Annotated in this window: 50 protein-coding genes (1 of these 50 only partly in view); 30 read left to right on the forward strand and 20 right to left on the reverse strand. The window is 69.1% G+C overall.

Going from position 1 to position 57,671, the window contains the following annotated elements:
- Nucleotides 1-651 precede the first annotated feature (651 nt).
- From ACIHA7_RS14820 to ACIHA7_RS14830, 3 genes are read left to right on the forward strand one after another with little or no spacing between them, the layout of a single operon-like run.
- Nucleotides 652-1,008: a hypothetical protein gene (locus ACIHA7_RS14820; RefSeq protein ID WP_397289532.1), complete on the forward strand. Its 357-nt coding sequence runs from the start codon at nt 652-654 to the stop codon at nt 1,006-1,008.
- Nucleotides 1,005-1,844 carry a hypothetical protein gene (locus ACIHA7_RS14825; RefSeq protein WP_397289534.1) on the forward strand — a complete coding sequence of 280 codons (840 nt, stop codon included), beginning with the start codon at nt 1,005-1,007 and terminating at the stop codon, nt 1,842-1,844. The genes ACIHA7_RS14820 and ACIHA7_RS14825 overlap by 4 nt, the downstream gene beginning before the upstream one ends.
- A complete protein-coding gene (locus tag ACIHA7_RS14830; protein WP_397289536.1) occupies nt 1,841-4,195 on the forward strand; it encodes a protein kinase in 2,355 nt (784 codons plus the stop codon). The genes ACIHA7_RS14825 and ACIHA7_RS14830 overlap by 4 nt, the downstream gene beginning before the upstream one ends.
- Before the next feature lie 61 nt (nt 4,196-4,256).
- Here ACIHA7_RS14830 and ACIHA7_RS14835 read toward each other — a convergent pair whose 3' ends face one another.
- The 3 genes from ACIHA7_RS14835 to ACIHA7_RS14845 all read right to left on the reverse strand — a co-directional run bounded on the left by ACIHA7_RS14835 (nt 4,257) and on the right by ACIHA7_RS14845 (nt 8,273).
- On the reverse strand, nt 4,257-5,588 hold the full coding sequence (locus ACIHA7_RS14835) for an FHA domain-containing protein (protein WP_397289538.1): 1,332 nt from the start codon (nt 5,586-5,588) through the stop codon (nt 4,257-4,259).
- A 372-nt stretch (nt 5,589-5,960) separates the two neighbouring features.
- A complete protein-coding gene (locus ACIHA7_RS14840) occupies nt 5,961-6,797 on the reverse strand; it encodes an SDR family oxidoreductase (protein ID WP_397289540.1) in 837 nt (278 codons plus the stop codon).
- A 60-nt stretch (nt 6,798-6,857) separates the two neighbouring features.
- Nucleotides 6,858-8,273, reverse strand: coding sequence for an MFS transporter (locus ACIHA7_RS14845; RefSeq protein WP_397289542.1), 1,416 nt, complete (start codon nt 8,271-8,273; stop codon nt 6,858-6,860).
- A 196-nt stretch (nt 8,274-8,469) separates the two neighbouring features.
- On the opposite strand from ACIHA7_RS14845, the gene ACIHA7_RS14850 reads away from it, so the two are divergent.
- On the forward strand, nt 8,470-9,141 hold the full coding sequence (locus ACIHA7_RS14850; RefSeq protein WP_397289544.1) for a TetR/AcrR family transcriptional regulator: 672 nt from the start codon (nt 8,470-8,472) through the stop codon (nt 9,139-9,141).
- 106 nt (nt 9,142-9,247) lie between these two features.
- Entirely contained in the window at nt 9,248-9,703 is a 456-nt protein-coding gene (locus ACIHA7_RS14855; RefSeq protein WP_397289547.1) for a GNAT family N-acetyltransferase, read from the forward strand.
- Here the strand turns inward: ACIHA7_RS14855 and ACIHA7_RS14860 are convergent.
- Both ACIHA7_RS14860 and ACIHA7_RS14865 read right to left on the reverse strand, forming a co-directional pair.
- Entirely contained in the window at nt 9,700-11,247 is a 1,548-nt protein-coding gene (locus tag ACIHA7_RS14860) for a glycerol-3-phosphate dehydrogenase/oxidase (RefSeq protein ID WP_397289549.1), read from the reverse strand. The two genes, ACIHA7_RS14855 and ACIHA7_RS14860, sit on opposite strands and share 4 nt — an antisense overlap.
- Nucleotides 11,244-11,864: a TetR/AcrR family transcriptional regulator gene (locus ACIHA7_RS14865; RefSeq protein WP_397289551.1), complete on the reverse strand. Its 621-nt coding sequence runs from the start codon at nt 11,862-11,864 to the stop codon at nt 11,244-11,246. The genes ACIHA7_RS14860 and ACIHA7_RS14865 overlap by 4 nt, the downstream gene beginning before the upstream one ends.
- 102 nt (nt 11,865-11,966) lie before the next feature.
- Here ACIHA7_RS14865 and ACIHA7_RS14870 point away from each other — a divergent pair, with 102 nt between their 5' ends.
- Nucleotides 11,967-13,544 (forward strand): FAD-binding oxidoreductase, encoded by a 1,578-nt coding sequence (locus ACIHA7_RS14870; RefSeq protein WP_397290761.1) that lies wholly within the window; start codon nt 11,967-11,969, stop codon nt 13,542-13,544.
- Entirely contained in the window at nt 13,541-14,485 is a 945-nt protein-coding gene (locus ACIHA7_RS14875) for a diacylglycerol kinase (protein ID WP_397289553.1), read from the forward strand. The genes ACIHA7_RS14870 and ACIHA7_RS14875 overlap by 4 nt, the downstream gene beginning before the upstream one ends.
- A gap of 78 nt (nt 14,486-14,563) precedes the next feature.
- Here ACIHA7_RS14875 and ACIHA7_RS14880 read toward each other — a convergent pair whose 3' ends face one another.
- Nucleotides 14,564-15,238 carry an AAA family ATPase gene (locus ACIHA7_RS14880; protein WP_397289555.1) on the reverse strand — a complete coding sequence of 225 codons (675 nt, stop codon included), beginning with the start codon at nt 15,236-15,238 and terminating at the stop codon, nt 14,564-14,566.
- Between the two features lie 131 nt (nt 15,239-15,369).
- The gene (locus ACIHA7_RS14885; protein WP_397289557.1) at nt 15,370-15,963 is read right to left on the reverse strand and encodes a helix-turn-helix domain-containing protein; all 594 of its coding nucleotides are present in this window, start codon (nt 15,961-15,963) and stop codon (nt 15,370-15,372) included.
- Nucleotides 15,964-16,056: 93 nt separating this feature from the next.
- Between ACIHA7_RS14885 and ACIHA7_RS14890 the strand changes: the two genes are divergently transcribed.
- Complete coding sequence (locus ACIHA7_RS14890) at nt 16,057-16,980, forward strand: NAD(P)/FAD-dependent oxidoreductase (RefSeq protein WP_397289559.1); 924 nt, start codon at nt 16,057-16,059, stop codon at nt 16,978-16,980.
- 132 nt (nt 16,981-17,112) lie between these two features.
- Here the strand turns inward: ACIHA7_RS14890 and ACIHA7_RS14895 are convergent, their stop codons facing one another.
- Entirely contained in the window at nt 17,113-17,427 is a 315-nt protein-coding gene (locus ACIHA7_RS14895; protein ID WP_397289561.1) for a helix-turn-helix domain-containing protein, read from the reverse strand.
- A 172-nt stretch (nt 17,428-17,599) separates the two neighbouring features.
- On the opposite strand from ACIHA7_RS14895, the gene ACIHA7_RS14900 reads away from it, so the two are divergent.
- The 10 genes from ACIHA7_RS14900 to proB all read left to right on the forward strand — a co-directional run bounded on the left by ACIHA7_RS14900 (nt 17,600) and on the right by proB (nt 30,547).
- The gene (locus tag ACIHA7_RS14900; RefSeq protein WP_397289563.1) at nt 17,600-20,275 is read left to right on the forward strand and encodes a valine--tRNA ligase; all 2,676 of its coding nucleotides are present in this window, start codon (nt 17,600-17,602) and stop codon (nt 20,273-20,275) included.
- Nucleotides 20,276-20,370: 95 nt separating this feature from the next.
- Entirely contained in the window at nt 20,371-21,741 is a 1,371-nt protein-coding gene (locus tag ACIHA7_RS14905; RefSeq protein ID WP_397290763.1) for a bifunctional folylpolyglutamate synthase/dihydrofolate synthase, read from the forward strand.
- Nucleotides 21,738-22,154 carry a DUF4233 domain-containing protein gene (locus ACIHA7_RS14910; protein ID WP_397289565.1) on the forward strand — a complete coding sequence of 139 codons (417 nt, stop codon included), beginning with the start codon at nt 21,738-21,740 and terminating at the stop codon, nt 22,152-22,154. The genes ACIHA7_RS14905 and ACIHA7_RS14910 overlap by 4 nt, the downstream gene beginning before the upstream one ends.
- Nucleotides 22,155-22,355: 201 nt before the next feature.
- Nucleotides 22,356-22,595, forward strand: coding sequence for a hypothetical protein (locus tag ACIHA7_RS14915; RefSeq protein ID WP_397289567.1), 240 nt, complete (start codon nt 22,356-22,358; stop codon nt 22,593-22,595).
- Nucleotides 22,596-22,718: 123 nt separating this feature from the next.
- On the forward strand, nt 22,719-23,135 hold the full coding sequence (gene ndk / locus ACIHA7_RS14920; RefSeq protein WP_107654803.1) for a nucleoside-diphosphate kinase: 417 nt from the start codon (nt 22,719-22,721) through the stop codon (nt 23,133-23,135).
- Nucleotides 23,136-23,640: 505 nt separating this feature from the next.
- On the forward strand, nt 23,641-26,811 hold the full coding sequence (locus tag ACIHA7_RS14925) for a translation initiation factor IF-2 N-terminal domain-containing protein (RefSeq protein ID WP_397289569.1): 3,171 nt from the start codon (nt 23,641-23,643) through the stop codon (nt 26,809-26,811).
- 344 nt (nt 26,812-27,155) lie between these two features.
- Nucleotides 27,156-27,467: a 50S ribosomal protein L21 gene (rplU, locus tag ACIHA7_RS14930; protein WP_040732804.1), complete on the forward strand. Its 312-nt coding sequence runs from the start codon at nt 27,156-27,158 to the stop codon at nt 27,465-27,467.
- Between the two features lie 22 nt (nt 27,468-27,489).
- Nucleotides 27,490-27,756 (forward strand): 50S ribosomal protein L27, encoded by a 267-nt coding sequence (gene rpmA / locus ACIHA7_RS14935; protein WP_040732806.1) that lies wholly within the window; start codon nt 27,490-27,492, stop codon nt 27,754-27,756.
- A 117-nt stretch (nt 27,757-27,873) separates the two neighbouring features.
- Nucleotides 27,874-29,328: a GTPase ObgE gene (gene obgE, locus ACIHA7_RS14940; protein ID WP_397289571.1), complete on the forward strand. Its 1,455-nt coding sequence runs from the start codon at nt 27,874-27,876 to the stop codon at nt 29,326-29,328.
- Nucleotides 29,329-29,449: 121 nt separating this feature from the next.
- The gene (proB, locus tag ACIHA7_RS14945; protein WP_397290765.1) at nt 29,450-30,547 is read left to right on the forward strand and encodes a glutamate 5-kinase; all 1,098 of its coding nucleotides are present in this window, start codon (nt 29,450-29,452) and stop codon (nt 30,545-30,547) included.
- Between the two features lie 62 nt (nt 30,548-30,609).
- Here proB and ACIHA7_RS14950 read toward each other — a convergent pair whose 3' ends face one another.
- From ACIHA7_RS14950 to ACIHA7_RS14960, 3 genes are all read right to left on the reverse strand, one after another.
- The gene (locus tag ACIHA7_RS14950) at nt 30,610-31,782 is read right to left on the reverse strand and encodes a hypothetical protein (RefSeq protein ID WP_397289573.1); all 1,173 of its coding nucleotides are present in this window, start codon (nt 31,780-31,782) and stop codon (nt 30,610-30,612) included.
- Nucleotides 31,779-32,153, reverse strand: a complete 375-nt coding sequence (locus ACIHA7_RS14955) for a hypothetical protein (protein WP_107654808.1) — start codon at nt 32,151-32,153, stop codon at nt 31,779-31,781. The genes ACIHA7_RS14950 and ACIHA7_RS14955 overlap by 4 nt, the downstream gene beginning before the upstream one ends.
- A 91-nt stretch (nt 32,154-32,244) precedes the next feature.
- Nucleotides 32,245-32,949, reverse strand: coding sequence for an ESX secretion-associated protein EspG (locus ACIHA7_RS14960; RefSeq protein ID WP_397289575.1), 705 nt, complete (start codon nt 32,947-32,949; stop codon nt 32,245-32,247).
- A 215-nt stretch (nt 32,950-33,164) separates the two neighbouring features.
- On the opposite strand from ACIHA7_RS14960, the gene ACIHA7_RS14965 reads away from it, so the two are divergent.
- The 9 genes from ACIHA7_RS14965 (at nt 33,165) to ACIHA7_RS15005 (ending at nt 44,706) form a co-directional block, all read left to right on the forward strand.
- A complete protein-coding gene (locus ACIHA7_RS14965; RefSeq protein WP_397289577.1) occupies nt 33,165-35,864 on the forward strand; it encodes a phosphoenolpyruvate synthase in 2,700 nt (899 codons plus the stop codon).
- Nucleotides 35,854-39,357, forward strand: coding sequence for an AMP-binding protein (locus ACIHA7_RS14970; RefSeq protein WP_397289579.1), 3,504 nt, complete (start codon nt 35,854-35,856; stop codon nt 39,355-39,357). Before ACIHA7_RS14965 ends, ACIHA7_RS14970 begins: the two co-directional genes overlap by 11 nt.
- Entirely contained in the window at nt 39,354-39,617 is a 264-nt protein-coding gene (locus tag ACIHA7_RS14975) for an acyl carrier protein (protein WP_397289581.1), read from the forward strand. The genes ACIHA7_RS14970 and ACIHA7_RS14975 overlap by 4 nt, the downstream gene beginning before the upstream one ends.
- A gap of 70 nt (nt 39,618-39,687) precedes the next feature.
- A complete protein-coding gene (locus ACIHA7_RS14980; protein ID WP_397289583.1) occupies nt 39,688-40,779 on the forward strand; it encodes an SDR family oxidoreductase in 1,092 nt (363 codons plus the stop codon).
- On the forward strand, nt 40,776-41,696 hold the full coding sequence (locus tag ACIHA7_RS14985) for a nucleoside-diphosphate kinase (RefSeq protein WP_397289585.1): 921 nt from the start codon (nt 40,776-40,778) through the stop codon (nt 41,694-41,696). Before ACIHA7_RS14980 ends, ACIHA7_RS14985 begins: the two co-directional genes overlap by 4 nt.
- Entirely contained in the window at nt 41,693-42,685 is a 993-nt protein-coding gene (locus ACIHA7_RS14990; RefSeq protein WP_397289587.1) for a ScbA/BarX family gamma-butyrolactone biosynthesis protein, read from the forward strand. Before ACIHA7_RS14985 ends, ACIHA7_RS14990 begins: the two co-directional genes overlap by 4 nt.
- Nucleotides 42,685-43,293, forward strand: a complete 609-nt coding sequence (locus tag ACIHA7_RS14995) for a nitroreductase family protein (RefSeq protein WP_397289589.1) — start codon at nt 42,685-42,687, stop codon at nt 43,291-43,293. Before ACIHA7_RS14990 ends, ACIHA7_RS14995 begins: the two co-directional genes overlap by 1 nt.
- The gene (locus ACIHA7_RS15000; RefSeq protein WP_397289591.1) at nt 43,275-44,195 is read left to right on the forward strand and encodes a hypothetical protein; all 921 of its coding nucleotides are present in this window, start codon (nt 43,275-43,277) and stop codon (nt 44,193-44,195) included. Before ACIHA7_RS14995 ends, ACIHA7_RS15000 begins: the two co-directional genes overlap by 19 nt.
- A 148-nt stretch (nt 44,196-44,343) precedes the next feature.
- Nucleotides 44,344-44,706, forward strand: coding sequence for a hypothetical protein (locus ACIHA7_RS15005; RefSeq protein ID WP_397289593.1), 363 nt, complete (start codon nt 44,344-44,346; stop codon nt 44,704-44,706).
- 34 nt (nt 44,707-44,740) lie between these two features.
- Here ACIHA7_RS15005 and ACIHA7_RS15010 read toward each other — a convergent pair whose 3' ends face one another.
- On the reverse strand, nt 44,741-45,547 hold the full coding sequence (locus tag ACIHA7_RS15010; RefSeq protein ID WP_397289595.1) for a class I SAM-dependent methyltransferase: 807 nt from the start codon (nt 45,545-45,547) through the stop codon (nt 44,741-44,743).
- A gap of 70 nt (nt 45,548-45,617) precedes the next feature.
- Here ACIHA7_RS15010 and ACIHA7_RS15015 point away from each other — a divergent pair, with 70 nt between their 5' ends.
- On the forward strand, nt 45,618-46,208 hold the full coding sequence (locus ACIHA7_RS15015) for a TetR/AcrR family transcriptional regulator (protein WP_397289598.1): 591 nt from the start codon (nt 45,618-45,620) through the stop codon (nt 46,206-46,208).
- Here the strand turns inward: ACIHA7_RS15015 and ACIHA7_RS15020 are convergent.
- From ACIHA7_RS15020 to ACIHA7_RS15030, 3 genes are all read right to left on the reverse strand, one after another.
- Nucleotides 46,205-47,299, reverse strand: coding sequence for a methyltransferase (locus ACIHA7_RS15020; protein WP_397289600.1), 1,095 nt, complete (start codon nt 47,297-47,299; stop codon nt 46,205-46,207). The genes ACIHA7_RS15015 and ACIHA7_RS15020 overlap by 4 nt on opposite strands.
- Nucleotides 47,300-47,407: 108 nt before the next feature.
- Complete coding sequence (locus ACIHA7_RS15025) at nt 47,408-47,938, reverse strand: pyridoxamine 5'-phosphate oxidase family protein (RefSeq protein ID WP_397289602.1); 531 nt, start codon at nt 47,936-47,938, stop codon at nt 47,408-47,410.
- Nucleotides 47,939-47,995: 57 nt separating this feature from the next.
- Nucleotides 47,996-50,560 carry a cytochrome P450 gene (locus tag ACIHA7_RS15030; RefSeq protein WP_397289604.1) on the reverse strand — a complete coding sequence of 855 codons (2,565 nt, stop codon included), beginning with the start codon at nt 50,558-50,560 and terminating at the stop codon, nt 47,996-47,998.
- Nucleotides 50,561-50,656: 96 nt separating this feature from the next.
- Here ACIHA7_RS15030 and ACIHA7_RS15035 point away from each other — a divergent pair, with 96 nt between their 5' ends.
- Both ACIHA7_RS15035 and ACIHA7_RS15040 read left to right on the forward strand, forming a co-directional pair.
- A complete protein-coding gene (locus tag ACIHA7_RS15035; protein ID WP_397289606.1) occupies nt 50,657-51,937 on the forward strand; it encodes a glycosyltransferase in 1,281 nt (426 codons plus the stop codon).
- 25 nt (nt 51,938-51,962) lie between these two features.
- The gene (locus ACIHA7_RS15040; RefSeq protein WP_397289608.1) at nt 51,963-52,730 is read left to right on the forward strand and encodes an ABC transporter permease; all 768 of its coding nucleotides are present in this window, start codon (nt 51,963-51,965) and stop codon (nt 52,728-52,730) included.
- 204 nt (nt 52,731-52,934) lie between these two features.
- On the opposite strand, the gene ACIHA7_RS15045 is transcribed toward ACIHA7_RS15040, so the two are convergent.
- The 5 genes in view from ACIHA7_RS15045 to ACIHA7_RS15065 are tightly spaced (at most 7 nt apart) and all read right to left on the reverse strand, a layout consistent with a single transcriptional unit that may run on beyond the window.
- Nucleotides 52,935-53,807, reverse strand: a complete 873-nt coding sequence (locus ACIHA7_RS15045) for a MerR family transcriptional regulator (RefSeq protein WP_397289610.1) — start codon at nt 53,805-53,807, stop codon at nt 52,935-52,937.
- Nucleotides 53,808-55,313, reverse strand: coding sequence for a flavin-containing monooxygenase (locus tag ACIHA7_RS15050; RefSeq protein WP_397289612.1), 1,506 nt, complete (start codon nt 55,311-55,313; stop codon nt 53,808-53,810).
- A 5-nt stretch (nt 55,314-55,318) separates the two neighbouring features.
- The gene (locus tag ACIHA7_RS15055) at nt 55,319-56,239 is read right to left on the reverse strand and encodes a ferritin-like domain-containing protein (protein ID WP_397290767.1); all 921 of its coding nucleotides are present in this window, start codon (nt 56,237-56,239) and stop codon (nt 55,319-55,321) included.
- Between the two features lie 7 nt (nt 56,240-56,246).
- A complete protein-coding gene (locus ACIHA7_RS15060; protein ID WP_397289614.1) occupies nt 56,247-57,152 on the reverse strand; it encodes an SDR family NAD(P)-dependent oxidoreductase in 906 nt (301 codons plus the stop codon).
- 2 nt (nt 57,153-57,154) lie between these two features.
- Nucleotides 57,155-57,671: the 3' portion of an alpha/beta hydrolase gene (locus ACIHA7_RS15065; RefSeq protein ID WP_397289616.1), read on the reverse strand. 470 nt of this gene lie beyond the right edge of the window; only the last 517 of its 987 coding nucleotides appear in the window; its start codon lies beyond the right edge, outside the window; the stop codon is at nt 57,155-57,157.

Consider the following 57,671-nt stretch of genomic DNA (forward strand, 5'->3'; position numbering starts at 1 on the left):
GTGATCGGGGAGGCACAGCGACCGCCACCGACATCGGGGCCGCGGGACGGGCTTGTCGCGCGCTACGCCCCTGCCCTGCTGGATAGCGGGGTAGACGAGGGTGTCGAGGCGGGTAACCGGCCGCAGGCGGTGGTTCCGGTGCGGCAGCCGTCGAGCCCGCTACCGCCGCCGGATGACGGCGGTGGGACCCGTGACGGAACCGGTGCGCCCGCTCCGGGGCAGGATGGCAGTGGTGGCCGGGACGCACCGCCACCGCAGGATGGCACCGGGACCCACGACGGGCCCGTCTCGCCCGGCCGGGCGGTGCCGCCGCCCCGACCGCCCGATCCGTGCGGTGGGTCCGATGGGCCGACCTGTCCGCCGGTGCCGCCGACGAGTAGGCCGAAACCGCCGGACATTACGACGCCGCCGACCACGCCGCCGGAGGTCACCACGCCGCCGATCACGCCGCCCGAGGTGGTGCTTCCACCGCTGCCCGAGGTGCTGATTCCGCCCCCGCCACCGCCGCCGCCACCGCCTCCTGAAGTCGTAGCCCCGCCGCCTGCGCCGAATGTTGTTGCACCACCGAGGAATCCGGTGCGCACTCCGGCGGTTGTGCCACCCGTGCCGGAGCCGTTGCCTCCGCCGCCACCTCGATTACCGCCTGCCGCAATGGATCTCACGCCGTCGGCGGTCGGTCCCGGGGTCGGTGTCACGGCCAGCGGTCACGGCTGTGCGCCGGGGGCGCCGGTCGATGTCGCGATCGGCGACGTGGCCGTGGGTAAGACCGTGGCCGGGGTGGACGGCGCGTTCGAGGTGCCGTTGGCCACCGGTGCGATGGAGGTCGGCAGGCATCAGGTGACGGCGAGCTGCGGGCGGACGCTGGCGGCACCGTTGGATGTGGTGCTGGTCGGCAGCGTCGGGTCGGGCACGTCGACGCTGACCGTGATTCTGTTCTTCCTTGTGCTGGGCGGGTGGTACTACGGCCATCGCCTCGTGTCGCAGCTACCCGCGCGGAGGGGCGAATGAGCGGTGGTTTCCAGGGCATTCGAGCTGTCGTCTGGCCGGTGCTGTTGCTGATCGCGCTGCTGTGGCCCGCGGCGCAGGCAGGTGCGAAGCCCGACGGGGTCGACATGTCGGCGAACTTCGATGGGCGCGATATCGCGGGGACGTCGGTGGCGAAGCCGTTGCGGCTCGAGCCGGACAGCGCGATCCGGATCGCGATCGAGCTGACGAACAATACGAGTGCGCCGCTGGAGCTCCGGCACGTCGACCTCGCGGGGCGGGTGCTCGGGTTGAGCTTCTTCTCGTACTCCACCGCTGTCGAATTGACCATCGCGCCAGGGAAATCCGAGTCGCTGCGGTATCGGCTGGAGTTGCGTGGGCTGGCCGGGCAGGCGACCGGGCTGATCGGTGGTGAACTCGCGGTCTACGGCGCGGGCGGTACGGCGGTGGCCGAGATTGCCTTGGTCACCGATGTGCGCGGGTCGTTGTGGTCGGTCTACGGGTTGTTCGGGATCGCGCTGGCGGTATTGACCGCGCTGGCGATCGCCGACGCCGCATTGGCCATTGCCCGGCACCGGCTCTCGGCCAACCGCTGGCAGCGTGGGCTGCGCTTGCTCGCACCGGGGCTCGGGATCGGGCTGGTGTTCGCGTTCACCGCGTCGGTCGCCCGGTGGTGGGTGCCGGATACCGGTTTGTGGCTGGCGTTCGCGGGAACGACGGCGGCCGTCGCGTTTCTGCTCGGCTACGCGTCGCCGACGCCGGAGCCGGACGAGGACGACGACGTGGACGCCGACGCCGATACCGACGAGATCGCCGACGCCGCCGCCAACCGCCTGCCCGTCGAAGGATCGGCGCCGTGACCGAGCAGGACGAACTCCTCCGGGCCGCCCTGCCCGCCTACGACATCGGCGCCGAACTCGGCCGGGGCGGATGCGGGGTGGTGCTCGCGGGTACGCACCGCAGACTGGGCAGGCCGGTCGCGATCAAGCAGATTCCGCCGCAGTTCGCGCACGACGCGCAGGTCCGCCGCCGGTTCGTCGCGGAGGCTCGGGTACTCGCGGCGATCGACCATCCGCATGTGGTGCGGGTTTTCGACTATCTGGAGCACGATGAGCTCTGCCTGCTGGTGATGGAGTATCTGCCGGGCGGCACGGTGGGCGAGCGATTCGCCACCGACGGCTACGATTCCGCGACCGCCGTCGCGATCGCGCTGTCCTGTGCGGCGGGATTGGCCGCCGCGCACCGGCATCGGGTGCTGCACCGCGACGTGAAACCGGCGAATCTGATGTTCGCGGCGGGCGGGGCGATCAAGCTTACCGATTTCGGTATCGCCAAGATCGTCGGTGGCGACGAGACCTGGGTGACCAAGGCCGGCGACATCATCGGCACGCCGTCCTACATCGCGCCGGAGCAGGCACGGGGGCAACAACTTTCACCGGCCACGGATGTCTACGCGCTGGCGACGATGCTCTATCAGTTGCTGTCGGGGGTGTTGCCGTTCCCGCCGGGTGACGGTCCGCTGGCCATGTTGTTCGCGCATGCCTTCGATGAGCCGATCCCACTGAGTGCGGTCGCTCCTGGCGTGCCGGAACCGATCGCCGCCGTGGTGATGCGCGGGCTGGCGACCGACCCCGTGGATCGGTTCGACACCGCGGAGTCGTTCGGCATCGCTCTCGCGCAGCCTGCCGCCTACTGCTGGGGCGCGGATTGGCTGACGCCCGTGGGTATTCCGGTGATCGGCGCGGACACGATCGTTGCCGCCGCCACCGGTAGCGGGCGGATGTCGAGCCAGGGATCTCGGCACCGCCGTACACCACCGGTCACTCCCGGGCCACCACCCGGTGCCCCGCCGTATCCAGCAGGCGGAACAGCGTTGTCTTCCAGCGAAACTGCTCCGCCGAATGCCTATCGAACCCCACCGCCGTTTCGACCGGCGATGCCCGGCGGGGTGCAGGAGCCGAGCGTTCGATCGGGATCGGCCGCGTCTGGCACACCTCCGGAGCGAGGTACGCCGTCGGACACGGAGTCCCTGTCGTCGGGGCAGCCGTTCGGTGCTGCCCCGACGACCACACCGTGGTTCCCGGGTGGGGCATCGAAATCCGCTGCGCCAGCCGAGGAATCCGGCGGGACGTCACCGTTCGGACCCGCGCTGGAGAGTGAGCCGTCATCGACGGCTGGGCCGGCCGGGACTGCCCCGCCCACCGTGCAGTGGTATCCGGCGGGTGCACGGCCCGAGACCGGCGCGCGGCCACCGACTGGTCCACGACCGGTGGGTGGTCATCTGGCGGGAGGCCGGCCTTCGGGCGGTGTGCCTCCGCCCACTGCGGCTCGGGCCCCGGTCGGGCCTGCGGCACAGGCGCAGGGCGCGACGCCGTTTCGTGGACCGGTGACGCGGGTGCGGCCGTTGCAGCCGATGCCCGGCAACGGGGCACGACTGGACGAGATCGATCGACGGGACCTGGTGCCCATTCAGCAAGTCGTCACGTTCGAGTCGCCGCGGGTACCGTTCGCCGTTGCCGCGGTCCTCGCGATCGCGTCGGTGGTGTTGGTGGTCTCGGGGTTCGGTCATTCATCGATCGCTGGCGACTTGGCGCCGGGCGCGGTCACCCTCGGTGGGGTCGACCCGGCCACGACGCCCGTCGAGGTCGATCTGACGAAGCCGATCCCGTTGCAGGTCAATGGGGTCGACGCGGACGCTGCGTCGCTGAAGGTGACGGTGCTGGGTGTGCCGCTCCTCGGCGAAGTCGTGCCGTTCGTACCGGGTGAGCCAGGGGCCATGCTGCCCGCGCCGGTCAATCAGTACGTGATGGCGGGGAATCTCACCGGTGAGCTCGTGCTGTTGCGGAACAATAGTGACGTCGCCACCCAGCGAGTCGAAATGCGTGCGGCCCAGCGCCCGGCAACCACGGCAACGGCTGCGAGCGTCGTCCTGCTCGCCCTGTTCTCTTTCGCTTACCTCGAGTCGAACATGCGCCGGTTACGCAGGGGCCGTGGTGGATTCGCCAACAGTGTCGGCCTGGTCATCAGTGCCGCACTGCTCGCCGTCGCCCTGGTCGGCGGCGCCTGGATACTGCTCGGCCACCCTCCGGCGATAGCAACCACCGCAGGCTCCGCCGCGCTCGCTGCCGCCGCGGGCCTGGCAGCGTCGTTCGGTGCACGCCGCGTCGGCAAGCGACGCCGCTATCTGCGCCGCGCCCGCCGCCAACGGTGAGTCAGCTGCCTCGCCGTCCGTAATCCGTTGCCGAGGAACCGCATTCGCCGCGGCTCATGCGTCACTCGGATTCGCGACGGTCGCCGTCGGACTCGTCGGTGCTGCGGTAGGTGATCACTCGATCGCTGATGCGGACGCTCCAGCCGGGGCGGAGTTCGGTGGGGGAGGTGCCGATTCGGGTCCACTGGTCGGTGCCGGGCGGGGCGATGAAGGTGCCGGAGGTGGCGGTGGCGTCGCGGACGAACACCTTGCCGCGGTCGACCGAGACGTAGGCGTGCACGCGGGAGACGTGGCGATCGCGTTGGATCACGATGGGCGCGGCGGCGGCGGAGCGGACGGAGTCGTCGGCCTGTGGGCCGCGCCCGATGACGTAGGGGCGGTCCAGGGGGTAGGCCGCGCCGTTCTCCAGGATCAGGTTGCCGACGGCCTGGTCCTGCTCGGCGGACGGACGGACGATGCGGGCTACGCGGTCGGCCGAGGTCTTGTGCAGCGCAACAGGTTCGGGCCGTAGCCCGGGTTGGTGGGTTTGGGACCAGGCGAGCGGCCGGTCCGCCGCGGGACGGTTGCCGATCGGCGGCCGTGGCCGCATGCGTGGCCGCGCCGATTCCGACGGCTGGCCGGTGGTGGAGGTTGCGGCCCTGGTCGACGTTGGTGTGGGCGCCGACGAGGACTGAGCAGCGCCGGACCGGGTAGCCGAGGGGCCCGACGAGGTGCGGCCGGTCGGCGATGCCCGGATGACCGACGACACGCTCGCGGCCGCCGCGGTATCGGAGGGAGCCACCGTGGCGACTGCGGCATCGGCGCCGGTGGGTTCGGGTGACGCGGCGAATCCGGCGGCGGCGGTCGGCGGCGGCTCAACCGCCGAGCCGGCGGCCGGCGGGCGGGGTGTCGCGGCGCTCTTGGCCGCTTTACCCGCACGCTTCAGCGCGACACTCAGGACGAAACCACCACCGGGCACCACACCCGCACGCAGATCGGTGCGCGGCAATGCTTTCAGCGGTTTGCCGATGTCGGTGCCGACGGTAATCCGCCGCAGCGGTTCGCGCACGATCTCGTCCACCCAGGTGAACGCGCGCGACCCGTCCAGCCGCCTGGTCCCCTCCGCGCCGCTGATCTCGGCGAAGACCGGTCCGCGCAGCAGGATCAGGGTGCCGTCGTCGGTCGGGGCCACCACGCCGAACGGGGGCGTCTCGGAGGTGCTGCCGAAAACCACGGCGGCCAGCCGTTGCGCGAGCGCCGCGCCGGGATGCGCGGCCTCCGCGACCGCCTCGATCGCGCCGAGGACCCGGTCCGTGGAGGCGGTTTCCCCAGCCAGATAGACGACTACGCCACCGAAGCGCGCGACGAGGCCGTCACCCTGCGCGATACCAACGGTGGATGATTTGCTGCGCATCCGCGCCCTCCTTCCCGGCGCACTACCGACATTCGAAGCCAGCATAGAGCGTGTGCGCCGGGTGGATCGGCGCGCCGAGCGGCCGCGGGGCCGCGTCCGGGCACGTCGTCGCTACCGATTGGAAGGATCTGCCGAGGGCCGAATACGCCAGTGCCGCCACGGTTCTGGTCGGTCGGTCGGTGACGGGCACGCCACCGGCAGTGGTGGGTTTCCTCCTGTTCGGTCCGGGGCGCAAGTGTGGCGACCGTCTCGCCCGACGCCCCGTTCAGGTGCCGGTCCGCGCGTCGCCCGTGCCGTCGGTCGGCGCGAACGTTTCCGACAGCCGGAGGTGCGGCTATCGGAAACGGCTCAGTTCGTGGAGTCAGCACACACTCACGCGGTGAACACCGCGGCGTTCTCCTCGAGCCAACTGGTGAAGCTGCGGGCCGGTCGGCCGGTGAGGGTGCTGACATCGTCGGTGATCGGACCCGGGACACCGTCGCAGCGACGCCAATACGCAAGCAGGCCGTCGGCGAAGTGGGCGGGAATGTACTCGGCCATCTGCTGTTTCCACGCTTCGGGAGTCACGTGGTCGACGGCGACGGCGCGGCCGATGACCTGGCCGACGCGGTCGAGCTGCTCGGTGAAAGTGAGGGTCTCGGGACCGGTCAGGTGGTACCGGCCGCCCCGTGCGTCCGGCCTGGTGAGCAGGGCGTACGCCGCCTCCGCGATATCGAGCTCATGGATCGGATCGCCGTAGGCGTTCGGGTAGGGCAGGCTGATCGGCTGGTGTGCCTTGATCGCCCACGCCCAGCTACGGGCATTGCCTGCGAAGGCGCCGGGACGTAGCACGCTGACGGTCATCGGGGCGTCGGCGAGTCCGAGCTCGGCGTCGAGATGCGATTTCGCGACCGGGTTGGTGGCGGCGTCGGGGTCGAGCACCGAGGACGAGGAGAGCAGGACGATGTGCTCGACACCGGCTTCGGTTGCGGCGGTGACGAATTCGCTAATGGTTGTTCCCTCCGCGTAGAGGAACACCGAGGTAATCTCGGCGAGGGCCGCGGGGAAAGTGGTTGGATCGGTCAGGTCACAGGCGACGGTCGATACGTCCGCGGGAACGTGGAGTCGCTCGGGGTGGGCGGATCCGACACGGACGGCCAGGCCATCGGCTTGCAGCAGGTCGAGCAGGTTGGTGGCGACCGCGCCGCGGCCACCGGTAACGAGAATCATGAGAACTCCTGAGTGAGTAGTGAATTGGTGAGGCCTGCCGCTGGCAGGCACATCGGTGTTTCAGTGCTCGGCCGGCGCATTGCGCGGCAGTAGCCGGACCAACGCGCAGCAGACGACGGTGCCGACGGCGACCAGCAGCAAGCTGACGATCAGCGCGTGCGCCTGCCCCGAGTCGACGGTGTGGAAGTACGCCGTGGTGACGGCGGCCGCGCCGATGGCATTCGCGAGTTGTTGCACGGCGGTGAGAGATCCACTGGCACTGCCGGTTTCGGCCTGCTCGATATCGCCGATGGTGACCTGGTAGACGGTGCCGAAGCAGGTGCCCATGCCGAGCCCGAGAATCGAGACGGGCGCGGCGAGCGCCCACGGTCCCACGGTTGTTCCCGCGGTCAGCGCGAGCACGAGCAGCAGCCCGATGCCGGCCAGGGTGATCAGCAAGCCGATCAGGATGAGGTTGCGACCGAGCCGGGCGAGGAACCGGTGTGCCGCGATCGAGGCGAGCACGATACCCACGGCCAGCGGCGCGAGGCCGAGCGCGGCACCGGTCGGGCGGTAACCGAGCCCGGTTTGCAGGAACAGCGACAGCACGTAGAGCAAGCCGGACACCGCGGCGAAGAACACGAGTCCGAGCAGCAGTCCCGAGGTGAAGCCGCGGTTCCGGAACAGGGTCGGCCGGATCAGCGGTGCTGCGGCGGTGAGCTGACGCCGGATGAACAGGCCGAAGCAGACCAGACCGCCGAGGAGGCAGCCGAGCGGCAGCACGGTCCAGCCGGTGGCCGCACCGTCGATCAGCCCGAACAGCGCGCCGAACATGGCGGCACCGAGCAGTCCCGCGCCGAGCCCGTCGATCGCGACGGTGCGGTCACCGGTGTCGGACGGCAGCAGGCGGTACGCGGCGGCGAACGCGAAGCCACCCAGCCCGATATTGATCAGGAACATGGCGCGCCAACCGAGGCCGAACAGGTCGGCGTCGATCAACAAGCCGGCCAGGATCGGCCCGCCCACCGCGGACAGCCCCAGTGCGGGGCCGAAGACGCTGAACGCCTTGCCCAGGTGTTCCCGCGGGAACACCGCGGTGAGGATGCCGAAGCCCTGCGGGATCAGCAGCGCGCCGAACGCGCCTTGCACCAGCCGGGCCACGACGATCGAGACCGGATCGACGGCCAGGCCGCAGGCGACCGAGGCGATGGTGAACCCGGCCAGCCCGATCAGGAACAGGCGCCGCTTACCGAAGCGGTCGCCGAGCCTGCCGCCGACGACGAGTAGCACGCCGAGGGTGAGGGCGTAGCTCGCGCCGAGCCACTGGATCAGGGCCTGGCCGCCGCGGAGGTCCGCGGCGATCGTCGGCGCGGCGATGTTGGTGATCGTCGCGTCGAGCAGATCGAGGACCGCGGCCGCGACGATGACGGCGAGTATGGCCCACATGCGGCGATTGACCTGGGGATTCGCCGCTGTGGACTGGGTGGGGGTGGACATGGGACACCTCCTTCGAGGTGGAGCGGAGAGTGATCGAACTTCGATCGTTACGAACGGTGTTCGTTGAAGGACGGTACGGAACGAACGCTGTTCGTGTCAAACATTGTTCGTTCGGCGCGTATGCTCGGCGCATGAGCGAGCGCGGAGAACGAGCAGCGAGCCAGGCGGTTTCGACGCGACCGAGCGAGGCATCGTCATGAACCCAGCGCCGGTCAGCCGCCGAGCCCGTCCGGCCAAGGCCCCGCTGAGCCGTGACGTGATCATCGAAACCGGCCTGCGCGTCCTCGATCAGGACGGCCAAGCCGCGCTGACCATGCGCCGCGTCGCTCAGGAGCTCGACACCGGCGCGGCCTCGCTCTACGTCTACGTCGCCAACCGCGACGACCTGATGGCCGCGATGCTCGACCATGTACTCGGCACGATCGAGGAACCTACCGGCGGCACCTGGCGCGACCGGCTGTTCGAGCTGGTCGAGTCGGCGGTCACGGTGATGAGCAGGCACGAGGGGCTGGCGCTCGTCGCGCTCGGGGCGATCCCGACCGGGACGAATGCACTCGTGCTCGTCGACCGGATGCTGGCGCTGCTCGCCGAGGGCGGGGTGGACGAGCGCACCAACTCGTGGGCCGTCGACCTGCTGTTCCTGCACATCACCGCGGTCGCCGCCGAACAGAGTGCCTACAACACCAAAGGCACGCGCGCCGAGGTCCACCAGGCCGAGGCGCGCGAGCGCTTCGCCGCCCTGTCGGCCGAGCGCTACCCGATGATCGTGGCCATGGGGGACGTCATGATGTCGGGTGCGGGGGACCAGCGTGCCCGCTGGGCACTTCGGGTGCTGATCGAGGGCATTCTCGCCACGCCCGCCACCTGATCTCTATGATGCGAAGGTGTCCGTGATCCGACCGGCGACCGAGGACGACTTGCCAGTCCTGCAGGATATCGAGATCGCAGCGGGTAGACCGTTCGCGGAAATCGGTATGACAGCCGTGGCGGAGGATGAACCGCCGCCCTTAGAAACATTGCGCGAATTCCAGCGCGCCGGACGCGCGTGGGTCTGGACCGACGACGGCGACCACCCGATCGGTTACCTGGTCCTCGGCGTCGTCGACCAGATGGCGCACATCGATCAGGTGTCGGTGCACCCCGATTACCGGGGCCGCCGGATCGGCAAACAGCTCATCGACCACGCCGTGTTCTGGGCCAAAGACCATGGCATGCAGGCGATCACCCTGACCACCTTCATCGACGTCGCGTGGAACGGCCCGTACTACGAGCGCCTCGGCTTCCGCTACCTGTCCGAAGAGGAGCAGACGCCGGGTCTGCACGCCATCCGCGCCGCCGAAGCCGCGCACGGCCTCGACGACTGGCCACGTGCCACCATGTGCGCCGATATCGACTCGTGGACGTTCGACGGGTCCGTCTCGGAAACCTAGGCAGGCGCCAGCGCGGCCACCGCCGCCGGGGTGGCGGCCGCACGGTCTTCGGCGATCAGGCCGATCCGGGTGCGGCGGTCCAGGAGATCGTCGGCGTCGAGCGCGCCTTCGTGGGTGACGCCGAAGTGGAATTCTGCCGCGGTGACGTCCATCCCGGGCGCCACCGGTTGGGCCAGTGCCGGATTGTGTTGCGTGGCAGCGAGAACGGTCGCTGCCTCGCTGCCGTAACGGTCGATCAGCACCGGGGGCGCGTCGATGCGGTCGCGAGCGGCGCCGGAAACCGCGCCCACCAACGGAAGTCGTTTGGTGCGGCAGGGTCCCGCGGTGAGACCGGCGCGGTCGACGGCCGCGTCGATGACGTCCTCGGCCATCTGGCGGTAGGTGGTGAGTTTGCCGCCGACGATGGTGACGACTCCGGTGGGGGAGTGCAGGACAGCGTGTTTGCGGGAGATGTCGGCGGTGCTGTCGTCGGCGGTCTTCAGCAGCGGGCGCAGGCCCGCGTAGGTGCCGCGAATGTCGGCGCGGGTCAACGGTTCGCGCAGCGCGGTGTTGATGGTGTCGAGCAGGAAATCGATCTCGGTGTCGGTGGGTTTCGGCTCGTCCGGGACCGGTCCGGGGGCGTCCTCGTCGGTCAGGCCCAGGTACACGCGGCCGTGCGCGGCGGGGAAGGCGAAGACGAAACGGCTGGTGCTGCCCGGCACCGGGACGGTCAGCGAGGCGGTGAGCCCGCCGAACGCCGCGGCGTCGAACACCAGGTGGGTGCCGCGGCTCGGGCGCAGCTCGATGCTGGGATCGACCTCGTCGGCCCACACACCGGTGGCGTTGACGACGGCGCGGGCGCGCACGGACAGGGTCTCGCCGGTCAGGGTGTCGCGCAGCCGAGCCGAATTGCCGTTCACGTCAGAGGCTTCGACGCGGGTCAGGACCGTCGCGCCGTGTGCGGCGGCGGTGCGGGCCAACGCGACCACCAGGCGGGCGTCGTCGACTAGCTGACCGTCCCACGACTGGAGACCGCCACGCAGCCCGTCGCGGCGCACGGTCGGCGCGAGCCGCAGTGCCTCGGCGGCCGCGACCCGGCGGGACCGGGGCAGGATAGCGGCCGGGGTGCCCGCACCGCGGCGCAGCGCGTCACCCGCCAGGAAACCCGCCCGCACCAGCGCGCTCTGCGCGGCTCCGAGGCCGGGCAGCAGCGGCACCAGCTGCGGCAGCGGGCGGACGAGATGCGGTGCCGTGGTACGGATCAGAATGCCGCGCTCCACAGCACTTTCGTGCGCGATGCCGACCTGGCCGCTGGCCAGATACCGCAGCCCGCCGTGCACCAGCTTCGAACTCCACCGGCTGGTACCGAACGCGAGGTCGTGCCGCTCGACCAGCACGGTGCGCAGTCCGCGAGCCGCCGCGTCGAGCGCGGCGCCGACGCCGGTGACGCCGCCGCCGATCACCAGGACGTCGATCTCACCCCCGTCGCCGAGCTGGCGCAGCTCCCTGGTGCGGCGTTCCGCGTTGAGGGCGGAGTCGCCGGTGACCACCGAATGCCTGTTCATCGCAGTGCCTTTCCGAGTTCGGTGCCGTGCCGATCGGTCGGCACGAGATAGCCGTCGAGTGCGCGGGACAGCTCCGCGTCCAGGTCGGGTCCGGCGAGCAGCGGTTCCACCGTGCCTGCCGACTGGACCGCGGATTGCGCGATCAGCAGGAGCATGGTGGCCAGCTGCTCGGGGTCGCCTTCGCGAATGGACCCGTCCTGCTGGCCTTCTCGAATGCCCGCGGCGAACAGTTCGAGCAAAGCGCGCTGGTTGCGGCCGAGCCGACCGAAGACATAGGTGAGCATCAGGTCGGTATCGGCACGAAAAATCTTGCCGAACAACGGGTTCGAGCGAACCTTCGCGGCTCCCGCGACGATCCCGGTGACCAGCCGGGTGCGGCCGATGCCCGCGGTGGGCATGGTGGCGGCGACGATCGCGCGCAGCTCGCGCACCAGCAGCTCGGCCACCAGCGCCCCGGTGTCGGGCCAGCGGCGGTAGACGGTCGGCCTGCTGACACCCGCGCGCCGGGCCACCTCGGTGAGCGTGGTGCGGCGCACGCCGAACTCCGCCACGCAACGCCGGGCGGCATCGAGGATCGCGAGATCGATGGCGGAAAGCGGGTCGTCGGGAGTGGTCAAGGGTTCACCTCGGGGAGGTCGTCTCGTTACTGCTTGACATTCTATGTCAAACTGTAACGCATGGTCGACACGCAGAAGTACGCAGCCGAGGCCGTGGCGAGGATGGTCTGGGATGCCTGGGGCATTCCAGCCGGTCACAAGCCGTTATCGGCACAGGTCCGTGGCCTGCTCACCCAGGTGTTCGGAGTGTCCGGCGACCCGGTGGCGCGCCGCGATGAGGGCGAAGTGCCGCTTCGCGAGTCGGCGCTGACGCCTACCCGGCGAGACGGGCTGGCCGAGTTGGTCGGCGCGGACAACGTCTCGACCGACCACCGCGACCGACTCCGGCACGCAGGCGGTAAGAGCACGCCTGACCTGCTGCGCCGCCGTGCCGAGGGCCCGCAGGACGCCCCGGACGCCGTCGTCTTCCCCGCCGATCACGAACAGGTGCTCGCCGTGCTGGCCTACTGCGCCGAGCACGCCGTCGCGGTCGTGCCGTTCGGCGGCGGCACCAGCGTGGTCGGCGGCGTCGATCCGGTGCGCGGCCGCTTCGCCACCGTGGTCGCGCTGGACCTGCGCAGACTCGACGGGGTGTCCGATATCGACCCGGTCAGCGGCATGGCCACCCTCGGCGCCGGGCTGACCGGCCCACGCGCGGAGGACCTACTCAGGGCGCACGGACTTTCGCTCGGGCATTTCCCGCAGAGCTTCGAATTCGCCAGCATCGGCGGGTTCGCCGCCACCCGGTCGTCCGGGCAGGCCTCGGCGGGCTACGGGCGGTTCGACGACATGGTGCAGCGGCTGAAGATCGCTACCCCCACCGGCACACTGGAACTCGGCCGTCCGCCTGCCTCTGCGGCGGGTCCTGATCTGCGTGAGCTGTTCGTCGGCTCGGAGGGCGCACTCGGTGTGATCACCGAGGTCACCGTGCGCGTGCATCCGGTGCCGGAAACCACTGCCTACCAAGGGTGGTCGTTCCCCGACTTCGAAACCGGCGCCGCCGCACTGCGTTCGGTCGTGCAGACGGGTGCCGCACCGACGGTGCTTCGCCTGTCCGACGAGGCCGAGACCGGGGTCAATCTGGCTCGCTCCAGCGATATCGGCGGCACTGCGATCGCAGGCTGCCTGGCCATCACCACCTTCGAAGGCACTGCGGCGCATGTCGCGGCCCGCAGCGCCGAAGCGAGCGCCCTGCTCACCGCGGCGGGTGGCACCGCGCTCGGCGAGACCCCGGCCAGGGAATGGGAGCACGGCCGCTTCGGCGCGCCCTACCTGCGCGATGCGCTGCTGGACGTCGGCGTGCTGTGCGAGACGCTGGAGACCGCGACGACCTGGGCGAACCTCGGCACGCTCAAGGCGAAGGTGACTGCCGCGCTGACCGATTCGCTCACCGGGCAGGGCACCCCGCCGCTGGTCATGTGCCACATCTCGCACACCTATCCGACCGGTGCGTCGCTGTACTTCACCGTCGTCGCCAAACAGCTCGATGATCCGATCGCGCAGTGGCACACGGCGAAACAGGCTGTCGGCGACGCGATCGTGGCCAACGGCGGCACCATCACCCACCATCACGCGGTCGGCACCGACCATCGCCCGTGGCTGCCCGCCGAGGTCGGCGACCTCGGGGTCCGCGTATTGCGCGCGGTGAAAGCCGAATTGGACCCGGCGGGCATCCTCAATCCTGGAAAGCTGATCCCGTGACGCAGAACTCGTTCCGAACGGTGCGCGCGGTCACCGTGGTGACCAACCCGCGTGCCGGACACGACGCCGCGGACGCGGCCATGGCGCGGTTGCGGGCCCGCGGCGTCGACGTCGCCGAGGTGCGTGCGCCGTCGGCCGCCGAAACGGTTCGGCTGGTGCGGGACTCGATCGCGCGCGGCAGCGGCGACGCGGTGGTCTGCATCGGCGGCGACGGCCTGATCAACGTGACCCTCGACGCCGTCGCGCAGACGGGCGTGCCGCTCGGCATGGTTCCGGCGGGCACCGGCAACGACCTCGCCAGGGAGCTCGGCGTGCCCACCGAAGATCCGGTCGCCGCCGCCGATCTCGTCGCCGACGGGAAGATCCGGACCATCGACCTCGGCCGGATCGAACCGTCCGCACCGGGATCGGCGCCGATGTGGTTCGTCACCGTCACCGGCACCGGGTTCGACGCCCGAGTTACCCTGCGCGCCAACGCTATGCGCTGGCCGAGGGGCCGGCTGCGCTACACCGTCGCCGCGCTGGCCGAGATCTCGGGCCGGTTCACCGTGCCCTATCGGGTCGAACTGACCGGCGCGGTCACCGAGGGGCTGACGAACCCGGGGGAGGGTTCGGCGGTAGCGACCAACGCGGTGATGGTCGCGGTCGGCAATACCCGCACCTACGGCGGCGGCATGCTGATCTGCCCGGACGCGGTGCTGGACGACGGCCTGCTCGATCTGACCGTGGTCGGCGGTTTGTCCCGGGTGGAGATGCTGCGGCTGTTGCCCGCGCTGTCCGCGGGTAAACGGCAGAATCACCCGGAGGTCAAGCAGTATCGAGCCGCCGAGATCACCCTGACCGCGCCCGGCGCCCCGGCGACCGCCGACGGTGAACCCGCGGGCACGTTGCCGATCACCATCCGCGCCGTACCGAGTGCGCTGACAGTGCTGGTTCCCTGAGCCCGCATCGCCCGGTTCCCGCGCAAGCGGGAACGAGTGGTGTCCGGGCATTCGCAACGGCTGGCGGACGCGGATTTCCTACGCGGCGAAGGTGACCCGGTTCATCTGATTGATGTTGCTCCGGTCGACGATCACCAACGACTCCGGCGCGGGCCGCAGGCCGCCGCCGGCCCCCAGTCGCTGCATCAGCCGCCGCCAGCGAAAGCAGTGCAGCACAAAGGTCATTCGATTGGACCGCCGCCCGCGCGCCTGTTGCCCGGCGCGGGCCACCGCGGCGGGCACATCGAGCAGGATCACGTGCAGCTCCCTGCCGTACCCGGCGGCCCAGAGGGCGATGATCCGCCGCGCCCAGCCGGTGGTGGCGCAGTCGTGGATGACCACCGGTCCGTCCGTATCACGCAGCGCCGTACGAATTCCCGCGAAGTGCACGACGTGGACGATCGGTCGCCACAGTGAGTACGGCAGCCAGCCGAGCCGGTGCCGCAACCGATTCCGGGCTTGCAGCGAGTCCAGCACGATCGACCCTTCCGGCCCGCCGGAGGGGTCTTCCGCCTCGGTGGTGGCGCCGAAGAACCGGCGCAGCACCGTGCTCTTGCCCGCACCCGGTATCCCGGCGACGACCAGCGCCGCCATGGGCGGGTACTGCAGTTCGTCGATGACCCGCCCGCGCAGATCGTGCACGGCATCCGGTGCGAGGAAAGACGATAGCGCCTCGGGGGAGTGCGGTGGCAGTGCGACGAGCGGAGGGTTCACCTCTTCCAGAGTCCCTAGCCGGCCTTGTTCCGGCAACGGGGAAAACCCTGATTTTTCACTCACATCCTCCAGCCTCCGCATCCGCGGCCGATATCGCAACAACGGACAATACGGGCGCGGTCGAATCGTGACTATCCGGATCGGCCGCCGCGGCTGCGCGCGCGGACGTGCATGCGCTCGCCTTGACTCCCGAAGAGGCTGAGGATTTCGACCGTACCGCGGCCGGTGGAGCCGAACCAATGCGGTTGCCTGGTATCGAATTCGGCGGCTTCGCCAGGTCCGAGGACAATATCGTGCTCGCCGAGCACCATCCGTAGCCGACCGGACAGTACGTAGAGCCACTCGTACCCTTCGTGCACGCGCGGCTCCGGCTCGGTGCGGTCGGCGGGCAGCATCATCTTGAAGGCCTGCAACGGGCCCGGCTGGCGAGTGAGCGGAAACACGGTGATGCCGTTCACCTTTCGTGCCGGAGCATGCACCCGCGGGTCGGCGATCTTCGGTGTGGCGACGAGTTCCTCCAGCGGCACCTGCAGGGCCAGCGCGATCGGCAACAGGAGTTCCAGGCTGGCGCGGCGTTGCCCGGACTCCAGCCGGGACAGGGTGCTCTTGGAGATCCCGGTGGACTCCGCCAAGGCCGTCAGGGTCACATTGCGGTGCGTGCGCGCCGCCTTGAGCCGCGGACCGATATCGGCGAGCGCGGCGGCGATGGTCGGCTGGTTCTGCATGACTCCAGTGCACCTCGAATTCCCGGAAACGGCAATATAAGTTGCTGTAATCGCGACGAGACCGGCAACCTGTGCGGCGGAGGTGATCGCTGGATGAGCGAAGAATATGACGTAGTGGTTGTCGGCGGGGGCACGGCGGGACTGTCCGCGGCGCTGGTGCTGACCAGGTCGATGCGCACGGTGGCGGTAGTACGAGGTGGCGCGCCACGCAACGCGCCCGCCGAACACATGCACGGATTCCTCAGTCGAGACGGCATGCCGCCGGGTGAGTTGCTCGAGCGGGGCGCGGCGGAGGTCGCCGGATACGGCGGCGAGCTGATCGATGACATCGTGACCGACGCCGAAAAGTCTACCGCTGGAGACGATTTCACCGTTCTTCTGGCAAGCGGGCGCACTCTGACCGCGCGGCGGATCCTGGTCGCCACGGGACTGCGCGACCAACTGCCGGACCTGCCCGGCGTGCGCGAGCGGTGGGGCATCGACGTGCTGCACTGCCCGTACTGCCATGGGTACGAGGTGCGCCAGCAACCGCTCGGTCTGCTCGGCGGCGCCGATCCGCGCGTGCCGCACCTGGCGCTGGTGCTGCCGCAGTGGTCGGCCGAGGTGACCTTGTTCCAGCACACGATGGAGTTGTCCGACACCGATCGGGCCCAGCTCACCGCGCGCGGCGTCCGGATCGTCGAGGGCGAGGTCGCTCGACTCGTCGTCGACGGCACGTTGCGCGGTGTGGAACTGGCAGACGGGCGTGCGGTGCCCTGCTCGGCCCTGTTCGTCGCGCCTACCTTCGTGCCCAACGCCGACCTGCTGCACACCCTGGGTTGCGACTTCGACGAGAAGGGCTGGGTGGTCGCCGACCCGTCCGGGCGGACCAGCGTGCCGGGCGTCTGGGCGGCGGGCAATGTCGCGAACCCCGCGGCCCAGGTCGTCGGTGCGGCGTCGGCGGGCTACTCGGCCGCGGTCGCGATCAATGTCGACCTGGCGCAAGTGGCCGCCCAGATGCCCGTTTCGACCGGTTAATCCGGAGATCAGGGGTAGAAAATGCCGGAAGCTGAGAATTGCTTATGGATTCGAGAACCCTTCCAGCTGGGACGGTAAGCTTTCTGGTGTAGGCGGAGTCTTCGGTGTCCCTCATCCACCGAAGACTCCGCCTTACTTTTTGTCCGGGTCCCGGGCAATCTCGTTGTGCGGCAACCGGTGCCGCGACCCGAGTCGCCGCAGGCAGGCCACTTCGTCCTCGGTCAGCAGCAACGCCCGCGCGATCCCGGCGAGCACCTCCTCCGAGACGTGGGTCACCCGGCCGAGCTCCAGCCGGGTGTACTGATCGACGCTCAGCCCCGCCAGCTGGGCGACCTCTTCGCGACGCAGCCCACTCACCCGGCGTGGGTTGCCGACGGGCGGCAGACCGACTTGCTCCGGCGCGATCGACGCGCGCTTGCCCCTCAGAAATTCGCCGAGCTCACTCACGTCGGCAAGTTTCACACGACCCGGTGTCCGGCCTGCCCACCGCGCCGCGAGCCGGCCGGCTCAGCCACCGGCCGGGCGCCACTGCGCCCGGAATCGCCGCACCACGGGATTGATTCCGGCGTCGCCCCGCACCCTGCGGAAAACGGTTGAGCCCGACCACTAGAATCGTCGGGTGACCAGCGCAGCCCCTGACAATCCGCGTAATCGTGCCGATGCCCTCCCCAAGAGCTGGAACCCCGGCGAGGTAGAGGCCTCGATGTACGAGCGCTGGGTAGCCGCTGGCTATTTCGAGGCGGACGCGACCAGCGACAAGCCGCCCTACTCGATCGTGCTGCCCCCGCCGAACGTCACCGGCAACCTGCACATGGGCCACGCCCTCGACCACACGATCATGGACGCACTCACCCGCCGCAAGCGGATGCAGGGCTACGAGGTGCTGTGGCTGCCCGGCATGGACCACGCGGGCATCGCCACCCAGACCATCGTGGAGAAGCAGCTCGCCGTCGACGGCAAGACCAAGGAAGACTTCGGCCGCGAGCTGTTCATCGACAAGGTGTGGGACTGGAAGCGCGAGTCCGGCGGCGCCATCCAGTGGCAGATGCGCGCGCTCGGCGACGGCGTCGACTGGAGCCGCGACCGATTCACCATGGACGACGGCCTCTCCCAGGCCGTGCAGACGATCTTCAAGCGGCTCTACGACGCCGGACTGATCTACCGCGCCGAGCGACTGGTCAACTGGTCGCCCGCGCTGCGCACCGCCATCTCCGATATCGAGGTCAAGTACGAGGACGTCGACGGCGAGCTCGTCTCGCTGCGCTACGGCTCGCTCGACGACAACGAGCCGCACGTGATCGTGGCCACCACCCGGGTGGAGACCATGCTCGGTGACACCGCGGTGGCCGTGCACCCGGACGACCCGCGCTACCGCGCGCTGATCGGCACCACCCTGGAGCACCCGATCACCGGGCGGCAGATCCCGATCATCGCCGACGACTACGTCGACCCCGAATTCGGTTCCGGCGCAGTGAAGATCACCCCCGCGCACGACCCGAACGACTTCGAGATGGGGCTGCGGCACAACCTGCCGATGCCCAACATCATGGACGAGCGTGGCCGAATCATCGACACCGGCACCGAATTCGACGGCATGGACCGGTTCGAGGCCCGCGTCGCGGTGCGCGAGCGGTTGGCCGCCGAAGGCCGCGTGGTCGCCGAGAAGCGCCCGTACGTGCACAGCGTCGGGCATTCCGAGCGCAGCGGTGAACCGATCGAGCCCCGCCTGTCCATGCAGTGGTGGGTCAAAGTGGAGACGCTGGCCAAGGCGGCGGGCGACGCGGTGCGCAACGGCGACACCGTGATTCACCCCGCCAGCTCGGAGCCGCGCTGGTTCGACTGGGTCGACAACATGCACGACTGGTGCATCTCCCGCCAGCTCTGGTGGGGTCACCGCATCCCCATCTGGTACGGCCCCGAGGGCGAGGTCATCTGCGTCGGCCCCGGCGAGACCGCGCCGGAGGGCTACGTGCAGGACCCGGACGTGCTCGACACCTGGTTCTCCTCCGGCTTGTGGCCGTTCTCCACCATGGGCTGGCCCGACGCCAGCCCGGAACTCGAGAAGTTCTATCCGACAAGCGTTCTCGTCACCGGGTACGACATCCTGTTTTTCTGGGTGGCCAGGATGATGATGTTCGGTACCTACGTCGGTAGCGACTCGGTCCTAACAGCCGGCAAGGAAGGGGCGCAGGTTCCGTTCAAGGATGTGTTCCTGCACGGCCTGATTCGCGACCAGTACGGCAAGAAGATGTCGAAGTCGCGTGGCAACGGCATCGACCCGCTGAGCTGGATCAACGAATACGGCGCCGACGCACTGCGATTCACCCTGGCCCGCGGCGCGCAGCCCGGCGGTGACCTCTCGGTCGGTGAACAGCACGCGCTCGCCTCGCGCAGCTTCGTCACGAAACTGTTCAACGCCACCAAGTTCGCGCTGATGAACGGCGCGCGCACCGGTGCGCTGCCCGACCGCGCCCAGCTCACCGACGCCGACCGCTGGATCCTGGATCGGCTCGACGAGGTGCGCGCCGAGGTGGACGCGGCGCTGGACGGTTACGAGTTCGGTAAGGCCTGTGAGGCGCTGTACCACTTCGCCTGGGACGAATTGTGTGACTGGTACCTGGAATTGACCAAGGTGCAGTTCGCCGAGGAGGGTGCCCGCGCCGACACCACCCAGCTGGTGCTCGGCACCGTGCTGGACGCGGTGCTGCGGCTGCTGCATCCGGTCATCCCGTTCGTCACCGAGTCGCTGTGGCAGGCGCTGACCGGTGGCGAGTCGCTGGTGATCGCCGCGTGGCCGCAGGCCTCCGGTGTGCCGACCGATCAGGTGTCGGCGCAGCGCATCGCGGACACCCAGCGGTTGATCACCGAGATCCGCCGATTCCGTGGCGATCAGGGCCTGGCCGACAAGCAGAAGGTGGCGGCCAAGCTCATCGGCCTCGACACCGCAGGGCTCACCGAACTGCACGACTCGGTCGCGAATCTGGCCCGGCTCACCGAGCCGGGCGAGGATTTCGCGGCGACCGCGACGGTGGAGGTCCGGCTGAGCGGCGCCACCGTCACCGTCGAGCTGGACACCTCCGGCGCGGTCGACCTGGACGCCGAACGCCGTCGCCTGGAGAAGGACCTGGCCGCCGCGGAGAAGGAACTGGCGGGCACCACCGCCAAACTCGGCAACGAGGCCTTCCTCGCCAAGGCGCCGGAACCGGTGGTCGTGAAGATCAAGGGCCGCCAGGAAGTCGCCGCCGCCGAGGTGGCGCGCATCGGCGCCCGGCTCGCGGAACTGAGCGGCAAATGAACCACGAACCCGAACCCCAGTACGGCGACGAGCTGCGGCATCCGGCCGCCGGACCGCGGCTGAGCTCCGGGCCGTCGCCGGTCGAGCTGGCCGAGATGGCGCTGGTGGAGGCCGAACTCGACACCCGCTGGCCGGAAACCAAGATCGAGCCGTCGCTCACCCGCATCGCCACGCTGATGGATCTGCTCGGCTCGCCGCAGCAGAGCTACCCGGCGATCCACGTCGCGGGCACCAACGGCAAGACCTCGGTGACCAGGATGATCGACGCGCTGCTCACCGCGCTGCACCGGCGCACCGGCCGGATCACCAGCCCGCACCTGCAGCTGGCCACCGAGCGGATCAGCATCGACAACGCGCCGATCACACCCGCCAGATACGTGGAGACCTACCGCGAGCTGCAGCCGTTCATCGAGATGATCGACGCGCAGTCGGCCGAGGTGGGCGGGCCGAAGATGAGCAAATTCGAGGTGCTCACCGGCATGGCGTACGCGGCGTTCGCCGAAGCACCCGTCGACGTGGCGGTGGTGGAGACCGGCCTCGGCGGCACCTGGGACGCCACCAACGTGATCGACGGCCAGGTCGCGGTGATCACCCCGATCGGGCTGGACCACACCGACTACCTCGGCAGCGATCTCGCCTCCATCGCGGGCGAGAAGGCCGGGATCATCAAACGCGCACCGGAGAGCCTGATTCCGCGCGACACCGTCGCGATCATCGCCGAGCAGGACCCCGAGGCGATGGAGGTGCTGCTGCGCCGCGCCGTCGAGGTGGACGCCGCGGTGGCGCGCGAAGGCGGCGAATTCCGGGTGCTGGCCCGTCAGATCGCGATCGGCGGCCAGCAGCTCGAACTGCAAGGCCTCGGCGGGGTGTACGACGAGATCTTCCTGCCGCTGCACGGCGAGCATCAGGCGCGCAACGCGGTGCTCGCGCTCGCGGCGGTCGAGGCGTTCTTCGGCGCCGGTGCCGACCGCCAGCTCGACATCGAGGCTGTCCGTGCGGGTTTCGCGAGCGTGACCAGCCCTGGCCGGCTCGAGCGGATGCGCAGTGCGCCGACCATCTTCATCGACGCCGCACACAATCCCGCGGGCGCGCAGGCGCTGGCCTCGACTTTGACCGCGGAGTTCGACTTCCGCAAGCTGGTCGGTGTGGTCTCCGTGCTCGCCGACAAGGACGCCGACGGCATCCTCACCGCGCTGGAACCGGTGCTCGACGAAATCGTCGTCACCGCCAACGGTTCGCCGCGCGCGATGGACGTCGACCGGCTCGCCGACCTCGCCGTGCAGCGCTTCGGCGACGAGCGGGTGATCACGGCGCCGACGCTGCCGGACGCGCTGGAGACCGCGATCGCCATCGCCGAGGAGATCGGCGAGTCCGGGAAGATGGTGTCCGGCGCCGGGGTCGTGGTGACCGGCTCCGTAGTGACGGCGGGCGCGACGCGTGCGCTGTTCGGAAAGGACCCCGCATGACCGAGCCCGCCGCCCAACCCGACTCGGTGCCCGAACCCGCGACCGATCCGTGGAAGGGCTTCCGCGGGGTGATGGCGGGCACGCTGATCCTCGAGGCGATCGTGGTGCTGCTCGCGCTGCCGGTGGTCGGCTCGGTGGGCGGCGGGGTGACCTGGGCTTCGGGCACCTACCTGGTAGTGCTCGCCCTGGTGATGATCCTCGGCGCCGGGCTGCAGCGCCGGTCGTGGGCGATGTCGTTCAACCTCGGGCTGCAGGTGTTCGTGCTGCTCGGTACCTTCATCCACCTGTCCATCGGGATCATCGGCGTGGTGTTCGCGGTGGTCTGGGGCTTCATCCTGGTGCTGCGTGCGGATGTGCGCGGGCGGATGGAGAAGGGCCTGCTGCCGAGCCAGCGGATCCAGCGTTCCTCCTGAGCCGAGGACGCTGTTCCCCTCTTGCCGCCCCAGCGTCGCGTACCGCTGCGCCCTCGATGCACGTGCGATGCCCCTCTCCTCGGGGTCGGCAGTCTTGGGGTCGAGACAATTTCGGTCTGCCCGTCTCAGCCCCCGCTCCCTAGCGTGGCCGCTGATACGGCGTCGAAGAGGGCGCCGTACGGCTAGCGAAGGAGCGTTCTCATGAAGCGGATTGTGGCGAATAGTGTTGTGCTCGGGGCGATTGCGGTGGGCACCATGATCGGAGCGGGACAGGCGACGGCCGAACAAGGCCTGCGGCTGGAGCCCGCTGGGCCCGCACCGGTCGGTGCGACGGACACCGGGTCCGCGACCGGGTTGTCCAAGCTGCTGTCGAGCCTCTCCGGACCCGCCGACTGTGGTCTCGGCGGTAAGCCGGCGACGGGCAGCAACTTCCTCTGCTGACCTTCGCCGGAGCCCTATGATCCAACGTCGGTGCCCCGTCCCGTTCCTGGTGGCGGGGCACTGTCATGCCCCAGACGAACGCTGGTTCGGTACCCGGCGGGGGTGCCGGTTAGAGTGTGCGCCGTGACTGAGCAGACGTTGGTACTCATCAAGCCGGACGGTGTGGCCCGTGGCCTCGTCGGCGAGGTGCTGGTACGAATCGAGCGCAAGGGCCTGAAGATCGCGGCCCTCGAGCTGAAGCATGTGTCCGAGGACCTGGCCAAGGGCCACTACGCCGAGCACGCCGAGAAGCCGTTCTTCGGCTCCCTGATCGAATTCATCACCTCCGGCCCGGTCGTCGCGGCCATCCTGGAGGGGCCGCGCGCCATCGCGGCGTTCCGGCAGCTCGCCGGCGGCACCGATCCGGTCGAGAAGGCGGTGCCCGGCAGCATTCGCGGAGACTTCGCCCTGGAGACGCAAGAGAACCTGGTACACGGGTCCGATTCGCCCGAATCGGCCAAGCGTGAGATTGCTCTGTGGTTCCCGGAGTTCCCCGCCTGAAAATAGTTGCGAGTTGAACACAGTCGTGAGCGAGCGCAGCGAGTGAACCAAAGGCACAGCGCCTAGCGGGGCGCGGTTTGCCGAGCTTTAGCGAGGCAAGCCGTGCGCCGCGGTGAGACCGCGGCGTTCGGTATGGGATACTGACATCGGCTGCTTTTGATGCCGACTGTTCGCGCAGGTACGTGGACTATCGGGGCCATCGCAGCCGGATGACACACCGCGGTTCGATGCCGATCATCGCTGCCACGGACAAAAGGCCCGGTCGCTGGGCTTGCTGTTCGCGTCGGCACGCTGGATGAGCGCTCACAACCGCGGAGTTCAGCCAACAGCCAGGCGCCGCGTGACCAGTTAGCCCAAACCGACGAACAACATGGTGATAACCGGACATGCGGGGCGAGACCAGATGACCTTGCGCTGAGCGGCGTGAGGCGAACGGACAGTGCCCCCGCGTCGGCCGCTTCACTCCTTACCGGGAGGGACGCGCCCGGGGGTCCGAGGAGACTTCGTGGCCGAAAAAGAGCCATTGGAAACAACACCACAGGATGCCGAACAATTGCCGGAGCGAATCCGAGTTCACGCACTCGCCAAGCTGCTGGGGGTAACGAGTAAGCGCATCCTGGCCAAGCTCACCGAGTTGGGGTCCGACGCGCGCAGCGCGCAATCGAATGTCGACCGGGCGATCGCGGAATCCGTCCGTGACGCGCTCGGCCCGCCGGAAGGTGACGCTCCGGCGGCGCAGGCGGTCGAGACGCCGGCCGCGCAGCAGGCCGCAACTCCGGTCGAGCCCCAGCCCGAAACCGCGGCCGAGACTCCGGAAGAGCCTGCCGCCGCGCCGAGCAGGGGCCACGGCGGACTGGTCTTCTCCGCGCCCGAACCGCTGATCGGCCACTCCGGGTCGGAGAACCCGAACGAGGTCGCACACCAGCCGTCGGTGCAGCTGTTCACCCACCCCGTCCGGGAAGAGCCGCACGTCGCGGCGCCGGTGGTCTTCGAGTCCGCCGCCGTCGTGCAGGCCCCGCTGTTCCTGCCGCCGGACGCCGCGGCCGCCGAGCAGACCCGGCGGAAGCGCCGCACCGAGCGCGATGTGCGCCGGGAAGAGCCGGTGGTCGAGCCGCAGCCCGAGGAAGAGCCCGAGGCGGCCGAGGACGACCAGGAATCGGCCGACCAGAGCGATGCCGACGGTCAGCCGCGCCGCAGGCGCCGTGGCCGTCGTGGCCGTGGTCGCGGTCGTGGCGAGCAGCACAGCGACGCCGACGACGAGAACGACTCCGACGACGCCGAGGACGAGCAGAACGGCGACACCACCGCCGAGACCACGGACTCGACCGACGCCGCCGAGGACAACACCGACTCCGACGACGACGAGAACGAGCCGGAGGGCGCGAGCCGCCGCCGTCGCCGCCGTCGCCGCCGCAAGGTGGCGGGCGAGCCCGCCGAGGCCGAGGCCGCCGCCACCGAGGACGACCCGCCGAACACCGTCGTGCACGAGCGCGAGCCGAGGAACAAGAGCCGCAGCCGCGCCACCTCGGTCGACGAGGTGCAGGGCATCACCGGTTCCACCCGGCTGGAGGCCAAGCGGCAGCGCAGGCGCGACGGCCGCGAGGCCGGACGTCGTCGCCCGCCGATCCTGACCGAGTCGGAGTTCCTGGCCCGCCGCGAAGCGGTGGACCGGGTGATGGTGGTGCGCGAGAAGGCGTTCCCGGATCACCCGACCGCCACCCAGGTCGCCGTGCTCGAGGACAACATCCTGGTCGAGCACTTCGTCACCAGCACCGGTTCCGCGTCGATGGTCGGCAACGTCTACCTCGGCAAGGTGCAGAACGTGCTGCCGAGCATGGAGGCGGCGTTCGTCGACATCGGCCGCGGCCGCAACGGCGTGCTCTACGCGGGCGAGGTGAACTGGGAGGCCGCCGGTCTCGGCGGTAAAGAGCGCAAGATCGAACAGGCGCTCAAGCCAGGCGAACTGGTGCTTGTCCAGGTCTCCAAGGACCCGGTCGGGCACAAGGGCGCCCGGCTGACCACCCAGATCAGCCTGGCCGGACGCTTCCTGGTGTACGTGCCGGGCGGCACCTCCACCGGCATCAGCCGCAAGCTGCCCGACACCGAACGCAAGCGGCTCAAGGAGATCCTGCGCGACATCGTCCCCAACGACGCCGGGGTGATCATCCGCACCGCGTCCGAGGGCGTGGCCGAGGACGAGCTGGCCCGCGACGTGGAGCGGCTGCAGGCCACCTGGCGCACCATCGAGAAGGCCGCCGAAGGCAAGAACGACGGTCAGCCCAAGACGCTGTACGAAGAGCCCGATCTGCTGGTCAAGGTCATCCGCGACCTGTTCAACGAGGACTTCTCCAAGCTCGTCATCGAGGGTGACCGGGCCTGGAGCACGGTCGAGAAGTACATCGGCACCGTCGCGCCGGAGATGCTCGCCCGGGTCTCCCGGCACGACAACAACAACGTCGACGTGTTCGAGGCCTACCGGATCGACGAGCAGCTGGCCAAGGCACTCGATCGCAAGGTGTGGCTGCCCTCGGGCGGCACCCTGGTGATCGACCGCACCGAGGCGATGACGGTGGTCGACGTGAACACCGGCAAGTTCACCGGTGCCGGCGGCAGCAACCTGGAAGAGACGGTCACCCGCAACAACCTGGAGGCGGCCGAGGAGATCGTGCGCCAGATGCGGTTGCGCGATATCGGCGGCATGATCGTGGTCGACTTCATCGACATGGTGCTCGAGTCGAACCGTGACCTGGTGCTGCGCAGGCTGACCGAGGCGCTCGGCCGGGACCGCACCCGCCATCAGGTGTCCGAGGTGACCTCGCTCGGCCTGGTGCAGATGACCCGCAAGAAGCTGGGCACCGGCCTGGTCGAGGCCTTCTCGACCACCTGTGAGCACTGCCATGGGCGCGGCATCCTGGTGCACGCCTACCCGGTGGAGCCGTCCTCGGGCGACGACGGCGCCGCGCGCGGGACCAGGGAGACCGGATCGCGTCGCCGCCGTGGCCGCGACAAGAGTGCGGCCCCCGCCGCGCCGGTCGCCGCGAACAACGGCACCGCACCGGTCGAGTCCGAGGAGGACATCGCCGTCAAGCGGGCGCACCCGGTCGCCTTGGCGATGGCCGCGCACCACGGTGACGACGAGGACGAGTCGGGTGTGACCGGCAACCAGTCGGACGGCACCGAGGACGAGTCGGCGGAGATCGAGCCGCTCGAGACCGAGGTCGTCACCGACGCCGCGGTGGCCGTGCCCGCCGACGACGTGGATGCCGAACCGGCCGAGGTGGTCGAGGTCGTCGAAACCGTCACCGAGACCGTGCCGGTCGCCGAGGCACCCGCCGCGCCGGCCGCCGAAACACCTGCGCCACCGGCCGCTGAAACTCCTGCGGATTCGGCCGCTGAAGCACCTGCGGATTCGGCGGCACCCGCTGCCGAGGATCGTGCGGTAACCAACGGTGCGCCGGCTCCGGCCGCCCGCACCGGACGGCGACGCAGGGTCGCCCGTTCGGCCGCCGCGCCCGCCGCGGACAGCAGCGGTGCGGTGTTCGTGCTGCCGACCGCGGACCAGGCTCCCGCCCCCGCTGTCGACTTCACCGCCTCGGCTCCGGCCGTGGTGCCGCAGCGACGGCCACGGCGCCGTGCCGTCGGTCGTCCGGCGGGCCCGCCGCCTGCGGAGTCGTAGCAGCTGCGCTGACAGCTTCGACGCGGCCGGTCGCACCTGTTCGGTGCGGTCGGCCGCTTCGTCGAGTGGTGGCCACGGACGGGGCGGTTAGGACCGCACCGGAGGTGTCCGCCGCGGTGCCGGAAAGCCCCCGAAATCCCACTGGCGAAGGGTTGCTCGCAGGCTGCCGACAGGCGGATTGTGTCGTTGAAGGGGTGCTCTGGTAACCTTGGTCGGTCGCTGCCTGGCGATGGGCGTTATACCACGCCCCGCGCAGCAAGCCAGCCAAGAACACATCTCGCGTCGCGCACGTGTGTCGCGAGAAGAAACATGACTGTACTTATTCGAGTGGAGGAAGCCGACCGATGGCAACGTACGCGATCGTCAAGACCGGCGGAAAGCAGTACAAGGTCGCGGTCGGTGACCTGGTGAAGGTCGAGAAGATCGAGGGTAAGCCGGGTACTTCCGTCGCCCTGGATCCGGTTCTCGTCGTTGACGGGGCCGACCTGACCACCGACGCCGCGAAGCTGGCCAAGGTCTCCGTGGCCGCAGAGGTCGTCGAGCAGACCAAGGGCCCGAAGATCCGCATCCACAAGTTCAAGAACAAGACCGGCTACCACAAGCGTCAGGGTCACCGTCAGCCGCTGACGGTCATCAAGGTCACCGGCATCAAGTAAGACATCCCGAGGAGATTCAGCTATGGCACACAAGAAGGGTGCGTCCAGCTCCCGGAACGGTCGCGATTCCAACGCCCAGCGCCTCGGCGTCAAGCGGTTCGGCGGCCAGAAGGTCAACGCAGGCGAGATCCTGGTGCGTCAGCGCGGAACCCACTTCCACCCCGGCGTGAACGTCGGCCGTGGCGGTGACGACACCCTGTTCGCCCTCGCGGCGGGCGCGGTCGAGTTCGGCACCAAGCGCGGACGCAAGACCGTCAACATCGTCGTCCCGGAGCCGGTGGAGGCTTAGGCCTTACCTCTCCAGACAACAGCCGAGCGGGTCAGGGTCGCAAACCCTGGCCCGTTTTCGCGTTTCAACAGACGTACCTCTGCGATCGACCAGTCCTGAAGGAGGATGATTCGGCATATGTCCAAGTTCATCGACCGTGTCGTGCTGCATGTGCGAGCCGGCAAAGGCGGACACGGGTGTGCTTCGGTACTTCGCGAGAAGTTCATGCCACTCGGCGGACCCAACGGCGGTAACGGCGGCCACGGCGGGGATGTGATCCTCGAGGTCGACCCCAACGTGCACACCCTGCTCGACTTCCACTTCCACCCGCACGCCAAGGCGGGCAACGGCAAGCCGGGTGAAGGCAGCAACCGCGACGGCAAGCAGGGCACCGACCTGCTGCTCAAGGTGCCCGACGGCACCATGGTGCTCGACGGCGACGGCAAGGTCCTGATGGACCTGGTCGGCGCGGGCAACCGCTTCATCGCCGCCCGCGGCGGCCGAGGTGGACTCGGCAACGCCGCGCTCGCCTCGAAGGCGCGCAAGGCCCCCGGCTTCGCGCTGCTCGGCGAGGACGGCGAAGAGTGCGACCTGGTCCTCGAACTGAAGTCCGTGGCCGATGTCGGCCTGGTCGGCTTCCCGTCCGCGGGCAAGTCCTCGCTGGTGTCGGTGCTGTCGGCGGCGAAGCCGAAGATCGCGGATTACCCGTTCACCACGCTGGTGCCCAACCTCGGCGTGGTACTCAGCGGCGACACCACGTTCACCGTCGCCGATGTGCCCGGCCTGATCCCTGGTGCCAGCGAGGGGCGTGGCCTCGGCCTCGACTTCCTGCGGCACCTGGAACGCTGCGCGGTGCTCGCGCACGTGGTGGACTGCGCCACGCTCGAGCCGGGCCGGGACCCGGTCTCCGATGTGGACGCGCTGGAAGCCGAGCTCGCCGCCTACAAGCCCGCGCTGAGCGCCGACGCCGACCTCGGCGATCTGGCCGATCGGCCGCGCGTGGTGATCTTGAACAAGATCGACGTGCCGGACGCCGCCGAGCTGGCCGAGATGGTCACCCCCGAGTTCACCGCACGCGGCTGGCCGGTCTTCGAGATCTCGGCGGTGAGCCGAGAAGGCTTGCGGCCCTTGACCTTCGCGCTCGCCGACCTGGTGCTCCAGTATCGTGCCGCGCATCCGAAGGCCGCGCCGGCCCGCCCGGTGATCCGGCCGATCGCGGTCAACGAGTCCGGCTTCAGCGTGATCGCGGATCCGCAGGAACCGGGCGGCTTCATCGTGCGCGGCGCCCAGCCCGAACGCTGGGTGAAGCAGACCCAATTCGACAACGACGAGGCCGTCGGTTACCTCGCGGATCGTCTGGCTCGCCTCGGCGTCGAAGACGAGCTGGTCAAGCAGGGTGCCGAACCCGGCGCTCCGGTGACCATCGGCACTGTGACCTTCGAATGGGAGCCGCAGATCACCGCGGGCATCGACCGGGTGCCCACCGGCCGTGGCACCGATATTCGGCTGGAACAGGACGACCGGATCAGCGCCGCCGAGCGCAAGCACGCCTCGCGCGTGCGCCGCGGGTTGGTGCAGGACGACGAGGAGTAGCCGTGCCCGCGTTTCGATGCGTCGTTGAGCGGGTGGGTTCGGTGTCGGCGAGTGTTGTTGTTGCGCAGGGAGTTCGAGGGCGATGACGGTGAGTTCGGATGCTACGGCGGCGGACGAGGGGTTGAGTGAGGCCAGGCTGGCGATCGCTTCGGCGCGCCGGGTGGTGGTGAAGATCGGTTCGTCGGCGCTCACCAGTCTGGCAGGTGGGCTGGACACCGCACGGCTCGATCGGCTCGCCGATGCCGTGGAGGCGCGGATGCGCGCGGGATCCGATGTGGTTGTGGTGTCGTCGGGCGCCATCGGCGCGGGCCTCGCGCCGCTCGGATTGACCACGCGCCCACGGGATCTCGCGACCAAGCAGGCCGCGGCGAGTGTCGGGCAGCTGGCGCTGGCGCACGCGTGGGGGACCTCGTTCACCCGCTACGGCCGCACCGTCGGCCAAGTCCTGTTGAGCGCGGACGATTTCGCGCGCCGCGAGCATCACCGCAACGCGCAGCGCACCCTGGACCGCTTGCGTTCGCTCGGCGCGGTCGCCGTGGTGAACGAGAACGACACCGTCGCAACGGAAGAGATCCGTTTCGGCGACAACGACCGGTTGGCCGCGCTGGTCGCCCATCTCGTCGGCGCCGACGCACTGGTGCTGCTCTCCGACGTCGAGGGCCTCTACGACGGCGACCCGCGTAAGGGCGCCGCCAGCTTCATCCCCGAGGTGCGCAGCAGCGCCGACCTGGACGGTGTGATCGCAGGCAGCGGTGGCGCGCTCGGCACCGGCGGGATGGCGTCCAAGCTGTCCGCGGCCCGCCTCGCCGCCGACGCGGGCGTCCCCGTGCTGCTGGCCGCCGCCACCGCAGCGGACGAGGCGTTGACCAGCGGCAAGGTCGGCACCGCATTCGCCGCGCGCCCAGTTCGCCTGTCCGCCCGCAAGTTCTGGGTGCGGCACGCCGCCGACAGCCGCGGCGCCCTGCTCATCGATGAAGGCGCGGCCCACGCGGTAGCAGCCCGGCGCTCCCTGCTCGCCGCAGGCATCACCGGCCTGCGCGGCCGCTTCTACGGCGGCGACGTCGTGGACCTGGTCGCCCCCGACAATCACGTCGTAGCCCGCGGCGTGGTCGCCTACGACAGCACCGAATTGTCCACCATGCTCGGCCACTCCACCGCCGAGCTCCCGGACACCATGCAGCGCCCGGTAATCCACGCCGACGACCTGGTCAACGTCTGACCGAGGCACCCGCCAGACCTCCCGCCTCCAGGCCCGTGGTCGTGAAGACCGGGCTTGACGGGTTACTTCTGGGAGGGGACCACGCCGGGCTGGTTGGTGGTTGAGGGGGGTTGTGGCTGTTCGCCTTCCGAGGGGATGGGGCCGGTGACACCCGGTTGGCCGCCCGGATCCGGAAGCGGCACGGGGGGTTGTGCCGGGTCTGGAATCTGCTGTTGAGGTGGTGGCGAGGGCAAGGGTGGCGGGGCCTGCTCGGTCGGCGGAGCCGGTGCGGGCGGTGGCGGGGGTGGGGCCTGTTGCGTCGGGGGAGGCTCCGGTGGGGGCGCCTGTTGGGTTGACGGTGCAGGTGCCGGCTGCGTCGAGGGCGGCGCCTGTTGCGTAGTCGGCGGCGCAGGTTGCGTGGGGGGTGGTGCCTGCTGCTCCGTTGTCGGCGGTGGTGCGGGCTGCGTCGACGGCGGCGCCTGCGTGGTCGGCGGGGGCGTCGGCGTCGGGTCCGGAACCGGGCGCGGTGGGGTCGTAGTACTCGGTGGCGCTTGCGTTTCCGGCACCGATGGTGCGGGCGCCGACGGACGGCCGTTCGGCTGCTGGCCGTCGGGACGCTGCCCGTCCGGCTGATCCTGTTGTGGCGGTATGTATTCCGGTTGGATCGGCACCGTCCGCCGCTGCTGCGGCATGGTGGGCGCGGGCGCTACCTCCGCGGGCAATTGTGGGGGCGGCGGGAGCGCGGGAACGGCTTTGCCCGCCATGCCGTAGGCCGGTTTGTACACCATGTTCATGGCAAGCACGGCTTCTTGGCGCAACGCCTCCTCGGCCATCTTCGCGTCGATGACGTGCGCTGCCTCGAGTAGTCGGGCCACCGCGCCGATGGGTCCGGAGGATCCGGGCGGGGCGACCGCGATCTTGACCGCCTCGGCCGCGGCGGCGACACCGCCGAGCCGGGCGCCCACTTGGCCCATGACGGCGGCCAGTTCGTCGGCCGAGGCCGCGAAGCTGCGGATGCTGGCGTACGCGGCGTCGGCGGCGGCACCCTTCCACTCCATCGAGTTCATCACCCGGTCCACGCTGCCTCGGGTGAGTGGGAAGGAGGTGCTGACCGTGCCCGCCGCCTCCAGCCAGGCGACGGAGGCGCGCAGGATCTCGGCGGCGTCGATCTGCTGGGCCTTGGCGTAGATCTCTTCGTGGCGCATCGACTCGAAATGCTCCATCGAGCTGATGTAGTCGGGATCGGTGCCGGTCATCGCGGGATCCTCGAGGCGACGGCGCGCAGGGCGGCGGCGTTGGCGGCGTCGGCTTCTTCGAGTAACCCACCGCTGATGAGAAACGCCTCTTTCATGCGGTAGGCCGCCTCGATGTAGTGATCTAGCAACGTGGCGGCATCCCGCGCTTTGTGATTGAACCCAGCCTGTAATTGCTGCGCCGACACGAATCCACCGAATCCGCCCAGCTCCGAGGCGGTTTCGAGGCGTTGTTGCAGATGAATGAGCCGTTCGGCCTGCTGGTCGTACATCTCGGCGCAGCGCCGGGCCGCCGCCGGATCGAATTGGACGGTGCCTGCCTGGGCCGCTTGCTTGAACCGGACGATATCGGCTCGGCTGGTCTCGATCGTCATCGCACACCCCTGAGATGGTCGGTCCGACTCAGACTAGCCCGTAGCCCCGCTCGCGGGCACCAGTGGTTATCGGTCGGCATCATCAAAGCGGTCAGGTTCCGATGCGCTTCTGCAGTTGTGCGCCGATCTGTTCGGCCGAGGCGGGCGTGATGTGAACTTCCTTGCCTGCCCGCAGGAGATACCGTCCGTCACCCTTGACGTCGAACCAGGTGTAGTGAATCGGCGGCGGCGGAGCGGGCCGATCAAGGCCGGGCTCGATCCGGATATGACCTTCGGCGCTGTGCGGTTTCAGCAGCAGCTTGCGAATGCGCGGCGCGGTCGGCTGCTGCGCGACCACCACTTCCTCGTCGCGGACGGCGTCGGTCGGCGCCACCCTGGCCGGCTCCTTGCCGGGTGGCGCGGCGGGCAGCAGTCCGGCGATCCGGTTGCCCAGCTTGCCGCTGTGCCCGATCGAGAGGCGAACCCGCCCGCCGAAATCGGGGGACGAGCCGGGTTCCTGCACGGCGAGCACGGCTCGGTCGAAGATCGCCGCGGCAAGCAGCCGGATCTCGCTGCCTGGCGTGTGCGTGCCGCCGATCGCCACGATCCTGGTGTGCGGTGTGGCCAGGATGCGCAGGCAGGCGCTGAGGTCGGGGTCGGCGCCGAGCGGCAGCCGCTCCTCCAGCGTCGCGCGCAGCGTGTCGGCCTCGTCCTCGGTGCGCGGCGTCTCCAGGATGCGCAGCGGATACGGGTGCCGATCGAGGTCGGTTTCGCGCCAGAGGTGGGCGAACTCGTCCGGAGTGAAGGTCCAACTCACCGCCCGAATCACATCCTCACCGAACCCACCGAAACTGCTTCGTAGCTTAACGGTCGTCGCGCGCATCGGCGGCTGCCGCACCGAGCACCTAGGATTGTGGGCTAACACTGCGGTGAAATCTCGGATATATCCATACAACCCCTTAGTTGTGCTCTGCCCGAACGAGCCGGTGCGTGGTGCTTCGGCGTAACGATCAGGGGTGATGGGAGCATGCCGTGCAGGTGCTTGGACCATGGACCGATATCGCGACGATCGCCGCCGTCGGTGGCGGTAAAGCGCGCGGTCTGCACCGTCTGGGGGAGTGCGGTTTTCGCGTTCCGGACTGGACCGTGCTCGGCACCGACGCCTTCGCGCGGTTCGCCACCGAAGCCGGCCTCGCATCGAAAGTGACTGAGATCACACTGCTGGAAGATCTGGACGCGGCGCTCGCCGCCGGTGCCGCCGTGCGAGCCGACATCACCGCGACACCGCTGCCGAACGAGCTTCGCGAGCTGATCGCCGAGGCCTACGGGCGGCTCGGCGACGGCCCGATCGCGGTCCGGTCGTCGGTGGTCGCCGAGGACGGGCCGGAGCACTCGTACGCGGGCCAGTTCGATTCCTTTCTGAACGTCAACGGGGTCGACGCGGTGCTCGACCGGGTGCGCGACTGCTGGGCGTCGGCCTTCTCGGAGCGGTCGCTGCGCTACGCCTTCGCCAACAAGCAACCGCGAGCGGGCGCGATCGCCGTTGTGCTGCAACGCTTGATCGCGGCGCGGGCCAGCGGCGTGCTGTTCACGGCCAATCCGATCAGTGGGGCGCGCGACGAACTGGTTGTCAGCGCGGTCTACGGGCTCGGTGAGGGCCTGGTATCGGGTGCGGTGGACGCCGACTCCGTGGTGGTCGACAAATCCTCCGGCGCGGTGCTGGAAACCGTGCTCGGCGACAAGGACCGGTCGTACCTGGCCGAGGGCGCGCAGGGTTACGCGATCAGCCCGGTCGACGCGGAACAGCGCGAGCTGCCCGTACTGACCGACGCCGAGCTCACCGAGCTCACCGAACTGGGCCGCAAGCTGGAGGTCGAGTTCGCCGCCCCGCAGGACGTGGAATGGGCGATCGACGACGACGGACTCTGGTTCCTCCAGTCGCGCCCGATCACCACGGTGCTCGGTGCCGCGCCCGGCGCGATCATCCGCGGCGCGGGCGAGGTGGTGCCCGACGGCGAACAGCGAATCTGGGACAACTCCAACATCATCGAGAGCTTCAACGGCCTCACCTCGCCGCTGACGTACACCACCGCCGCCGACATCTACGGCCGGGTGTATCACGGCTACGCGAAATCCCTCCGCGTCCCGGACGCGCAGCTGCGGCAGACCGAGCGGTGGACTCCGGTGCTGCTCGGCTACTTTCACGGCCGCGTCTACTACAACCTGCTGCACTGGTATCGGATGGTCGGCATCGCGCCGGGATATCCACTGAACCGGAAGGTGCTGGAGGCCGCGCTCGGAGTGGCCGAGCCGCTGCCCGACGACGTCGCGAAGACGTTGCGCCCGTTCACCTTCGGGAACCCGCTGAGTCGACTGCGCTCACGCTCGGTGACCACCCTGACCTATCTGCGACGGCTGTTCGGCATCGACGCCGTCGTCGAACAGTTCATGACCGACTTCTACCGCGTCTACGACGAATACGAAGCCATCGACTACACCACGCTGTCCGGCGCCGAAGCCTATGCGGCGTACCGGAAGGTGGATCGCGACCTGGTGGAACGCTGGGGCCCGCTGATGGTGCTCGACGCGATCCTGTTGACCTGCACCGGGTTGATGTTCCTGCTCACCAAGCTGCTGCTGCCGAAGGCGCCGGAGTGGTTCCTGTACGCGGTGGTCGGCCCGGGCGGCGACGTCGAGTCCGCCGAACCCGCCCGCGCGATGAAGGCCCTCGCCGACGTGGCCCGCGCCGATCCGGAGCTGACCGCGCTGGTGAATTCGACTGCACCGGAACAGATTTACCCGGCGCTGGCCAACCATCCGGATTTCCGCGCCGAGGTCGACGCCTACATCGCTCGCTGCGGCTATCGAAGCCTGGACGAACTCAAACTGGAAACACCCGACCTGCGCGAAGACCCGGCGAGCCTGTTCATCATGCTGCGCAGCGCCCTGCCGGACGCACCGCTCGGCCATCGCGACGAGGCCGAGGAGTATCTCGACGCACATCTGCGCGGTATCCGGCGCCGCGTCTATGAACGCTTGCGCGGCAAGGTCTCCCGCTGCGCCGCGCATCGTGAGCGGCTGCGGTTCTGCCGGACCAGGGCCTTCGGCATGGTCAAACGCATGATCCGGGTGATGGGCCGCGACCTGGCCGAGCGCGGCGTCCTCGACGAGTTCTCCGATGTGTTCTACCTGACCGTGCAGGAGCTGCGCGGCTGCTACGAAGCGGCCGACACCACCGACCTGCGCGATCTCGTCGGCGCGCGAAAGGCGCAGCGCGCCAAGGACGCAGGCTTGGTCGCTCCGGCCAGATTCGTCACCACCGGGTCGGCGTTCGGCCGGGCCGAACTGGCGAGCCAGGGCTGGGTGCCGCGCACCGATACCCCGGCCGCCGAGGCCGGGACCGTGCTCGCGGGCACGCCGTCGGCCTCCGGCATCGTCGAGGGCACCGCCGTCGTGGTGGACGAGCCACGCGACGTCGCGGGTGGCATTCTGGTGGCATATCGGACCGATCCCGGCTGGGTGGCCGCACTGCCCTCGGCGTCGGCTTTGGTCATCGAGCGCGGCAGTCCGCTCACCCATGTCGCGATCGTGGCGCGGGAACTGGGGGTGCCCACGGTGGTCCAGGTCGAGGACGTCACCACCAAGGTGCGGACCGGCGCGCGGATCCGGGTCGATGGCACGAACGGGACCGTCACGGTGCTGGCCGAAGGAGATGTCCGCGATGAATCATGACGAAGACGTTGCGGCCGTACGCGATTGGCTAGCCGCCCCGGCCGAGGGAGCCGGGATCTATCTGGCCGACGAGGCCGACGGCTGGGCATATCGGAGCTACGCCGAACTGGCCGACCTCACCTGGTCGATCACCGCGGTGATGCGGCAGCACGGGATGGGCAGCGGCGACGGCGCCTGCGTCATCATGCCGACCGGATTCCCCTGCGTCGCCGCGTTCTACGCGGTCTGGGCGTGCGGCGGCGTCTTCACGCCGGTCGCGCCGCCGATGTTCGGCGATCTCGATCAGATCATCGCGCACATCGCCGCCATTCTGACCCGGGCGAAACCCCGCTTGGTGGTCACCTCGACGGAGTTCGAGCAGCTGGTGCGGCAGGCGGCGACGGCGGCAGGGCGCGCCGACGAACCCGTGGTGATCGACGCGTCCACACTGCGCGCCCCCGCGGAGCGCGTGTTCGGCGCTCCGGACGAGTGCGCGCTGCTGCAATTCACCTCCGGTTCCACCGCCGCCCCGCGTGGGGTGCGGGTGAGCTGGCACAACCTGGCGAACAATATCGCGATGATCTCCGCCCTGGTCGAGTGGCGCAGCGGCGAGGCGATGGTGTCCTGGCTGCCGCTCTATCACGACATGGGTCTGGTCGGCGCGTTCCTCACCACCGTCACCAACCAGGGCGATCTGTACCTGATGCGCCCGGACCAGTTCGTCCGCGACCCCGCGCGCTGGCTGCGCGCGATGGCGCACGCCCAGCATTCGCCGTCGCCGTCGTTCGCGCTCGGCTATGTGGCGCATCGGGTTTCGCCCGAGGAGATCGCCGATCTCGACCTCTCCGGCTGGCGCACGCTCGCCGTCGGTTCGGAGCCCGTCGAGGTGACCGATCTCCAGTCGTTCGCGAATCTCACCGGGCCACGTGGCTTTTCGATGAGCGCCTACACGCTGGCCTACGGGTTGGCGGAGTCGACGCTGATGGTCACCTCGTCGGCACGGCATCGGCCGATCACCGCCCTGCGCATCGACACTCCGACGCTGCGCTTCGGCGAACCCGCCACCATCCTCGATCGGGAACTGCTCGACGACACCCATCGCGTGGCCGGCGCGGGCTGGATCACGGGCCTCGGATACTCGACCCCGGAGTCGACCGTCACGGTGGTGGACGAGGACGGGCGCACGCTACCCGACGGCACGCTCGGCGAGATGGTGGTGGTCGGCGACTCGGTGGCGCTGGGCTACTCCGACGAGTCCGAGGGCGCGTCCACCAGGATCATCGACGGCGCGCTGTATACGGGTGACGCCGGATTCCTGCATCGCGGTGAGGTATTCGTGCTCGGCCGGATGGGGTCGAGCCTGAAGGTGCGCGGGCGTTCGGTGTTCATGGAAGACATCGAGTCCCGCGTCGCCCAGGAAACCGGTATCACCAAGGGCAAACTCGCCGCCGTCGCGATCACCGAACCCGGTGATCAAGGGATCGCGCTGTTCGCGGAGGCCAAGCCTGGCGACTGGATCCCCGAGGCGCGCAGGATCATTCGCAGCGAGCTGGGACCCGCTCAGACGGCCGTGGTTATCACCGGGCCGCGCGGCATCATTCGGCGCACGTCGAGTGGCAAGCCGCGCAGGCGTCACATGTGGGAGCAGTTCCGCGGCGGATCGCTGACGGACGCCGTCGTGCACGAGCCGGAGGCTGCCCGCTACTCCGCTGCCGATAGTTCCGACGACCAGCAGGCGGCCCCTCGGTCCGGCGAAAGCGTGGAGCGAGTGCCGACCGACCTCCCTGAACCGACCCTGGCGGCCGAGCGGGTCCGCCAGCTGCTCGACCAGGCGCTGGAAATCGTTGACGTGCCTGCGGATTCGACCATCCTGTTCGAGGGGTCGCTGGCCGAAGGGTTCGGGAACGCGGGATCCGATGTGGACTTCCTGGTGCTCGCGCCCGGCAACGAGGAGCTGCCCACATTGCCGACGGTGCTGTTCATCGACGGCCGCCGGGTCGAGGTGCGCACGCGCTCGGAGTCGCAGCTGCGTCGTCAGCTCGAACAGGTGGCGAAGGCCGCCACCGTGGCCGAGCTCGACGAGGATCTGCTCAATCGGTGTCAGCGGTTCCTGCGGGCGACCGTGATCCGACCGGGCGGCCCGGACGTCGACGACTTGCGCGCGCTGTTGCCGCACCCCACGTTCATGACGCTGATCGCGGACTGGTGGACCGCGCGGGCCGTGCAGGCCCTGCGCTACGCCGTCGCGCTGCGCACGCTGAAGGCCCGCGACGAGGCGATCGACTGGGCCCGCGACGGCTTGCTCCAGGCCATGAAGGGTTGGGCCGCCCGCCGGGGCGAGAGCTACCTGGAGACCAAATGGCTTCCGCAGCAATTGGATCGGATCGGCACTGCCGAAATCGTCGACCGTTACCGTGATCTCAGTGATCCGGGAGCATGGGCGGGCGACGACAACTACGGCGACACACCGCAGGGTGCGCTCGGCGATGCGACGGCGCGAGCGCTGTCCGAACAGGCCACCTGGAATCAGGTGCTCGAACTCGCCGCCGAGCTCGGTGTCGAGGGTGTCGTCGACGATCCCGACCAGATCATATTTGCGAGGGTGCCCGGCGTCACCACCTGGACCATCGGCGGGCGCGTGCATGTAGTCCGCGGTGACAGTGAAGTTTTCGCCCTCTCGGACAACGGTGCCCGCGCCTGGCGTTCGGTGGTGTTCCGCCATTCGCTCGCCGCGGTGCTGGCTCGCGCACCGCACGACGACACCGCCGAGCTGGCCGAGTTCGTCCGGCTCGGCTTCGTCGGCTTGCAGTGGCGCCGTGGTGAACTGCTCACGCCCGCGCTGGCCATGTGTAAGCCGGTGCGGCCGTACACGCCGGTGCCGTCCGCGACGGCGCCGGCACTCGGGGTGAACGGCGCCGCGCGCGAGGACACGATCGCGACCCTCTCGCCACTGCCCGCGCGGCGGTTCACCGAGTGCGCATTGAATCTGGTGTGGTCGAACATCGTGCTGGAGAACGCGCGCGAGGATCTCGCGGGTGCCGTCAAGAACGGCCAGGGTGCCGTCGCCGACATTGCCGCGCATCGGATGATCGCCATGGGAGTGCGGGTGGTGTTGTCCGCCTTCGGCATTCACCCACTGCCTGCGGACGTCGCAGCGTCGGCGACCCTGCGCCGCCTGGTGCCTGCCAACGCCGCGTCGCGCGAGGAACTGCTCGCGCGGCTGGAATCGGCTCGGCAGGTGCGGTTCTCGGAGACCGACGACGCCGTGGCCGGGCTCGCGGCTCTCGACGACTTCGTCACGTTGGTCCGCTCCATCGCCGCTGACCCGGCCGCGACAGGGTTTCCGGCCTCGTTCGACTCGCGAGAACAGTGGCGGCGCACCCTGGCCATCGGCTACGACTGGCTGCGCATCGCGGGCTACCTCGACACCGACCTGCCGCTCGACGAGGCTCGCGACCTGCTGGCCTCCGGTGGGCAGCAACCGCACCTGCGCGACGAGGCGGTGCGGTCATGACCGCCGACGCCGCGGTGGCCGAGCGGGTGCGCAAGCTGGTGTACGCCATGGCGCCGGACCCGCAAGGCCCGGCGGAAGACAGTCAACGGCTCATCGAGGACCTGGGTTTCGACTCGCTGCGGTTGATGGAGTTGACCGTGGTGCTCGAGCGGTCCTTTGGCCTGCCGCGCTACCAGCCGGAACAACTCGTCGGCGTGCGCCGGGTCGGCGAGGTCATCGGCCTGGTCGCTACCGCGCTGGACGCAGGAGATCAGTCATGAGCGCGCGAATGAACCAGCGGCACGGCGCCCCCTCGCGCACGACCGCCCCGAGCGTCGGCGAGGCGGCGGCATGAGCGGGCGCGATACTGTATTAGTCACCGGCGCAACAGGTCTCGTCGGTGCGGAGGTGGTGGCCCGGCTGGCCGCCGCGAGCCGACCGGTCGCGGCGGTGCTGCACCGCAATTCGTGCATCGTCCGTAACGACGGCACGGCGCTCGGCGCGGGTAGCCCGGTCGCGGGCGACATCCGCAGCCCCGGATTCGGGCTGTCCCAGCGCGATTCCGCGGATCTGTCCGAGCGCGTCGGCGTCATCGTGCATTGCGCCGCTACCACCGCGTTCGATGCCACCGCACAGGATTACGACGAACTCAATGTCCGCGGCACCGCCAACGCGATCGCACTCGCCAAGGCCTGGGATGTCCCGCTCGTGCACGTCAGCACGGCCTACGTCTGTGGAAGGCGCGGCGGCACCATCGCCGAGGACGCACTCGATGCGGGCCAGTCCTTCGGAAACGGCTACGAGCAGAGCAAGTTCCGCGCCGAACAGCTGGTGCGTGCGGCGGGCGCGCAGGGCCTGCGCTGGGCGATCGTGCGGCCCGGCATCGTGACCGGTGCGAGCGGCACCGGCGTGATCCGCGAGTACAAGAACCTCTACACCGTGGTCAAGCTCATGGTCGAGGGCAAACTGCGCTCACTGCCCGGCCGGTACGACGCCACGCTCTCGCTGGCGCCGGTCGACCACGTCGCCGAGGTGGTCGCCGCCGCCGTACTGGATTTCGAATCGGCGACCGGCCGTACGTTTCACGCGCTCGGCCGGGACACACTGTCGCTGCGCGAGGTCTCCGACGTCTTCGCCGAATACCCCTCGTTCGAGGTCGCGACCTTCGTCCCCGCGACGACGTTCCACGAAGACGATCTCGGCGCCATCGAGCGGGAGTACTACCGGCGCATCGGCTCGCTGTACACCAGCTACTTCGAGCGTCGGCTGGCTTTCGACACGTCGAACGCCGAAGTGCTGCTGGGCAGATCGTCGCCGTCGACCGGAAAGGAGTATCTGCGGGTGCTGCTGGACTACTGCCTGGAATCCGGATACCTCGGGGTGCCCTTACCGTCGATCGAGGAAGTGCTGGCGGGCAACGACTTCGGCGGAGCGGACCGGTGACGGCCCCGCTGGGTGAGCTGCTCGCCGCGCTGACGCCGCAGCGGGAAAAGGTGGCGGCCTATGTCGGTGACACCTATGTGCAGGAGACCGTGGACCAACTCGATCGCCTCGGTGTCGATGCCGCGAAGTTCGCCAAGGCGCACTCGATGCTGCTGCTGAAGCCGGACGCCATTGTCGCCCGATCCGTCGAGCCAACACTGAAGTGGCTGGCGGACAACGAATTCCGAGTCGTCTCCGCTTTCCGGGTAGCGGTCGACCGGCATTTCGCCCGCGCGCTGTGGTACTTCGCCTGGAACATCGCCTCACCCGAGCGCCGCCGCCTGGCCGACCTGCTCGTCGGCATCTCCGACGTGCTGGTGCTCGTCGTGCGCGGCGAAGACGCGGAACTGCCGGTCCCGGTGCGCCTTACCGAGGCCAAAGGCCCGACCGACCCGCGTAAACGGCGTCCGGGCCAGCTGCGCCAGCTGCTCGGCCTGCACAGCTACCTGTTGAATCTGGTGCATTCGCCCGACGACCCCGCCGATGTGCTGCGGGAGCTCGCCATCTACCTGGACGAGCAGCGTCGGGCGGCGGTGATCGCGGAGGCGGGCGCGGGCATCGATCGCTCGGCCGACGCCCGCGCGCTCGCGAAAGACCTCTACGCGCAGACACCCGCTCGCAGCTTCGACCGTACGGTCGCGGTTGAGCGGATTCTGCGCGACCTCGACGCGGCCGGCGCTCCGGCCGCACCCGGATTCGACCCCCGGGCCGACGCGGACTGCGCGCAGCTGCTGTATGCCGCGTGGGCCGACGGCAGGGAACTCGATCCGTGGTCGGTGATCGTGCTCGGGTCCTATGTACTCCCGATGCGGGTCGGCACGCAGCCGCAAACGCTGCGTCCGGTGTCCGCGAAAGACTGGCTGGAGGAACAACCGTGACGGCGAACGTGGAAACGGTGAAGACAGCGACTCATCTGCGCACGATCTCGCGCGAGCTGGCGCACCGGTGCGCGGTGTCCGAGGTGTTCGTCACCTCGCTCGACACCGTGGCCGAGGACGAGTTCGTGGTCGGCGCCCAATTACCGAGGATGCACGCCTACTACAGCGACCACCTCGGCTCACTCGCACTGCGGCACGACCCGCTACTGGTGATGGAGGCCGCCAGACAGGCGGCGATCGCGCTGAGCCACGAGTTCTACGGCGTCCCCGCCGACATGGCGTTCATCGTGCGCACCTTCAACGGCACCGGCGCGGACACTCCGGCATGGGAAATCGGTACCGCGCCCGCCGATCTCGTGATGCGGGTGCGGGTGCCACGCAGGCACGTGCGGGGTGAGCGGGTGCAGGGACTGGACATGGTGCTCGAAATCGACTGCGGCGCGGAGTCGATGATGACCGTCGACGGCTCGTTCTCCTGGATGACGCCGCGGCAGTGGACCGCGCTGCGCGCGGCCTTCCGCAAGAGCCTCGGCCTCGGCGAGTATCTCGGCGCCTCGGCGCTCGCCGATCGTGCGGTCGCGGCCGAGGTGGGGCGGGAGAACTGGCGCAACGTCGTGATCGCCGCGCCACACGTGTCCGGCACCACCGCCCGCGCCACGCTGGTGCCCGATCTCGGCCATCCGTTCCTGTTCGATCACCAACTCGATCACGCGCCGGGGAGTCTCTTGATCGAGGCGTGCAGGCAGACCGCGCTGGCCATGGTGTTGCACCGAGCGCCCCGATTGGAGTGCGTCGGTAGCGCTTTCGAGCGGTTCGTGGAGCTGGACCGTCCCGCGGAGTGCGTCGCGGAGATCACCGGGCAGCAGGCCGATCGGACGGTGATCCACTGCGAGATCCGGCAGTCCGACGCGGTCGCGGCCGAGGTCGATCTCGAATTCGCCGATGACGAACTGGGTTTCGATGCCGAGGTGCCGGCGGCCGAGCGCTGATGAGCACCGAACTGCTCACCACGACCCGCTCGTTTCGCCGCCGCCTCGATCTCAGCAGGCCGGTCGAGCGACGAGATCTGCTGGAGTGCCTGGATATCGCGGTGCAGGCACCGAGCGGCAGCAATCGGCAGCCGTGGCGCTTCCTCGTGGTGCAGGACCCGGAAACCAAACAGCAGATCGCGGAGTACTACCGAAAAGGCTTCGCCGCCAACCTGGCCGGGCGCACACCGCGACCAGATCAGCTCGGCGATCTGGCCTCCGGACAGTATCTGGCGGAGCATCTGTCCGAGGTGCCCGCGCTGGTGCTCGTCTGCTCGCTCGGCAGACTGCCGGAGTCCGCCCCACCACTGCGGTCGGCGAGCTTCTACGGCTCGATCTATCCCGCGGTGTGGAACTTCATGCTCGCCCTGCGCGAGCGCGGTCTCGGGTCCTGCCTGACGACCGCGCATCTGGCCTACGAACGCGAGGTCGCCGACCTGCTCGGCATCCCGTTCGACGAGGTGACCCAGGTGGCCATGGTCCCGGTCGCGCACCTGCTGCCCGGCCGCGACGGGCCGGGGCGGCGTACTCCGGCGGCCGAGGTGACCAGGTGGGATCGGTGGGCGTGAGCAGCCCGCTGGCGTCCGCCGCGCGGATCGCCCGATTCACCGCGGTGATGTACAAGCCGCATTACCTGCTGTACGGCGTGCTCTGGGTGCTCGCTCTCGAAGGCACGGCTTCGCTGGTGACACAGCCGGATTCGGCCTGGCGGCCCACCGGCGCCACGCTGGTCCGGATAGTGGTCGTCGCGTTCGTGCTGCTGTATCTGCGCATGGTCGATGAGCAGAAGGACCTCGAATACGACCGTGTGCACAATCCGGACCGCCCGCTGGTGACCGGTGCGGTGAGCGCTGTCGAACTTCGAGTCGCGATGGGCCTCATCGCGCTCGGGGCCGTTGCGGGCAGTCTGACGCTGTCGGTGGGTTCGGCCGTAATGATCGCTGTCGCTATGGCTTACGGGCTGGCCCTGTGGGGGCTGGAGTACCTGTTCGCGACGGTGCGCACCGACATCATGGTGAATCTGTTCGTCACCTATCCCGTGCAGCTACTCGTCACCGACTACGTGGTCGTCTCGGCGATCGACACCGGCGAGGTGCGCGCGGCGTGGCAGGCCGCGGCGGTGGCCGGTGTGTTCGCCGGTGCGTTCCTCCAGTTCGAATTCGCCAGGAAGACCTCGCGCGAACGCCGACCCGGCGAGCTGCTGTACTCGAATGCCCTGGGCGCCAAGGGAAGTACCGCGGCATCGCTGCTCTGCGCGGTCGCGGCGGTGCTGTGCGATATCGCGCTCGTCCGTCCGTGGGACCACTCGTCGCTGTTGGCCTGGCTCCCCGTCGCGCTGCTGTTGATTTCGGCCTTCGGCGCACTGCGGTTCCTGCGTGGTGACCGCGCCGACTATCCGGCTCTGCCTGCCGTCGTCTTCATCCTCGCGCTCTACCTCACTTTGATCGCACAGGCGCTGGCCTTGCCCTGACGCCCGAAACGGTGGCCGAAGCGACCGTCGTGTCCCGCGCGAATACGCCTCGGGTCTGGTGGAATAGCGCCGGGGGACGCTTCACGCCGATGCGGCGACCGGGCCGGATACCGGGACGATTGTGCACACTCACGAGGAAGGGATCTATGTGAGCGAGCGTAAGCGAGGCCGAGTCGTACGAACCCTGTTACGTCGCACCATCGGGGTCGGCTGCCTACTCGTGCTCACCTGCGGCATGGTGATCGGCACCGCGAACGCCGACCCCGGCGCCTGCTTCATCGATCGCGGGGTGACCGACGCCATCGCCCGCTGCCACGAAGGCAACGGATCCTCCGTCTTACAGGTCGAATGTCTCGGCATGAGTGCCGCTTCGAGCCCGGACGGCCCGATCTTCGGCCCCTACTCCGGCACCGATTCCGTACCGTCCGCGGTCGGCCAGCCCATGCGCGCCTCGTGCGTGACCACCAGCACGCTGGGCATCACTACCCGCGCTTTCGTCTCGGACACCTAGAAACATCGCTCGGTGTACCCACGGGTCGCGAACCTCAGGCGGCGATCCGCACCGCGCCGACCATGACCGTCGCGTACCGCACGGTGAAACTGCCGCCCACCGCGTCGACAGCGGCGCCGAGGCCCGCCAGCACCTCGTCCAGCACGGGCTGGGGGAGCCGGGTAGTGGCGCTGGTGGTCGCCGAGAAATCCAGCCACTCCTCGCGGGTGTAGCGCTGTTCCCAATCGAATTGCCACCGCTGCGGCTCGCTGAAGGCACCCGATCGGCGGATGCCGTCGGCGGCTTTGTCGCACATCGCCGCGTACATCGCAGCGGGGGAGGTCGGGGGCATGCGGAAGAACGGGGAGTCGGGGACCGCCCGGCGGTAGACCTCGGCGAAGGTCTCGCCGAGGTCGGGCGGTGGCTGACTTACGTTCCAGAACAGGGCAAGTCGGCCGCCGGGCCGTAGCGCCTCGGCCGCCTTGGCCGCGCCGGCGACGGGGTCCACCCAGTGCCACGCTTGCCCGGAGACGACGGTGTCGAAGGTGCGCCCCGCGGGGTCCCAGGCCTCGAAGGTGGCCACTTCGACCTCGGTGCCGTCGCGGCGCGCGAATTCGGCCATCCGTTCGTCGGGTTCGACGCCGAGGACGGTGCAACCGGCGGCTCGGCATTGCCGGGCAACGATGCCGGTGCCGACGCCCACATCGAGGAAGTCGCGTCCAGGGCTCGCGGCGACGATCGCTTGCACCAGCGCGTCGGGGTAGCGGGGTCGGGAACGGTCGTAGCGCTCGGTGTCGACGCCGAACGACTCGGCTGTCTCGCGGGCCTGATGGGGCTCCGGTGACGACGGTATAGTGGGCATGTGCCCACTATAAGTGGGCGGATGCCCACTGTTCAACCGTTTCGGGCTCGACGACAAGGAGAAGAACACGGTGCCAACCGGAGTGGCCATGCGCGACGTACGCGACCAGCTGTTCGACGCCGCCGAACGCATCCTGCTGCGGGACGGGCCGAGCGCGCTGACCAGCCGGGCGGTCACCACCGAGGCAGGCTGCGCCAAAGGGGTGCTGCACCGGCACTTCACCGACTTCGACGCCTTCCTGGCCGAGCTCGTGCTGGACCGCATCGCGCGGATCGGCCGGCAGGCTGCCGTGCTACGCGAAGCCGCGGGTACCGGCACGGTCGTCGGCAATCTCAGCGGTGCGCTGACCGAGGTGTTCGGAACGGTCGCCGTGTCGATCGTCAGCCTCGTCACCTTCCGGGACGAGTTGCGCGCGAGGCTGCGTCGATCCAGGCCCACGGGTGTCCCATTGCTCGCGGAAGCGACGGCGATGATCGCCGACTATCTCGACGCCGAGCGCGAGCAGGGACGCGTCGTGGCCGAGGCCGACGTGGAAGTGTTGGCGCCCACTCTGATCGGGGCCGGGCATCTGCTGTTCGCCGACCGGACGGGGCCGCCGCCGACCGCCGAAGCCGTCAGCAAGGTCGTGACCACGGTCATCGCCGGGGCGCTGGCACCTTAAGTGGGTTCGGCCTCGAGAATGTTGTCCGGTGACACCGTGGGGATCACGCGCGTCAGCTCGAACCCGTAGCGCGCCAGGAACTTCCGGTACTCCTCGGCGGTCCGCTCACGACCGCCGGTATTCACCAGCATCTCGAGATCGATGAACTTGCCGGGATGCGGACGGGTGTGCTCGGGGACGACCAGCTCGATGATCACCAGGCGGGCATCGGGTTTCATCGCCGCGCGGACCGTCGTCAGGATTCGTCCCGCGTCGTCCTCGGTCCAGTCGTGCAGGATGTGCTTGAGCAGATAGGCGTCGCCGCCCTGCGGTACGGCGTCGAAGAAGGAGCCGGCCTCGATCGCGCAGCGGTCGGTCAGCCCGAGCTCGGCCAACCGGCCCGGCGCTGACGCCAGCACCTCCGGCAGGTCGAACAGGATGCCCGTGGATCGTGGTGCGCGGCGCAGGATTTCGGTGAGCAACGCGCCTTCGCCGCCGCCGACATCGACCAGGGTGTCGAAGGTGCCGAAGTCGTAGGCTGCGAGCAAGGGGGTGAGCGACAGGCTGCCGATGCTGGTCATCGCGTTGTCGAACAACGTGCCGAGCTCACGATCGGTCCGCGCGTGCTCGAAGAACGACATGCCGTGCAGCGCCTCGCCGACCGGCTTGCCGGTGCGGACCGCGTCGACGAGATGCGACCAATTGTCCCGGTGGATCGGCGAACCGAAGAACAGGGCGGCGTCGCGCAGGGTGACATCGCTGTCCCGTTGCAGCGCTCTGGCCATCGAGGTGAGGGCATATCTACCGTCTCGGCGCCTGGTGAAGATGCCGTGGCTGATCAGGAGCCGCAGCAGCCGATGCAGTGCGTCCTCGTCGGCTCCGACGGTCCGTGCCAGCTCGGCACCGCTGCGCGGCCCGTCCGCGAGCGCATCGGCGATGCCGAGTTCGGCGGCGGCGTGGATCGCCTGCGTCAACCACCCGGCGGCCAGCAGTTCCATCACCGCGAGTTGTCCCGGCACCAGCTTGCGATACGCGACGGACAGACCGTTGCGCACCAGTTCGACAGCCCGAACCAGCGCTGGCGGTGGCATTCTCGGGTGCTCGGGTGCCATGGGAGTCTCCATCCGCTCGACGGCAGGCACTATGCCACCAAGCAGCGTACGGGTCTGCCGCTCGTCATGGGTCGAAGCGGCGGCCGTCCCGCAATGCAGTCGGCGTCGTCAGAATCGCCAGCGGGTCGCGCCACCCGGCTCCACCGTGGCGAGTGCCATCGCGGTCTCGACGGTGATGCGGTAGACGTGCCAGGGCGGCGGCCCCGCGGACGGCGCGCTGTATTCGGCGGTGAGCGCCAGCCCGGTGTCGTCGACCCGCGCGGGCCAGCCGTCCGCGGCGTAGCGGGCGGCGACGTCGGCCACCGCCGCCGGGTCGGTCACCTGGGCTGCCGTGCCGTTGACGGTGAGGTCGAAGTCGTGGGTGGCGATGCTGATCGCGCAGCGCGGATCGCGAGCGATATTGCGGGCCTTGCGTGTTCGCGCGCCGGTGGTGAACCAGAACGCCCCGTCGATCCACAGCGCACCGACCGCGGTCATGTGCGGACTGCCGTCGGGATTGATGGTGCTCAACCAGTAGGTGTGCCGGTTCGGCCCACCGGTGTCGGGCGCCTGGGGGATATTCGCGTCGAGTGCAGTCCGGATGGCCGCCCAATCCAGCGTCGGCAATTCGTAGAGCTCAGCGAGATTTTTGGTGTCCATACTGTGCTGACGATACGGCGGCGTCGAACTCATCGGCCGTCGACGCGCTGCGCCGGTTCAGCGCCGGGGATGCAGGATCACCGGCAACCGCGATGGGGCTGCGACGAAATCACGGTTCGATGGTTTCACCTGGTAGCCGGGGTCGGCGACCGGCTGCCAGCGGGCGAAGAGGGCGGCGGTGGCGAGGGTGATCGTCATCAGGGCGAAGTTGTTGCCCGGGCAGTGCCTGCTGCCGACGCCGAACGGCAGGATCGCCTTCTTGTCGATCTCCTCGACCCGACCGGGGAACCAGCGATCCGGATCGAAGGTTTCCGGGCTCGGGTAGTAGTGCGGGTTGTGGTGAATCATGTACGGGCTGAACACCACCATGGCGCCGTCTGGCAGCGTGGTGCCGCCCAGCGTGACCGGTCCGTCCGCAGTGTGCGTGCTGACCCACGGGCCCCAGAACCGCAGCGTCTCCAGGATGACCAGCCGCAGATACGGCAGTTCCGCGACGTGGTCGGGGGTGACCGGGTCCGCGCCGACGAAATCGTCGAGCTCCCGGCGTAATTCGGCGGCGATCTCCGGATTGCGTATGGTTTCGTGCCACACCCAGCCCAGGATGGAGGCGGTCGAGCCGACTCCGGCGGCGAGCATGAGCAGCAGTTCGTCGATGATCTCCTCGTCCGACAGCCGGGTGCCGGTCTCCGGGTCGCGGTGCCGGACCAGCGCGGAGAGCACGTCGTGGAAATCGCGGTCGGCGCGGCGGTATTCGGCGACCACGGCGCCGATCTCGGCGCGCAACCGACGGGACTTGGCGCTGAACCGGCGGTTGGCGACCACGCGCAGGCGGCGCACCGGCGGCGGCAGCGCGGCGCGCTGGATCACCTGGCCGAGCAGCCACGGGATGTTCTGTTGGACCTCGCGTTTCGCGTCAGCGCCGAACTCGGCGGTGAACAGGGTCGAGGAGATCGTGTCGAGGACGAGGCGGTGCGCCTCGTCCACCAGGTTCACCTGCCGATCGGGTGGCAGCGCAGCCGACCACGCGTTCGCGAGATCGGCGGCGACGACCGCGTACTCGGTCAACCGGCGCTGCCGCAGCGCGGGCGCGATCATCCGCCTGCGCAGCTCGTGCGGCTTGCCGCTGAGCACGTTGGACGCGCCGCGAATGACCTCCTGTATCGCGTCGCGCAACTCCTCGCGATGGAACTCGCCCGCCTCGCCGAAACCCACCTCGCGGATGAGGTCCGGGGTGGTGAGCACGTAGGCCGGTCGCGGGCCGAGATAGATCCGTACGATCGGGGCGATCTCGGCCAGCGACGTGACGAACTTCAGTCCATCGCGCAGCGCCACCACGCTGTGGCCGAGCAGGGGTAGCCGCCCCGGCGCGGTGGGAACATTCGGAACAGGCTGCGGCATAGCTTGTTTCGCACCGCTGGCCAGGTCGGTGTATATCGCGAGAATCGCCTCGGTGAGGCGTGATTGCCGCGCGGAGTCGGCATGATCGGCGAGGATCTTGCGCATCGGCGCCAATTGCTCGGGGTCGTCGGCGAGTTCGCGCAGTGCGTCGGCGATCGCCGCCACCGACGGGCCGCGGGTACAGACCCCACCGCCCTCGGGCACCGTCTCGGCCAGATCCGGATCGCAGTAGACCACCGGTAGCCGCATGGCCACCGCCTCCAGCAGGGCCATGCCCTGGGTATCGAAACCCGAAGAGGGAAAGAGCAATACGTCGTGCGTCGCCATCGCCGCCAGACACTCGGCCTGACTGACCGCACCGTGCAGCCGCACCCGATCGCGCAGCCCGCCCGCGTCGATCGCCGCCCCCGCACGCTCCCACAGCTCGCCGGTGCCGTAGATGTCGAACACGCAGTTCGCCACGAGCCGTACCGCCTCGATCGCCTCGAGCAGCCGCTTCTCCCCGGAAAGTCTGGCGCACCACAGGATTCGCAATGGCTCGGTTCGTACCGGGCCGGACTCCGGCACCGACGTCTGTGCGGCGTCGAGCAGTTCGTCATCGATTCCGTTGGAGATCACCCGAATCGGCCGAGCCAGCCCGTGCGCCAGAATGCGCTCGGCGAAGTGCTCGGTCGGCACGATCACCCGATCGGCGGCCTGGGCCTGGGCGACCATCGTGCGCCAGGCGTGCCGCGCCGCCCGGGATTCAGCGTTGCGCGGCATCCGTCCCCGATGCGAGACGAAGCGGCCGTGCAGCGCCCGCATGGTGAGCGCGGACAGATAGGGGACCGGCGAGGTGTTGGCGATGAAGACGTCGTCGCGGCTGTGCACGGTGTGCACCACGGGAATGCCGTGGCGCCGAGCCGCGCGCAGCCCGGCGATGGCGACGCCGTAGGTGGTCTGGGTGTGCACGACATCGATCGGGCCGCGCTCGGCGAACGCCGCGTCGATGGCCCGATTGTTCGCAGGCGTCGGCAGCACCATGGCGAAACCGTTCACCACGACGCCCCCGAGTGCGGAAAGGACCACCAGGTCCGGGTCCGGTTCGGTAGATTCCGGCGTGGGCGCGGTGAACACGGTGACGCGGTGGCCGAGCCGCTCGAGCCCGCGACGCTGGGCATGTACCGAGGTCTGGATCCCGCCGAGAGTCGCGGGATGGAAGTCCGTGAACAGCGCGACGTGCATGCCGACCACGGTACGGACATGTGCGCCGCGCGGATGCTGGAAAAACGACGAGTCGCGACAAGTGCGGGGTATGGCCCGCCGGGTACAGGAGCTGGCATGAGAGTGGCGATTCCGTTGACGGGCACCCGCGGCGACGTGCAACCCGCGGTGGCGCTCGGGCTGGAGCTGCGCAGGCGCGGCCACGACGTCCTGGTCGGCGCGCCGCCGAACCTCGTCGACTTCGCCACCCGCACCGGCCTGGCCGCCGTCAGCTGCGGGCCGGACGTGCAGCAGCTCTACTCGTCCGACGAGGGCCAGAAGGCGCTGGCCGCGGGCAGCAGCTTCCGGCTGATGCAGCTGGTCGGCAAGCAGATGGCCGACTACGCCGAGCAGATGAACCGCGAGGTGATCGACGTGTGCGCGGGCGCGGACGTGATCGTGGCGACGATGCTCACCGAGGATCGGGCCGCGTCGGTCGCCGAGGCGATGCGGGTGCCGATGGTTTCGCTGCACGGCTTTCCGTGCCGGAAGAACTCCGCGTATCCGTTCCCCGGCTCGCTGCCGCCGGCCTGGCGCCCGCCCGCCCTGGTGAACCGCGCCACCTGGCTGCTCGCCGAGAACCTGCGCCGCGTCGTCTTCATGCGCTACCTCAACCAGCTGCGCAAGGAGCTCGGCCTGCCGCGCACCACCGCCGCGCCTGCCGACATGCTCGCGCGCGCCGGCGTGCCCGAGGTACAGATCTACGACCGTGCCCTGGTGCCCGGCCTGGCCGAGGAGTGGGGCGAGCGCAGGCCGCTCGTCGGCTTCCTGCCGCTGGAGCGGACCGCCAGGGAGGCGCTCGGCGAGCTGGCCGCCGATCACGGTGAGGTGATCGCCTGGATCGCGGACGGCGAGCCGCCGGTGTACTTCGGTTTCGGCAGCATGCCCATCCGGGACACACACGCCGTGCTCGCGATCGTCGAGCAGGTGTGCGAGCGGCTGGGTATCCGGGGTTTGGTGAGCGCGGGCTGGAGCGATCTGGCCGCCGCCGACGCGGAAACCGGCAAGCAGGTGAAGGTGGTGGGCCCGGTCGCGCACGACATCGTCTTCCCGGTGTGTGCCGCGGCGGTGCACCACGGCGGCATCGGCACCACCTTCGAGAGCCTGCGGGCCGGGTTACCGACGCTGGTCTGTTCGGTGTCGTTCGACCAGCCGATGTGGGGTGCGCAGGTCGAACGGCTCGGTGTCGGTGCGCATCTGAGTTTCCGCAAGCTCGACCGGGAGCGGCTGGAAGCCGGGGTGCGGACACTGCTGGACGAGGGGACCGCGCAACGGGCGAAAGCCCTCGCGGGAGAACTGCAATCGCACGCTGACGCGACGCCGCGCACCGCCGACATCGTCGAGGCGACAGCCGGGTGAGCAGGCAGACCGCCGGCGGGGCGCTATGAACACAGTGGCGCTCGCTTGCGGCGATTGCGCCGTCATGTTCCGGCGGGCGGTGCGGCATACGCTGCGTAGCCGGGACACGCTGCTGATCTCGCTGTTGCTGCCGGTGCTGATCATGCTGCTGTTCGTGTACGTATTCGGTGGCGCGATACAGGTGGACGGCCCCTACATCGACTATGTGATTCCCGGAATCATCCTGCTGTGCACCGGATTCGGCGCCTCGATCACCGCCACGGCGGTGGCGACCGATCTGCGCACCGGCGCGGTGGACCGATTCCGGACCTTGCCGATCTTTCGGCAAGCCCTGCTGGCCGGGCATGTGGGGGAGGGGGTCGTGCGCAACATGATCGCGGTAGTCGTGGTGCTCGTGGTCGGGGTGCTGCTGGGCTTCCGTTCGGACGCAGGGTTTCTCGGGTGGCTCGGCGCGCTCGCGGTGATCGTGCTCTTCGTGCACGCGATTACCTGGATCGCGGTCGCGCTGGGTCTGCTCGCGCAAAACCCGGAGGCCGCAGGCGGATTCACCTACGCCATCATGTTCATCCCCTACATCAGCAGTGCCTTCGTGCCGACCGCCACCATGCCGTCCTGGCTACGCGGCTTCGCCGAGCATCAACCCGCGACCCCGGTGATCGATACGCTCCGCGGCCTGCTCCTCGGTGCCGAATGGCACAGCAGCGCGGCGCTCGCGGTGCTCTGGTCCGTCGGGCTCGCTGTACTCGGCTATGTCTGCGCCGCAGTGCTTTTCGCCCGTCGTTCGCGGGTGTGAAGCCGTCGATACATCTTTCGGGACAACGCGAGTGCGCAGGTCAGAGTCGGGAGCGGGTGTCCCGCTGCTGCTGCCGGGCATGTCGAGTCACAGCCTGGTGTCGGGTCCGTCCATCGAGGACTTGGCCCGCGACCGCACCGTCTATACCACCGATATCGTGGGAGCTGCGTGCGGGCCGCGCCGATGCGGTCCAGGTCCGAGCCCTCAGGACGGGCTGTCCGGGCGCGAATCCGTCTTGGTGCGTTCGCGTTCGGCGGCGGTGGCGAGGTAGTCGCCGAGTTCCCGGCGCAGAGTCACGTCGAGCGAGCGGGCAAGCGTCGAGTGCACCGAGGCCACGGCCAGCTCGCGCATCTTGCTCAACATCGTTGTGGTGTCGGCGATTTCGCCGCTGGTCTCGGGGAGCCAGCCCGCGCCGTGCTCATCGATGATGTGCTGCTTGGCGGCGGTGATCATGATGTGGGTGATGTCGTCGATCCGGTCGGCGACCTTGGCGTAGATCTCGATGAGGGTGCGCAGTTCCAGGCCGTACTCGTGCAGCTCCGCGAACGAGGTGAGCAGCTGGGTCTCGGTGAACACCACGGTGTCACCCTCCAACCGGACCAGTTTCATCTCACGCAGCCGGTCGACGAGCTCGTCGGCCTCCGCGCCGAGGATGGTGCCGATCAGCTCGCGCGGCACCTCGAAGGTCTCGTCCTTCGCCCAGGACGCGGTGACCGCGTGCTGCAAGCCGAGCACCTCGGTGAGGTCCTTGCCGGTCTCCCAGCTGGTGATGAAGTCGCCGATGTGCGCGGTGGTGAACCCGCGTTGCAGCAGCGCGTCGATCAACCGCAGTCGCTCGAGGTGCGAATTGTCGTAGATGCTGGCCCGCCCGTCCTTGCCGACGGGCGGGGGCAGCAGACCGCGCTCCTGGTAGGCGCGCACATTGCGGGTGGTGGTGCCCGCGGCGCGCGCGAGGTCATCGATGCGGTACTCCATCGACTCCACCTCCTCGCCCACCTGCGCGCCGGAATGCCGGCGACCGAACAGCCCGGTTATTGATTGCCCGAGTCTATCGCCAAGGCCGCCGGCACCGGTCATCTAGGAAACCGCCGCGATCCGGGGCTTACGGGCGGTGCGGTCCGCGGCGACCACCGTGTAGTCGGCGAGGTCGACGGTCCGCAGCTGATTGACGTACTGGGTGGCGAAGCCCGGATACATGGTCGCGTTGAAACCGTCCTCGGAGAGGTACCAGCTGCGGCAGCCCGAGTTCCAGGTGGTGCCGGTCAGCCTGCGCTGCATGCCCGCGTTGTAGCGGTCCTGCCGGTCCTTGCGGACGTCGAGCACGCGCAGATCCTGCTCCAGGATGGTGCCGATGGCGCTGATCAGGTAGTCGATCTGGGCCTCCATGTACACCAGCGCCGAATTGTGGCCGGGACCCGAGTTCGGTCCGAAGGTGAAGAACAGGTTCGGGTATCCGGATACGGCGACGCTCTTGTAGGCGTACGCGCCGCCCGACCATTCGTCGGCGAGCACCCGGCCGTCCCGCCCGACGACCGGGATCGGGGTGCCGGTCTTGGAGACGTCGAAGCCGGTGGCGAAGACGATGCAGTCGGCTTGGTGCTCGATGCCTTCCGCAGTGCGGATGCCGTTCTCGGACAGCCGCGCGATGGGCCAGGTGATCAGCTTGCAGTTGTCCCGCTGCAGCGCGGGGTAGTAGTCGTCGGTCATCAGCAGCCGCTTGCAGCCTGCCCGGAAATCCGGAGTGAGCTGACGGCGCAGCCAGGGATCCTTGACCTGCCTGCGTAATTGGGCCTTGCCGACCAGTTCGACGACCCTGGTCAGCGGTGTGTTCCAGACGACGCCGAGCGCGACCGACTCGTGCCCGTAGAACCAGGCTTGCCGGGCGAGCTGCTCCGCGGCGGGCACCCGGCGGTAGAGCTCCTTGGTCACCGCGTTGGTGCGCCGGTTGACCCGGGGCAGCACCCAGCCCGGCGTGCGCTGAAAGACCTTGACCGAAGCGGCCTTATCGACCAGCTCCGGAATGATCTGCACCGCGCTGGCGCCGGTGCCGACCACCGCGACCTTCTTGCCGGTGAAGTCGTAGTCGTGATCCCAACGGGCACTGTGGATCTTGTGCCCGGCGTAATCCTCGATGCCGCGAATGTTCGGAAAGCTGGCATTGGCCAGCGGTCCCGAGGCGAGCACCACGGCGCGGGCTCGCACGGCCTCGTCGCGGCCGTCGATCGTGATCTCCCACAGCCCGGCGGGCTCGTCGAAGACGATGCCGGACACGTTGTGGCCGAACCGGAAATGCGGTCCGAGGCCGAACTCGGCCGCCATCGACTCGATGTAGCCGAGGATTTCGTTGCTGCCCGAGTAGGTGTGCGACCAGTCCGGGTTCGGCGCGAAGCTGTAGGAGTACAGCCGCGACGGAATGTCGCAGGCCGCACCGGGATAGGTGTTGTCGCGCCAGGTGCCGCCGATCGCGTCGCCGCGCTCGAAGATGGCGAAACTGTCGATCCCCTTTTGTTTCAGGCGAATCGCGCTGCCGATACCGGCGAACCCGCCGCCGATGATGGCGACGTCCAAAGTCTTGCTGCTCATCTGCCTCACGCCGCCGGCTCGTAGGTGACTTCCTTGACCCAGGTCGGGTCCCTGCGCAGCAGTGCCTTCGGCACCCTGGCGGTGATCTTCACCAGTGCGTCGGCGAACAGGTGGTACGGGTGGCCGCGGTCGATCACCCAGCTTCCGTGCATCTTGACGATCTGGTACATCGGCAGCCTGCGCGCGAACTCGCTGCGCTCACCGACATTGGCGTAACGCTTCAGCGCCGAGTACAGCTTCTCCTCGTCGACGCCCATCTCGACGATGTTGTCGCGCATCTTGTTCAGCAGCGGCACGTAGCTCAGCACGCCGATGAGCAGCGACGGCTTCAGCCAGCCGCCGACCAGATCGATGGCGAGCTTGCGCACCTGTGAGTGCCCGAGCAGATCCATCACCGCGAAATCGACCGCCAGGTGCCGGGATTCGTCGTTGTTGATCTTCTTGAAGGCGTCCTGACAGACCGGGTCGTGGATCTCGTCCATGATGAACTTGACCAGCGCGCCGTCCAGCGCGACCTCCAGCATCGGAATCACGGTGCCCAGGAACGACAGCGACATATCGTCGGCGTACTTGTCCAGGAAGTCGATCACCAGCTTGACGTTCACATTCGGCTGCGGAATCTCGTCGCCGTCGAGCATGCCCCAGCGCCGCATCAGCGCCAGTTCGGCGTTGGCGTGGCGCTGCTCCTCGGCGTGGAAGTAGCGGTAGATCTCGCGCAGCGTCTCGGTGGGCGCCTTCTTCGCCATGGCGGCGAAGCCGCGCGCGCCGACGTTCTCGATCCACATCAGGTCGGCCATGAACGGCTTGAGCTTGGCGTGCAGTTCGGGCGTGATCGTCTCGGCGCCCGGTGCGTCCCAGTCGATATCGGCCAGCGCCCACTGTCGGTCTTTGATCTTGGCGAGCATGTCGTCGAAGTCCATCGTGATGGCCATGTCAGACTCCTGTCTTGTCGGTGACCGAGGTGCGGTCGGTGGCGGGGGAGTTGTCCTGGGGCAGCACTCGATCCAGGAGGCCGAGGACATAGGTGTACTGGGCGGGGAAGTAGCGCTTGAGCCGCCAGACGACGTGGGCGTCCAGTTGGGGCAGCACATACAGCTGCCCACGATCGTGCGCGTCGAGGGTGTTGCGGGCGACGTGTTCGGGCGTGAAGCCGGTCCAGCGCATCAGGGTGTCGGCCAGTCGGGCCGACTGCTGGGTGATCCGGCCGTCCTTGGCCACATTGGTTTTCACGAAGGTGGGGCACAGTACGGTGACCGCGACGCCGGTGCCGCTCAGCTCGGCCGCCATCGTCTCCGACAGCGACATCACCCCGGCCTTGGACACGTTGTAGACCGACATCGAGGGTGCGGCGGCGAACCCGGCCGCGGAGGCGACGTTGATGATGCCGCCGCGACGGGCGGCGCGCAGCTGCGGCGTGAAGACCTCACACCCGTGCACCACACCCCACAGGTTGATGCCGAGCGCCCACTGCCAGTCCTCGAAACCGACCTGGCCGACCCGCTTTCCGCCGATGCCGACGCCTGCGTTGTTGATCACCAGGCTGACCGGGCGCTCGAACAGCGATTCGGCAAAGCGCGCAAGGTTTTCCACGTCTTCGCGGTGCGCCACATCGCAGCGGAACGCATGCGCGGTGCCGCGATGCTTGCGTTCGATCAGCGCGACGGTCTCGTCGGCGCGCGCCTCGTCGATGTCGGCGCAGATCACCTGCCCGCCGCGATCGGCGATCTCCAGTGCGAAGGCCCGGCCGATGCCGCTGCCCGCCCCCGTAACCACCGCTCGCGCGCCGTAGCTGCGCCGTGGCCGATTACCAAGGGGCAGCAGCTTTTCCAATCCGAACATGGTCAGCTCACCTTCTCCGAGACGGTGCGGGCGGCGAGTGCCGTCCGCAGGAAGTCGGCCGCTCGGGCCAGGGCTTGGTCGGCTTCGGGCACCAGCGTCGGCAGCGCCTGGAAGACGTGCACCTGACCCGGCCACACCTCCAGCTCGCAGCTGCCGCCCGCGGCGCGCACCATCGCGCAGAGCGCCCGCGCGTCGGCACTGAGCATCTCGGTGCCGCCGACCTGAATCAGCATGGGCGGCAGGGACATGCCTTCCGGCACGGTCAGCCGCAGTCGCGGGGTGTCGTCGGGCAGGCCCCGGGTGTAGGCGCGTGGCATGCGGCTCGCCGCCTTGGCGGAGATGAGCGGATCCCGTCGGCGCCGTTCTTGTTCGGCGGCCAGCTGCAGCGTCAGGTCGAACAGGGGGGAGAACATCACCACGGCCGCGGGCTGCGGAATGCGGCGGCGTTCGTTCTCGATGAGCAGGTCGAGCGTGAGATGCCCACCCGCCGAATCACCGGCGATCACCAGGTCGTCGGCG

Source organism: Nocardia sp. NPDC052316 (assembly GCF_044547795.1).
GTDB lineage: Bacteria > Actinomycetota > Actinomycetes > Mycobacteriales > Mycobacteriaceae > Nocardia.

Excerpts from the sequence above, each read along its gene's own strand:
- ACIHA7_RS14885 (WP_397289557.1), bottom strand. The coding sequence starts at position 15,963 with ATGCAGAACCAGCCGACCATCGCCGCCGCGCTCGCCGATATCGGTCCG.
- obgE (WP_397289571.1), top strand. The coding sequence starts at position 27,874 with ATGTCCAAGTTCATCGACCGTGTCGTGCTGCATGTGCGAGCCGGCAAA.
- rplU (WP_040732804.1), top strand. The coding sequence starts at position 27,156 with ATGGCAACGTACGCGATCGTCAAGACCGGCGGAAAGCAGTACAAGGTC.
- ACIHA7_RS14840 (WP_397289540.1), bottom strand. The coding sequence starts at position 6,797 with ATGATTCTCGTTACCGGTGGCCGCGGCGCGGTCGCCACCAACCTGCTC.
- ACIHA7_RS15025 (WP_397289602.1), bottom strand. The coding sequence starts at position 47,938 with ATGGACACCAAAAATCTCGCTGAGCTCTACGAATTGCCGACGCTGGAT.
- ACIHA7_RS14970 (WP_397289579.1), top strand. The coding sequence starts at position 35,854 with ATGAATCATGACGAAGACGTTGCGGCCGTACGCGATTGGCTAGCCGCC.
- ACIHA7_RS14980 (WP_397289583.1), top strand. The coding sequence starts at position 39,688 with ATGAGCGGGCGCGATACTGTATTAGTCACCGGCGCAACAGGTCTCGTC.
- ACIHA7_RS14825 (WP_397289534.1), top strand. The coding sequence starts at position 1,005 with ATGAGCGGTGGTTTCCAGGGCATTCGAGCTGTCGTCTGGCCGGTGCTG.
- ACIHA7_RS14890 (WP_397289559.1), top strand. The coding sequence starts at position 16,057 with ATGAGCGAAGAATATGACGTAGTGGTTGTCGGCGGGGGCACGGCGGGA.
- ACIHA7_RS15020 (WP_397289600.1), bottom strand. The coding sequence starts at position 47,299 with ATGGCACCCGAGCACCCGAGAATGCCACCGCCAGCGCTGGTTCGGGCT.
- ACIHA7_RS15045 (WP_397289610.1), bottom strand. The coding sequence starts at position 53,807 with ATGACCGGTGCCGGCGGCCTTGGCGATAGACTCGGGCAATCAATAACC.
- ACIHA7_RS14915 (WP_397289567.1), top strand. The coding sequence starts at position 22,356 with ATGAAGCGGATTGTGGCGAATAGTGTTGTGCTCGGGGCGATTGCGGTG.
- ACIHA7_RS15010 (WP_397289595.1), bottom strand. The coding sequence starts at position 45,547 with ATGCCCACTATACCGTCGTCACCGGAGCCCCATCAGGCCCGCGAGACA.
- ACIHA7_RS15035 (WP_397289606.1), top strand. The coding sequence starts at position 50,657 with ATGAGAGTGGCGATTCCGTTGACGGGCACCCGCGGCGACGTGCAACCC.
- ACIHA7_RS15050 (WP_397289612.1), bottom strand. The coding sequence starts at position 55,313 with ATGAGCAGCAAGACTTTGGACGTCGCCATCATCGGCGGCGGGTTCGCC.
- ACIHA7_RS14910 (WP_397289565.1), top strand. The coding sequence starts at position 21,738 with ATGACCGAGCCCGCCGCCCAACCCGACTCGGTGCCCGAACCCGCGACC.
- ACIHA7_RS14950 (WP_397289573.1), bottom strand. The coding sequence starts at position 31,782 with ATGACCGGCACCGATCCCGACTACATCAGCTCGATGGAGCATTTCGAG.
- ACIHA7_RS14855 (WP_397289547.1), top strand. The coding sequence starts at position 9,248 with ATGACAGCCGTGGCGGAGGATGAACCGCCGCCCTTAGAAACATTGCGC.
- ACIHA7_RS14835 (WP_397289538.1), bottom strand. The coding sequence starts at position 5,588 with ATGCGCAGCAAATCATCCACCGTTGGTATCGCGCAGGGTGACGGCCTC.
- ACIHA7_RS14870 (WP_397290761.1), top strand. The coding sequence starts at position 11,967 with ATGGTCTGGGATGCCTGGGGCATTCCAGCCGGTCACAAGCCGTTATCG.
- ACIHA7_RS14955 (WP_107654808.1), bottom strand. The coding sequence starts at position 32,153 with ATGACGATCGAGACCAGCCGAGCCGATATCGTCCGGTTCAAGCAAGCG.
- ACIHA7_RS15030 (WP_397289604.1), bottom strand. The coding sequence starts at position 50,560 with ATGCACGTCGCGCTGTTCACGGACTTCCATCCCGCGACTCTCGGCGGG.
- ACIHA7_RS15060 (WP_397289614.1), bottom strand. The coding sequence starts at position 57,152 with ATGTTCGGATTGGAAAAGCTGCTGCCCCTTGGTAATCGGCCACGGCGC.
- ACIHA7_RS14905 (WP_397290763.1), top strand. The coding sequence starts at position 20,371 with ATGGCGCTGGTGGAGGCCGAACTCGACACCCGCTGGCCGGAAACCAAG.
- rpmA (WP_040732806.1), top strand. The coding sequence starts at position 27,490 with ATGGCACACAAGAAGGGTGCGTCCAGCTCCCGGAACGGTCGCGATTCC.
- ACIHA7_RS14845 (WP_397289542.1), bottom strand. The coding sequence starts at position 8,273 with ATGTCCACCCCCACCCAGTCCACAGCGGCGAATCCCCAGGTCAATCGC.
- ACIHA7_RS14995 (WP_397289589.1), top strand. The coding sequence starts at position 42,685 with ATGAGCACCGAACTGCTCACCACGACCCGCTCGTTTCGCCGCCGCCTC.
- ACIHA7_RS14820 (WP_397289532.1), top strand. The coding sequence starts at position 652 with ATGGATCTCACGCCGTCGGCGGTCGGTCCCGGGGTCGGTGTCACGGCC.
- ACIHA7_RS14860 (WP_397289549.1), bottom strand. The coding sequence starts at position 11,247 with ATGAACAGGCATTCGGTGGTCACCGGCGACTCCGCCCTCAACGCGGAA.
- ACIHA7_RS15040 (WP_397289608.1), top strand. The coding sequence starts at position 51,963 with ATGAACACAGTGGCGCTCGCTTGCGGCGATTGCGCCGTCATGTTCCGG.
- ACIHA7_RS14975 (WP_397289581.1), top strand. The coding sequence starts at position 39,354 with ATGACCGCCGACGCCGCGGTGGCCGAGCGGGTGCGCAAGCTGGTGTAC.
- ACIHA7_RS14850 (WP_397289544.1), top strand. The coding sequence starts at position 8,470 with ATGAACCCAGCGCCGGTCAGCCGCCGAGCCCGTCCGGCCAAGGCCCCG.